The organism is Streptomyces sp. NPDC096132 (genome assembly GCF_044763345.1).
In the GTDB taxonomy this organism is placed as follows: Bacteria; Actinomycetota; Actinomycetes; order Streptomycetales; family Streptomycetaceae; genus Streptomyces.
Genome location: NZ_JBIWGA010000002.1, coordinates 21,025 through 77,307, shown reverse-complemented (window position 1 = coordinate 77,307; position 56,283 = coordinate 21,025). Strand labels below are relative to the sequence as shown.

The 56,283-nt window shown below is 72.5% G+C and carries 50 protein-coding genes, 1 pseudogene and 1 riboswitch (1 of these 52 only partly in view); of the genes and pseudogenes, 28 read left to right on the top strand and 23 right to left on the bottom strand.

The window, feature by feature from the left end; all coding sequences use genetic code 11:
- The 4 genes from ACIRF9_RS04740 to ACIRF9_RS04725 form a co-directional block, all read right to left on the bottom strand.
- Positions 1-902, bottom strand: the 5' portion of a protein-coding gene (locus ACIRF9_RS04740; RefSeq protein ID WP_403816346.1) for a cobalamin biosynthesis protein. The gene continues 40 nt to the left of window position 1, outside the view; 902 of the gene's 942 nt are visible here — the first part of the coding sequence; the start codon lies at positions 900-902; its stop codon lies beyond the left edge, outside the window.
- Between the two features lie 99 nt (positions 903-1,001).
- A riboswitch (cobalamin riboswitch) is annotated at positions 1,002-1,144 on the bottom strand.
- A 129-nt stretch (positions 1,145-1,273) separates the two neighbouring features.
- The gene (locus ACIRF9_RS04735) at positions 1,274-1,495 is read right to left on the bottom strand and encodes a hypothetical protein (RefSeq protein WP_403816343.1); all 222 of its coding nucleotides are present in this window, start codon (positions 1,493-1,495) and stop codon (positions 1,274-1,276) included.
- A gap of 34 nt (positions 1,496-1,529) precedes the next feature.
- Positions 1,530-2,768, bottom strand: a complete 1,239-nt coding sequence (locus ACIRF9_RS04730; protein WP_403816340.1) for an anion permease — start codon at positions 2,766-2,768, stop codon at positions 1,530-1,532.
- 143 nt (positions 2,769-2,911) lie between these two features.
- Positions 2,912-3,664, bottom strand: a complete 753-nt coding sequence (locus ACIRF9_RS04725; RefSeq protein ID WP_403816337.1) for a lysozyme — start codon at positions 3,662-3,664, stop codon at positions 2,912-2,914.
- Positions 3,665-3,868: 204 nt separating this feature from the next.
- Between ACIRF9_RS04725 and ACIRF9_RS04720 the strand changes: the two genes are divergently transcribed.
- The 3 genes from ACIRF9_RS04720 (at position 3,869) to ACIRF9_RS04710 (ending at position 7,530) form a co-directional block, all read left to right on the top strand.
- Positions 3,869-4,591 (top strand): class II aldolase/adducin family protein, encoded by a 723-nt coding sequence (locus ACIRF9_RS04720; RefSeq protein ID WP_403816334.1) that lies wholly within the window; start codon positions 3,869-3,871, stop codon positions 4,589-4,591.
- Between the two features lie 198 nt (positions 4,592-4,789).
- Positions 4,790-5,923, top strand: coding sequence for an alpha/beta hydrolase (locus ACIRF9_RS04715; RefSeq protein WP_403816331.1), 1,134 nt, complete (start codon positions 4,790-4,792; stop codon positions 5,921-5,923).
- 170 nt (positions 5,924-6,093) lie between these two features.
- Complete coding sequence (locus ACIRF9_RS04710) at positions 6,094-7,530, top strand: hypothetical protein (RefSeq protein ID WP_403816328.1); 1,437 nt, start codon at positions 6,094-6,096, stop codon at positions 7,528-7,530.
- Between the two features lie 15 nt (positions 7,531-7,545).
- On the opposite strand, the gene ACIRF9_RS04705 is transcribed toward ACIRF9_RS04710, so the two are convergent.
- A complete protein-coding gene (locus ACIRF9_RS04705; RefSeq protein WP_403816325.1) occupies positions 7,546-7,959 on the bottom strand; it encodes a VOC family protein in 414 nt (137 codons plus the stop codon).
- 220 nt (positions 7,960-8,179) lie between these two features.
- Here ACIRF9_RS04705 and abc-f point away from each other — a divergent pair, with 220 nt between their 5' ends.
- The 3 genes from abc-f (at position 8,180) to ACIRF9_RS04690 (ending at position 11,266) form a co-directional block, all read left to right on the top strand.
- Positions 8,180-9,778, top strand: a complete 1,599-nt coding sequence (gene abc-f, locus ACIRF9_RS04700; protein WP_403816322.1) for a ribosomal protection-like ABC-F family protein — start codon at positions 8,180-8,182, stop codon at positions 9,776-9,778.
- Positions 9,779-10,125: 347 nt separating this feature from the next.
- Complete coding sequence (locus ACIRF9_RS04695) at positions 10,126-10,347, top strand: helix-turn-helix domain-containing protein (RefSeq protein WP_004002281.1); 222 nt, start codon at positions 10,126-10,128, stop codon at positions 10,345-10,347.
- A 115-nt stretch (positions 10,348-10,462) separates the two neighbouring features.
- Positions 10,463-11,266, top strand: coding sequence for an enoyl-CoA hydratase/isomerase family protein (locus ACIRF9_RS04690; protein ID WP_403816319.1), 804 nt, complete (start codon positions 10,463-10,465; stop codon positions 11,264-11,266).
- A 16-nt stretch (positions 11,267-11,282) separates the two neighbouring features.
- Here ACIRF9_RS04690 and ACIRF9_RS04685 read toward each other — a convergent pair whose 3' ends face one another.
- Positions 11,283-12,002 carry a nucleopolyhedrovirus P10 family protein gene (locus ACIRF9_RS04685; RefSeq protein WP_403816316.1) on the bottom strand — a complete coding sequence of 240 codons (720 nt, stop codon included), beginning with the start codon at positions 12,000-12,002 and terminating at the stop codon, positions 11,283-11,285.
- Between the two features lie 88 nt (positions 12,003-12,090).
- Between ACIRF9_RS04685 and ACIRF9_RS04680 the strand changes: the two genes are divergently transcribed.
- From ACIRF9_RS04680 to amaP, 5 genes are read left to right on the top strand one after another with little or no spacing between them, the layout of a single operon-like run.
- Positions 12,091-12,573 carry an Asp23/Gls24 family envelope stress response protein gene (locus tag ACIRF9_RS04680; RefSeq protein ID WP_403816313.1) on the top strand — a complete coding sequence of 161 codons (483 nt, stop codon included), beginning with the start codon at positions 12,091-12,093 and terminating at the stop codon, positions 12,571-12,573.
- A gap of 31 nt (positions 12,574-12,604) precedes the next feature.
- Positions 12,605-12,790, top strand: a complete 186-nt coding sequence (locus ACIRF9_RS04675; protein ID WP_403816310.1) for a hypothetical protein — start codon at positions 12,605-12,607, stop codon at positions 12,788-12,790.
- Entirely contained in the window at positions 12,787-13,170 is a 384-nt protein-coding gene (locus ACIRF9_RS04670; RefSeq protein WP_403816307.1) for an Asp23/Gls24 family envelope stress response protein, read from the top strand. The genes ACIRF9_RS04675 and ACIRF9_RS04670 overlap by 4 nt, the downstream gene beginning before the upstream one ends.
- Positions 13,167-13,802, top strand: coding sequence for a DUF6286 domain-containing protein (locus ACIRF9_RS04665; protein WP_403816304.1), 636 nt, complete (start codon positions 13,167-13,169; stop codon positions 13,800-13,802). The genes ACIRF9_RS04670 and ACIRF9_RS04665 overlap by 4 nt, the downstream gene beginning before the upstream one ends.
- Positions 13,799-14,386 (top strand): alkaline shock response membrane anchor protein AmaP, encoded by a 588-nt coding sequence (gene amaP, locus ACIRF9_RS04660; protein WP_403816301.1) that lies wholly within the window; start codon positions 13,799-13,801, stop codon positions 14,384-14,386. Before ACIRF9_RS04665 ends, amaP begins: the two co-directional genes overlap by 4 nt.
- A 10-nt stretch (positions 14,387-14,396) precedes the next feature.
- On the opposite strand, the gene ACIRF9_RS04655 is transcribed toward amaP, so the two are convergent.
- From ACIRF9_RS04655 to ACIRF9_RS04635, 5 genes are read right to left on the bottom strand one after another with little or no spacing between them, the layout of a single operon-like run.
- Positions 14,397-15,152, bottom strand: coding sequence for an SDR family oxidoreductase (locus ACIRF9_RS04655; RefSeq protein WP_403816298.1), 756 nt, complete (start codon positions 15,150-15,152; stop codon positions 14,397-14,399).
- 5 nt (positions 15,153-15,157) lie between these two features.
- Positions 15,158-16,945 (bottom strand): glycoside hydrolase family 15 protein, encoded by a 1,788-nt coding sequence (locus ACIRF9_RS04650; protein WP_403816295.1) that lies wholly within the window; start codon positions 16,943-16,945, stop codon positions 15,158-15,160.
- A 34-nt stretch (positions 16,946-16,979) separates the two neighbouring features.
- On the bottom strand, positions 16,980-17,318 hold the full coding sequence (locus ACIRF9_RS04645; RefSeq protein WP_403816292.1) for a hypothetical protein: 339 nt from the start codon (positions 17,316-17,318) through the stop codon (positions 16,980-16,982).
- On the bottom strand, positions 17,315-17,890 hold the full coding sequence (locus tag ACIRF9_RS04640; RefSeq protein ID WP_403816289.1) for an RNA polymerase sigma factor: 576 nt from the start codon (positions 17,888-17,890) through the stop codon (positions 17,315-17,317). Before ACIRF9_RS04640 ends, ACIRF9_RS04645 begins: the two co-directional genes overlap by 4 nt.
- Positions 17,887-19,443 carry a sodium:solute symporter gene (locus ACIRF9_RS04635; RefSeq protein WP_403816286.1) on the bottom strand — a complete coding sequence of 519 codons (1,557 nt, stop codon included), beginning with the start codon at positions 19,441-19,443 and terminating at the stop codon, positions 17,887-17,889. Before ACIRF9_RS04635 ends, ACIRF9_RS04640 begins: the two co-directional genes overlap by 4 nt.
- A gap of 237 nt (positions 19,444-19,680) precedes the next feature.
- Here ACIRF9_RS04635 and ACIRF9_RS04630 point away from each other — a divergent pair, with 237 nt between their 5' ends.
- The 3 genes from ACIRF9_RS04630 (at position 19,681) to ACIRF9_RS04620 (ending at position 23,053) form a co-directional block, all read left to right on the top strand.
- Positions 19,681-21,834, top strand: coding sequence for a carbon starvation CstA family protein (locus tag ACIRF9_RS04630; protein WP_403816283.1), 2,154 nt, complete (start codon positions 19,681-19,683; stop codon positions 21,832-21,834).
- On the top strand, positions 21,831-22,022 hold the full coding sequence (locus tag ACIRF9_RS04625) for a YbdD/YjiX family protein (protein ID WP_403816280.1): 192 nt from the start codon (positions 21,831-21,833) through the stop codon (positions 22,020-22,022). The genes ACIRF9_RS04630 and ACIRF9_RS04625 overlap by 4 nt, the downstream gene beginning before the upstream one ends.
- Before the next feature lie 77 nt (positions 22,023-22,099).
- The gene (locus tag ACIRF9_RS04620) at positions 22,100-23,053 is read left to right on the top strand and encodes a hypothetical protein (protein WP_403816278.1); all 954 of its coding nucleotides are present in this window, start codon (positions 22,100-22,102) and stop codon (positions 23,051-23,053) included.
- Positions 23,054-23,099: 46 nt separating this feature from the next.
- Here the strand turns inward: ACIRF9_RS04620 and ACIRF9_RS04615 are convergent, their stop codons facing one another.
- From ACIRF9_RS04615 to ACIRF9_RS04605, 3 genes are all read right to left on the bottom strand, one after another.
- A complete protein-coding gene (locus tag ACIRF9_RS04615; RefSeq protein ID WP_403816275.1) occupies positions 23,100-23,894 on the bottom strand; it encodes an SURF1 family protein in 795 nt (264 codons plus the stop codon).
- 62 nt (positions 23,895-23,956) lie between these two features.
- Positions 23,957-24,190: a hypothetical protein gene (locus ACIRF9_RS04610; protein ID WP_391643780.1), complete on the bottom strand. Its 234-nt coding sequence runs from the start codon at positions 24,188-24,190 to the stop codon at positions 23,957-23,959.
- 80 nt (positions 24,191-24,270) lie between these two features.
- On the bottom strand, positions 24,271-25,281 hold the full coding sequence (locus ACIRF9_RS04605) for a DEDDh family exonuclease (protein WP_403816272.1): 1,011 nt from the start codon (positions 25,279-25,281) through the stop codon (positions 24,271-24,273).
- A gap of 102 nt (positions 25,282-25,383) precedes the next feature.
- On the opposite strand from ACIRF9_RS04605, the gene ACIRF9_RS04600 reads away from it, so the two are divergent.
- Positions 25,384-26,139, top strand: coding sequence for a VIT family protein (locus tag ACIRF9_RS04600; protein ID WP_403816269.1), 756 nt, complete (start codon positions 25,384-25,386; stop codon positions 26,137-26,139).
- Positions 26,140-26,151: 12 nt separating this feature from the next.
- On the opposite strand, the gene ACIRF9_RS04595 is transcribed toward ACIRF9_RS04600, so the two are convergent.
- Entirely contained in the window at positions 26,152-29,226 is a 3,075-nt protein-coding gene (locus ACIRF9_RS04595) for an NACHT domain-containing protein (RefSeq protein ID WP_403816267.1), read from the bottom strand.
- A gap of 151 nt (positions 29,227-29,377) precedes the next feature.
- On the opposite strand from ACIRF9_RS04595, the gene ACIRF9_RS04590 reads away from it, so the two are divergent.
- The 3 genes and pseudogenes from ACIRF9_RS04590 (at position 29,378) to ACIRF9_RS04580 (ending at position 31,945) form a co-directional block, all read left to right on the top strand.
- Positions 29,378-30,247 carry a sterol desaturase family protein gene (locus ACIRF9_RS04590; protein WP_403816263.1) on the top strand — a complete coding sequence of 290 codons (870 nt, stop codon included), beginning with the start codon at positions 29,378-29,380 and terminating at the stop codon, positions 30,245-30,247.
- A complete protein-coding gene (locus ACIRF9_RS04585) occupies positions 30,244-30,909 on the top strand; it encodes a lysoplasmalogenase (RefSeq protein ID WP_403816260.1) in 666 nt (221 codons plus the stop codon). The genes ACIRF9_RS04590 and ACIRF9_RS04585 overlap by 4 nt, the downstream gene beginning before the upstream one ends.
- Positions 30,910-30,960: 51 nt before the next feature.
- Positions 30,961-31,945: pseudogene (locus ACIRF9_RS04580) on the top strand (zinc-binding dehydrogenase).
- Positions 31,946-31,963: 18 nt separating this feature from the next.
- Here ACIRF9_RS04580 and ACIRF9_RS04575 read toward each other — a convergent pair.
- Together ACIRF9_RS04575 and ACIRF9_RS04570 are read right to left on the bottom strand one after the other, a co-directional pair.
- The gene (locus ACIRF9_RS04575; RefSeq protein ID WP_403816257.1) at positions 31,964-33,331 is read right to left on the bottom strand and encodes a CoA transferase; all 1,368 of its coding nucleotides are present in this window, start codon (positions 33,329-33,331) and stop codon (positions 31,964-31,966) included.
- A 58-nt stretch (positions 33,332-33,389) separates the two neighbouring features.
- Positions 33,390-34,919, bottom strand: a complete 1,530-nt coding sequence (locus ACIRF9_RS04570; RefSeq protein ID WP_403816254.1) for a S8 family serine peptidase — start codon at positions 34,917-34,919, stop codon at positions 33,390-33,392.
- Positions 34,920-35,172: 253 nt separating this feature from the next.
- Between ACIRF9_RS04570 and ACIRF9_RS04565 the strand changes: the two genes are divergently transcribed.
- From ACIRF9_RS04565 to moaA, 3 genes are all read left to right on the top strand, one after another.
- Positions 35,173-35,529, top strand: coding sequence for a DUF485 domain-containing protein (locus ACIRF9_RS04565; RefSeq protein ID WP_403816252.1), 357 nt, complete (start codon positions 35,173-35,175; stop codon positions 35,527-35,529).
- Positions 35,526-37,154, top strand: a complete 1,629-nt coding sequence (locus ACIRF9_RS04560) for a cation acetate symporter (RefSeq protein WP_403816249.1) — start codon at positions 35,526-35,528, stop codon at positions 37,152-37,154. Before ACIRF9_RS04565 ends, ACIRF9_RS04560 begins: the two co-directional genes overlap by 4 nt.
- A 149-nt stretch (positions 37,155-37,303) precedes the next feature.
- Positions 37,304-38,293: a GTP 3',8-cyclase MoaA gene (gene moaA / locus ACIRF9_RS04555; protein WP_403816246.1), complete on the top strand. Its 990-nt coding sequence runs from the start codon at positions 37,304-37,306 to the stop codon at positions 38,291-38,293.
- 11 nt (positions 38,294-38,304) lie between these two features.
- Here the strand turns inward: moaA and ACIRF9_RS04550 are convergent, their stop codons facing one another.
- Both ACIRF9_RS04550 and ACIRF9_RS04545 read right to left on the bottom strand, forming a co-directional pair.
- Positions 38,305-38,517 (bottom strand): hypothetical protein, encoded by a 213-nt coding sequence (locus ACIRF9_RS04550; RefSeq protein ID WP_403816243.1) that lies wholly within the window; start codon positions 38,515-38,517, stop codon positions 38,305-38,307.
- 187 nt (positions 38,518-38,704) lie between these two features.
- The gene (locus ACIRF9_RS04545; protein WP_403816240.1) at positions 38,705-39,142 is read right to left on the bottom strand and encodes a DUF3099 domain-containing protein; all 438 of its coding nucleotides are present in this window, start codon (positions 39,140-39,142) and stop codon (positions 38,705-38,707) included.
- Positions 39,143-39,344: 202 nt separating this feature from the next.
- Between ACIRF9_RS04545 and ACIRF9_RS04540 the strand changes: the two genes are divergently transcribed.
- Positions 39,345-39,623: a GlsB/YeaQ/YmgE family stress response membrane protein gene (locus tag ACIRF9_RS04540; RefSeq protein ID WP_403816238.1), complete on the top strand. Its 279-nt coding sequence runs from the start codon at positions 39,345-39,347 to the stop codon at positions 39,621-39,623.
- Between the two features lie 39 nt (positions 39,624-39,662).
- Here ACIRF9_RS04540 and tyrS read toward each other — a convergent pair whose 3' ends face one another.
- The 3 genes from tyrS to ACIRF9_RS04525 all read right to left on the bottom strand — a co-directional run bounded on the left by tyrS (position 39,663) and on the right by ACIRF9_RS04525 (position 43,927).
- Entirely contained in the window at positions 39,663-40,931 is a 1,269-nt protein-coding gene (gene tyrS / locus ACIRF9_RS04535; protein WP_403816235.1) for a tyrosine--tRNA ligase, read from the bottom strand.
- 81 nt (positions 40,932-41,012) lie between these two features.
- Positions 41,013-42,407 (bottom strand): metallopeptidase TldD-related protein, encoded by a 1,395-nt coding sequence (locus tag ACIRF9_RS04530; RefSeq protein ID WP_403816233.1) that lies wholly within the window; start codon positions 42,405-42,407, stop codon positions 41,013-41,015.
- Positions 42,404-43,927, bottom strand: coding sequence for a TldD/PmbA family protein (locus ACIRF9_RS04525; protein ID WP_403816230.1), 1,524 nt, complete (start codon positions 43,925-43,927; stop codon positions 42,404-42,406). Before ACIRF9_RS04525 ends, ACIRF9_RS04530 begins: the two co-directional genes overlap by 4 nt.
- 381 nt (positions 43,928-44,308) lie before the next feature.
- On the opposite strand from ACIRF9_RS04525, the gene ACIRF9_RS04520 reads away from it, so the two are divergent.
- The 5 genes from ACIRF9_RS04520 to ACIRF9_RS04500 all read left to right on the top strand — a co-directional run bounded on the left by ACIRF9_RS04520 (position 44,309) and on the right by ACIRF9_RS04500 (position 54,038).
- Entirely contained in the window at positions 44,309-50,338 is a 6,030-nt protein-coding gene (locus ACIRF9_RS04520; protein WP_403816227.1) for a hypothetical protein, read from the top strand.
- On the top strand, positions 50,335-51,918 hold the full coding sequence (locus ACIRF9_RS04515; protein ID WP_403816224.1) for a hypothetical protein: 1,584 nt from the start codon (positions 50,335-50,337) through the stop codon (positions 51,916-51,918). The genes ACIRF9_RS04520 and ACIRF9_RS04515 overlap by 4 nt, the downstream gene beginning before the upstream one ends.
- Positions 51,919-52,058: 140 nt before the next feature.
- Positions 52,059-52,778 carry a 3-oxoacyl-[acyl-carrier-protein] reductase gene (fabG, locus tag ACIRF9_RS04510; protein ID WP_403816221.1) on the top strand — a complete coding sequence of 240 codons (720 nt, stop codon included), beginning with the start codon at positions 52,059-52,061 and terminating at the stop codon, positions 52,776-52,778.
- Positions 52,779-52,783: 5 nt separating this feature from the next.
- A complete protein-coding gene (gene fabI / locus ACIRF9_RS04505; RefSeq protein ID WP_403816219.1) occupies positions 52,784-53,551 on the top strand; it encodes an enoyl-ACP reductase FabI in 768 nt (255 codons plus the stop codon).
- A gap of 163 nt (positions 53,552-53,714) precedes the next feature.
- A complete protein-coding gene (locus ACIRF9_RS04500; protein ID WP_403816216.1) occupies positions 53,715-54,038 on the top strand; it encodes a hypothetical protein in 324 nt (107 codons plus the stop codon).
- On the opposite strand, the gene ACIRF9_RS04495 is transcribed toward ACIRF9_RS04500, so the two are convergent.
- Entirely contained in the window at positions 54,019-54,708 is a 690-nt protein-coding gene (locus ACIRF9_RS04495; protein ID WP_403816214.1) for a FadR/GntR family transcriptional regulator, read from the bottom strand. The genes ACIRF9_RS04500 and ACIRF9_RS04495 overlap by 20 nt on opposite strands.
- A gap of 82 nt (positions 54,709-54,790) precedes the next feature.
- On the opposite strand from ACIRF9_RS04495, the gene ACIRF9_RS04490 reads away from it, so the two are divergent.
- Positions 54,791-56,149 carry a CynX/NimT family MFS transporter gene (locus tag ACIRF9_RS04490; protein ID WP_403816211.1) on the top strand — a complete coding sequence of 453 codons (1,359 nt, stop codon included), beginning with the start codon at positions 54,791-54,793 and terminating at the stop codon, positions 56,147-56,149.
- The last annotated feature ends 134 nt before the right edge of the window (positions 56,150-56,283 follow it).

Sequence of the window (56,283 nt, the reverse complement as noted above, 5' to 3'; positions counted from 1 at the left end):
GCCACGCCGAGCGCGAGCAGACCGACGCGCCGGGAGAGCCGTACGGCCCGCTCGATGTCGCCCGTGGCGACCGCGCGTCCTTCCCCGTTGAGCACGGGCCGGTGCTCGACCCGGCCGCCGTACGACAGCGTCCCGCCCAGCCGCACCCCGAGGGCCCCCGCGAACGAGGCCTCGACGGGACCGGCGTTGGGGCTGGGATGCCTGCGCGCGTCCGCCCGCCAGGCCCGTACGGCACCCCGGGGATCGTCCCCGGCCGCGGTGGCGAGTACGGCGGTCAGCCGCGCCCCCGGCCACCCGGCGAGGTCGTCGAGCCGGGCGGAGGCCCACCCGAACCGCCGATGGCGGGCGGACTTGTGCCCCACCATGGCGTCCAGCGTGTTGACGGCCCGGAACCCGAGCAGCCCCGGCACCCCGCCCACGGCACCCCACACCAGCGCCCCCACGACGGCGTCGGAGGTGTTCTCGGCGACGGACTCCACGACCGCCCGCGCGATCCCGTCGGCGTCGAGCGCCTGCGGATCCCGCCCGCACAGATGCGGCAACCGGGCCCGCGCGCCCTCGACGTTCCCCGCTTCGAGGGCCCGCCCGATGGTTCGGGCCTCGCGGGCCAGCGAGGTCCCGCCGACCACGGCCCAGGTGGCGGCGGCGGTGAGAGAGACGGAGACGGCGGGGGAGCGGCGTACGGCCTTCTCGGCGACGGCCCCCAGGGCCACCGCGCCACCGGCACACAGGGCGGTGTGCAGCGCGCCCCACCCCCGGTGGTCCCGCCACAGCACCCGCTCCACGGCACCGGCGGCCCGCCCGAACACGGCGACCGGATGCCCCCGGCGAGGATCACCGAGGAGCGCGTCACCGAGGAGGCCGAGGGCGGCGCCGTACGCGAAGACGCGATCGGCACGCATCGGCTCAGCCGGCCGCGGGATCGGGCAGCGAACCGGTGCTGTACCTCAACGGCCGAGCGAGCATGGCGATATGTCCTCACTCAGGGTGTCCACGCCCTGGTTCGACGAGACCGGCGGTGAGAGTTCCTGGCTCCCGGGGCTACCTACCCCGGTGACAGTGGCGGGACCGCGCCGGATTCACACCGGCTTCCTCTTCTGCCGCCGTACATGGCTCCGGCAGTCCACCACGCCCCCGGAAGAGCCGTCAACTTGCCGTTGACCTGCAGGGGGAGAGTGTGCAGAACCCCACACGGGGGTGGTGCGCGAGGGCACGGAGAAGGGGTGCGGAACGGCGATCCGTCCCGCACCCCCAGGGTGTTCGAGCAGCTGGGTCAGGCGACGATCAGTGAGATCCCGTACGCCACCGCGGCCGCGCAGGCCGCGAAGCACGCGTACGCGCCCGTGGCCGCGAGGGTGGCGGAGCCGCCCTCCGCGGCCGCCCGCTCCTGGCGGGACAGGCCCATGACGCCGAGGGTGAAGAGGGCCACGAGGGCCACCGTGACCACGAGGCTGACGCCGAAGACGGAGCCCAGGGCCGCCCAGTCGATCTTCATGCTGTTTCTCTTCCTTCGTACCGGGTGGGCGGGCTCAGGCGGCGGGGGCCGTGGGCTCGGCGGTGGCGGCTGCGGCCGGGGACGGGATGGTGGCCGACAGGTCGTCGGTGACCGTGCCCGCCGGAGGCGGGGTGACGGCCGCGATCGCCGTGGTGATCACACCCGGAGGCTCCTCGGTCTCGTTGACGTTCGACGCGTCCACGACCTCGCGGCGGGAGATCTTCCAGATTGCCGCGCTGGAGGCGACGAGGAAGACCGCGACGACCGCCGTGCCCCAGTCGCCCAGGTTGGTGACCGACTCGGCCAGCGCGCCCACCAGGGCGGCCGCCGGGAGGGTCAGACCCCAGGCCACGAACATCCGGGTCGCCGTGGACCAGCGGACCACGCCGCCCTTGCGGCCCAGCCCCGCGCCCATCACCGAACCGGAGACGGAGTGCGTGGTGGAGAGGGAGAAGCCGAGGTGGGAGGAGGCCAGGATGACCGTCGCCGCGCTGGTCTGGGCGGCGAAGCCCTGCTGCGGCTGGAGGTCGGTCAGGCCCTTGCCCATGGTGCGGATGATGCGCCAGCCGCCGAGGTAGGTGCCGAGCGCGATGGCCAGGCCGGCGGAGAGGATGACCCAGGTGGGCGGGTCGGAGTCGGGGGCGACGGCACCGCCGGCGACCAGGGCGAGGGTGATGATGCCCATCGTCTTCTGCGCGTCGTTCGTGCCGTGTGCCAGGGAGACCAGGCCGGCCGAGGCGATCTGGCCCGCGCGGTAGCCCTTCGCCGCGGCCTTGCCGTCGGCCTTCTTGCCGAGGGTGTAGGACAGGCGCGTCGCCAGCATCGCGGCGATGCCCGCGACCAGCGGGGCCGCGATCGCCGGGATCAGGACCTTGGTGACCAGGACGTCACCGTGGACCGCGCCCATGCCCGCGGAGGCGATGGTGGCGCCGATCAGGCCGCCCATGAGGGCGTGGGAGGAACTGGAGGGCAGGCCCACCAGCCAGGTCAGCAGGTTCCAGAGGATCGCGCCGACCAGGGCGGCGAAGATGACCTCGGGACGGATGCCGGTCTCGTCGACGAGACCCTTGGAGATCGTGTTGGCGACCTCCACCGAGAGGAATGCGCCCACAAGGTTGAGCACGGCGGACATGGCCACCGCGACCTTGGGCTTGAGTGCACCGGTCGAGATGGTCGTGGCCATCGCGTTGGCGGTGTCGTGAAAACCGTTCGTGAAATCGAACGCAAGTGCGGTTACCACCACAATCGCGAGGATCAGCGAGAAGTTTTCCATTTACCCAGGCAATCGTTCGAGCGTCATTGGCTCGTTGAAGGTAGGTAACCTGGGTGAACGGAAGGTGAACTGAGTCGGGCATCAAGGTGTCCAAATGTGAGCGCCGCCACTCTGTTCGATACGGCGGCCCAAGCGCCCCTTGGCTAGGCGCCCTTGCTGAACCTCGCCAACTGGTCCGCCGAGCCGTTGAAGAGATTCTGGTCACCCGGAAGGGCGCCCCGATCGGCGTACTGCCAGAAGGTCCACGACGACCATCCGGCGGGCAGTTTCCCCGCGTCGGCCGAGCCGTAACGGGCGATCCACAGTGCGTGATCGGGCGCGAAGTCGGGGCTGCCGCCGGTGCACAGGGTCCACCAGTGCGTGGTCGTGTAGATCACCGGACGGCGGCCGGTCAGCCGGAGCACCTCGTCGCTGAAGGCCCGGATCCAGGCGACCATCGCCACCTTGCTCAGGCCGTAGCACCGGTCCCGTTTGTCGTACGGGTTGTATTCGATGTCCAGGGCGGGCGGCAGCGTCCGGCCGTCGTCGCTCCAGTCGCCGCCGTTGCGTACGAAGAACTCCGCCTGGGCCTTGCCCGAGCCCTTGTCCGGCAGGGCGAAGTGGTACGCGCCGCGCAGCAGCCCGGCGTCCCCGGCCCCGCCGTACTGCTGGGCGAAATAGGGATTGCGGTACGCGGTGGACTCGGTCGCCTTGACGTAGACGAACCCGGCGCCGGCGGCCTGCGCCTTCTCCCAGTCGACGGTCTTCTGGTGGGACGCGACGTCGTGTCCCCTCGGCATCTCGGCCGCCGAGGCCGGTAACCCGGCGAGCGCGGTGCCGGTCGCGGTGAGGGCCGCGGCACAGGCGGCCAGGGCGCCGATGCGGCGACGGGACGGTGGTGTGTGGGCGCGGGCCATGATTCCCCCCGGAACGGCGGCGTGCACGAAAACCACCCAGAGGCTAGGGGAAGGTCCGCCGGGACCGGTGAATGCCGGTCGATCTCCGGCCAATCACCGCAAGAGGGTGATGTATGCCGATATGCGGTCTTTCGGAGGACCGGCTTCCGGCCTACAGTGCCCGCCCCACCGGCCGATCCGCCGACCCCCTGGCAGGATCGGGGTATGGGTGAGCAGCGACGCGACGGACGGGGGACCCGGGAATCCCGGGACGGCACACCGGGTGCGGCCGAGCCGCACCCGCTGCCGGAGGAGGCGCGGGCCTGGGAGGCGCTCGTGGCGACCGCCCGCCGCACGGTCACCGACGGCCTGGTCGTGGGCACCTCCGGCAATGTCTCCGTACGCGTTGGCGACACCGTGCTGGTCACACCGTCGGGAGTGCCCTACGACCGCCTCACCCCGGACGACATCACGGGCGTCGACCTCACCGGCCGTCAGGTGCTCGGCACCCTCGTCCCGACGAGCGAACTCCCCATGCACCTCGCCGTCTACCGCCACACCGACGCCCGCGCCGTCGTCCACACCCACGCCGTGCACGCCACCGCCGTCTCCACGCTCGTCACCGAACTCCCGTCCGTGCACTACATGTCCGGCGCCCTCGGCGGCCCCGTCCGGGTCGCCCCCTACGCCACCTACGGGACCGAGGAGTTGGCCGAGAACACCCTCCGCGCCCTGGCCGACCGCAGCGGCTGCCTCCTGCAGAACCACGGCACCCTCGCCTACGGCACCACCCTCGACCAGGCGTTCGACCGTACGGCCCAACTGGAGTGGATGTGCCGTCTGTGGCTGACGGCCTCCTCCATACCCGGCCGAAACCCGACCCTCCTGACGGAGGCCCAGGTGGCCGAGGCGGGGGAGCGCCTACGGGGCTACGGCCAACGAACCTGAGCACTCCTCTCGAGCCGGCCTTTCCCGGTCGCGACACCGCCCGGTCGCGGCACCGCCCGGTCGCGGCACCGCCCGGCCGCGACGGCGCACCCCGGCGGTGCCGACCCTCCCCGCACCACCCCCCGCGACCCCCGCCGCACCTCACCCCCACCCCCGCCACCACTGGCCGCAATCAGGGATGGCCAGGACACTGGACGGGTGCGCACTGTCACAGCGACGGCCGCCGCCGTCACCGCAGCCCTGGCCGCCGGCGCCGCCAGTGTCGCCGCCGGCCGGTTGGCCAGCGACGCCGCGCTGAAGGCGACGCCCGGCCGGCCTCTGCCCACCGAACCGCGGCTCACCGTGCACGGCACAGCCGCCGGCCAGGTGACCCTCACCCGTCATCTCGCCGCCCTGCGCCCCGGCACCTACGGCCTCTCCGGGGACGGCTCCCACGCGATCGTCGGACCCGTCCTCGCCAACGCCCCGCACTCCGCCGACACGGTCGTACGGCGTCTGGAACGCGTCACGCACGGCTCCCTCGACCCCGGTGACGCGGTCTGGCTCACCCCCAACCTGCACGTCGGCAACCCGCGCGACACCCTCGGCCTCGACCACGAGGACGTCGACGTGCCCGGCGAACTCGGCGCCCTGCCCGCCTGGTTCGTCCCCGCCGCCCGCCGCACCTGGGTCATCGCCGTGCACGGCCTCGGCACCACCCGCGAACACGCCCTGAACCTCCTCGCCTTCCTGCACGGCCGCCGCTTCCCCGTGCTCGCCCTCTCCTACCGCGGCGACCTCGGCGCCCCCCGTCCCACGGACGGCCTGAACCACCTCGGCCAGACCGAGTGGCGCGACCTGGACGCGGCGATGCGCCACGCCGTCCGCCACGGCGCCGAGCGTCTCGTCCTGCTCGGCTGGTCCACCGGCGCCACCATGGCCCTGCGCGCCACGGCCCGCTCCGGACTGCGCGACCTCGTCTCCGGACTCGTGCTGGACTCCCCGGTGCTGAACTGGCAGTCCACCCTGCGCGCCCTCGCCGCCGCCCGGCACACCCCCGGCGTGCTGCTGCCGCTGGCCGTCCGCGCCGCCCAGGGCCGCACCGGTCTGCACGGCGCCGCCGACCACGGCGACGAGATCGCCGACCCGGCCCGGCTGACCGTGCCCACGCTGATCTTCCACGGCCCCGACGACACCGTGGCCCCCTGGGACGTCTCCCGCCGTCTCGCCGCCCGCCGCCCCGATCTGGTCGCCCTCCACACCGTCGAGCAGGCCCCGCACGGCGCCATGTGGAACGCCGACCCCGCGGCCTACGAGGAGGCCCTCCGCCGCTTCCTCACCCCCCTGAGCTGAGCCGGCCCGCGCCGTCCCGCCCCACCGGTCGCGAAGGTTCCGTTTAAGCCCGTACCACTGGCCTGAACCCGCCTCCTCACCGCTCTCCGCACCTCGTGCCTTGGCCAGTCCCGTAGCCCGCCGTGACATTCCGTTTGGGTTTTCGGACCGTCAACCGGAAGACTGCACCCGTGACGTCCCGTATCCCGCGCGACTCCAGGCTTCGACTCGTCCGCCCGCGACCCCTGGCCGCCGCCCCCACAGCTGTGAACCAGCGGCGCCCGCGCCGCCCCGCGCCCCGCCCTCCGGAGGGCACTCCGGCCCCGGCGGAGCTGGCCAGAATGGCACGCTCAGGTCTGGCCGCCGCGGCCCGTGTCGCCCGCTGGGCCGACAACGCCCTCGGCCCCGGCCGTGACGCCGCGACCGCCGACGGCAAGGCCACCCTCTCCGAGGCGACCGCCGACCGCGCCGCCCGCGATCTGGGCCTGACCCTGGATCAGGTCCGCCACGACTGGGACACCGCCCGGCTGGCCGGCCTGGTCGAGGTGCACGGCGACAGCGCCCGCCCCGGCTGGCGGCTGCGCGCCTGGAACCGCGACGACAGCGCCGTCCTGCGCGGCTGGGTCGCCCTCTTCGACGCCTGGTCGCTCGCCACCCCGGAACCCGCCGAAGAGGAGGCCGCCGCCGTCGCCGAGGTCGTCTCGGCCATGCCCCAGGTGCTCTCCTTCCTCCAGTTGTCCGCCGGACCCGTCCCCGTGGACCAGCTCCTGGACCTGCTGCGCCAGCGCGTCACCGAACTGCGCACCGAGCGCTGCGAGGTGCCCTACGTCGCCGACGCGGCCGGCCCCCCGGCCCCCGCTGCCCCCGAGCCCTCCGCCGACGCCGACCCGGCTGAGCCGGCCCGGGACGCCGAACTCGCCCCGCTGCTCGACTGGGCTCTGCACGCCCTCGCCTCCGTGGGCGCTCTCACCTGCGGCGACGGCCAGGCCACCCTCACCCCGCTGGGCAGCTGGGCGGTGTGGGTCAAGCTGGAGCAGATCTGCGTCGCCGCGCAGAGCCCGGCCGGGAACATCGAGCAGGCCGCCGAGGACATGCTCCGCGGCTGCGCCCAGCTCCGCCCCAATGCGGCCCGCGCCGAGTACCGCGCCTGGCTGGCCGCCCGCCCCGTCGGCAGCGCCGTCACCGAGCTGCTGGTCGCCTCCCGCGGCGAGGACGCCCTGCTGCGCGGCCTGGCCTTCGAGGCGCTGCGTGTCGTGGGAGCCCCTGCCGAGCCCGACGTACGCGCCGTCGTCGAGGAGCCGGCGCTCAGGCCGTACGCCCTGCTCTGGCTCGCCGAGCACGACGGCGTCGACCCCGAGGACGCCCACGAGGTGCTCACCCGCGAGGAGGCCACCTGGCTGTGGGTCGACACGGCCGCCGCCGTCGCCGACCACGGCGAGGCCCCCATGCTGGTGCGCCACCTGGAGTCCGCGCTGCAGCCGACCGTGCCCGCGCTGCTGGCCGAGGTCCGCGCCGTCGGACACCCCCGCACCGTGCAGGTGCTGGTGGCGCTCGCCGCCGCGCACCCCGACCCGGCGCTGGCCAAGGCGGTCCGCCGGGCCGCCTTCCAGGTGCACCGGGGAGGCTGACCCCGCCGGGGCGCCTCAGGCCTGTATGTCCGGGGCGTAGGTGCCGAAGCTCCAGATGTTGCCCTCGAGGTCCCGGGCCATGTAGTCGCGGGAGCCGTAGTCCTGGTCCGTCGGGGGCATCAGGATCTCGGCGCCGTGCTCCACGGCCCGTCGGTGGTGTGCGTCGACGTCGTCCACGACGACGTACACCCCGGACGGGCCCGCGTCCTTCATCGCCGTGTCGAAGGTGCCGCCCCGGCCCTTCGAGCCGAGCATCACCGCGCCGTTGCCCTGCACCAGCTCGGCGTGCATCACCGAGCCGTCCTCACCCTCGTACACCGACAGCTCCGTGAACCCGAAGGCCTCCGTGAGCTGGCGGATCGCCGCCTTCGCGTCGGCGTACAGCACCGAGGGGTAGATGCTCGGACGCCCGCTGTTCGTCCCTGCCATGCCGATCACTCCCTTGTGATCACCGCCGGATGTGTCACCCACGGCCCAGTCTGGCAGCGGCCACTGACAACGCCCCTGGCAGAGATCGAACAGCCGAACGCAGAAAAAGTGCTTGCACTGGGCCGTTAGAATGGCTCCATGGCCATTCTCCTCGCGCATTAGACGGCGGGAACGTCCTCAGCCGCCCATCCCGCCACCGACCCCGCACAGGAGTCTGACCGTGATCTCCGCCTCCGGCATCGAGCTGCGCGCCGGTGCCCGCATCCTCATCGAGAGCGCCTCCTTCCGTATCGCCAAGGGCGACCGCATCGGCCTGGTCGGGCGCAACGGCGCGGGCAAGACGACCCTGACCAAGGTCCTGGCGGGCGAGGGCATCCCCGCCGCCGGACAGGTCACCCGCTCCGGCGAGGTCGGCTACCTCCCGCAGGACCCCCGCACCGGCGACCTCGACGTCCTCGCCCGCGACCGCATCCTTGCCGCACGCGGCCTCGACGTACTGATCCGCAAGATGCGCGAGAACGAACAGCGGATCGCGAACGGCCAGGGCGCCACCCGCGACAAGGCGATGAGGCAGTACGAGCGCCAGGAGACGGAGTTCCTCACCAAGGGCGGGTACGCCGCCGAGGCCGAGGCCGCCACCATCGCCGCCGCGCTCAACCTGCCCGACCGGGTGCTCGGCCAGCCCCTGCACACCCTCTCCGGCGGTCAGCGCCGCCGCGTGGAGCTCGCCCGCATCCTGTTCTCCGACGCGGACACCCTCCTGCTCGACGAGCCGACCAACCACCTCGACGCCGACTCGATCGTGTGGCTGCGCGACTACCTCAAGACCTACCGCGGCGGCTTCATCGTGATCAGCCACGACGTCGACCTGGTCGAGACGGTCGTCAACAAGGTGTTCTACCTGGACGCCAACCGCTCCCAGATCGACGTCTACAACATGGGCTGGAAGCTCTACCAGCAGCAGCGCGAGGCCGACGAGAAGCGCCGCAAGCGCGAGCGGCAGAACGCCGAGAAGAAGGCCGCCGCCCTGCACTCGCAGGCCGACAAGATGCGCGCCAAGGCCACCAAGACCGTCGCCGCGCAGAACATGGCCAAGCGCGCCGACCGGCTGCTCGCCGGCCTCGAGGCGGTCCGCGCCTCCGACAAGGTCGCCAAGCTCCGCTTCCCGGAGCCCGCGCCCTGCGGCAAGACCCCGCTGATGGCCGAGGGCCTGTCGAAGTCGTACGGCTCGCTGGAGATCTTCACCGACGTCGACCTCGCCATCGACAAGGGCTCCCGGGTCGTCATCCTCGGTCTCAACGGCGCCGGCAAGACCACCCTGCTGCGGCTGCTGGGCGGCGTGGAGCAGCCCGACACCGGCGAGGTCCGCCCCGGCCACGGCCTCAAGCTCGGGTACTACGCCCAGGAGCACGAGACCCTCGACCCGGAGCGCACGGTCCTGGAGAACATGCGCTCCGCCGCCCCCGACCTGGACCTGGTCGAGGTGCGCAAGGTGCTCGGCTCGTTCCTGTTCTCCGGCGACGACGTCGACAAGCCCGCCGGTGTCCTCTCCGGCGGCGAGAAGACCCGTCTGGCCCTGGCCACGCTGGTGGTGTCGTCCGCGAACGTCCTCCTCCTCGACGAGCCCACCAACAACCTCGATCCCGCCAGCCGTGAGGAGATCCTCGGCGCGCTGCGTACCTACAAGGGCGCGGTCGTCCTCGTCACCCACGACGAGGGCGCCGTGGAGGCGCTCCAGCCCGAGCGGATCATCCTGCTGCCCGACGGCGTCGAGGACCTGTGGGGTGCCGACTACGCGGATCTCGTCGCCCTGGCGTGATCGATTGCGTGATCCACTGATGTGGATCATCCGCCTGGATCATTCGGCCTACCGGTGATCCATCATCTGTGTGAGATCTCCTCGTATCGAGGTGTGTCCTACATCCATTTCGCGGCCGATCCCTTTGTCGACAAGGGGTCGGCCGTCGCGCGTCTCTGACCTGGTATTTCGCACAACAACCCGTTCGGCCCCACGAACACCACCGGGTGGAATCACAGGTTCCACTTGTGGGGACGCGCTCCTGTCGTCAAAACCCTCTCGCACGGACCTTGCCGAATGGGTGGCCATCGGGCCCCGGAGGGGTGATCATGAGGGGACCAGAGCGCACTTCCCATGAGGAGGCACGGGTGGCCGAGACTCTGAAGAAGGGCAGCCGGGTGACCGGCGCCGCGCGCGACAAGCTCGCGGCAGACCTGAAGAAGAAGTACGACTCCGGTGCGAGCATCCGGGCACTGGCCGAGGAAACCGGCCGCTCGTATGGCTTCGTACACCGGATGCTCAGCGAGTCGGGCGTCACGCTGCGTGGGCGTGGCGGCGCGACACGAGGCAAGAAGGCCGCCTCGTCCTGACCCGGGCGGCCCACCGGCTTCGATGGTGCCACCCGGTCGGTCCACCGATCGGCCGGGTGGTTACTGTGCAGTCACTTAGCATCGCTCTGTCGACCGCACGCATCGGAGGCGCCCCATGGCCACGCCCGACCAGGAAATCGTTCCCCTGCTCGACAAGGACGGCGTACGGCTCACCGTCGACGACGCGCTCGCCACGGTGACGCTGGCCAATCCGGCCAAGCGCAATGCGCAGAGCCCCGCGATGTGGCGGGCGCTCGCCGAGGCCGGGCGGCTGCTGCCGGGCTCCGTCCGCGTGGTCGTGCTGCGCGGCGAGGGCAAGTCCTTCTCCGCCGGCCTCGACCGGCAGATGTTCACGCCCGAGGGGATCGAGGGCGAACCGTCCTTCATCGAACTCGCGCGCAGTGACGACGCCGAACTCGACGCCGCCATCGCCGGGTTCCAGGAGGGCTTCACCTGGTGGCGGCGCAACGACGTCGTGTCCATCGCCGCCGTCCAGGGCCATGCCATCGGCGCGGGCTTCCAGCTGGCGCTCGCCTGTGACGTGCGCGTCGTCGCCGACGACGTGCAGTTCGCCATGCGCGAGACCAGCCTCGGCCTCGTACCGGACCTGACGGGCACGCATCCCCTCGTCTCCCTCGTCGGCTACGGCCGTGCGGTCGAGATCTGCCTGACCGGGCGGTCCGTGGGCGCCGAGGAGGCCGTGAACTCCGGGCTCGCGAACATCGTGGTGCCGGTGGAGGAACTCGACGCGACGGCACGGGAACTGGCCGCGGCGGTGGTTGCCGCGCCGCGGGAGGCCGTGATCGAGACGAAGGCGTTGTTGCGCGGCGCCGGGGACCGCACGTACGACGAGCAGCGTGCCGCCGAGCGTGCCGCACAGGCGCGTCGGCTGCGGGACCTCGCCGGCCTGGGCGAGTGAACCCACAGCGGGGTCATCACCTCACGGCCGTCACCAGCACCGTGACCGTCGGGTGATCCGGCAAGGCCCTCGACACCGCCGCGCGGACCTCCCGGGCCACATCCACGGCCCGGTGGTCCGTGCGGACCACGATCTCCACGCGTGCGTGGCGATGCGGTAGCGCGGCGTCCGCGTCCTGGCGCTCCTCCAGACGGACGGCTCGGCCCAGGACGGCGGTCATGCCGGTCACCCCAGGCACGGACAGGGCCGCCTCGGCCGCGCGGGCCTCGTCGCCGGTGAGGGCCGGCCCCGCCGGCGGTACGTCCTGCCGTCGTACGGCTTCCGGCTCCAGGGCTTCGCCGTCGAGCAGGTCCGTCACCCGCAGGTCCACCTCCACCACCGTCAGACCCAGCCGCTCGGCCGCGGCCGAGGCCAGCGCGCCCCGCACGCGTGCCGCCGCCGTCGGCAGTGGCTCGGCCGTCGCCGCCGCGAAGTCCGCCGTCAGCCGGAGCGGCCCTGGCGGCAGAGCGCTCGGAGGAGGCGGTACGACGGGCTCCGGCACGTCCTCCGGATCCGCCAAGGCGAGCCGCAACACCCCGAGCCGTACCCCGGGCAGCCCCCTCACCGCCTCCCTCAGTACACCCTCCGCCGCGCCCTCCGCGATCCACGCGCCGTCGCGCGGGCCGCCCAAGGGGAGGAGCCTGCCCAGGCCCAGCTGATGCCGTACCGCACTCGCCGCACTCGTCGACCCGTTCATTCCTCCAGCCTGCCGCATCCCCGGAGCGCGGCAGGGCAACGGCGCTTACCGTGGTCGAAGGGACGACGACCGAAAAGGACGTACGGCCATGACTGAGGCAACGGAGCAGACCCGGACGCAGGGTACGGACAGCGGGACGGAACCCCTGTCGACCCGCAAGGCGACCCGGCGCGGCGGCGGGGATCCGGCCACCCGCGGTCGGACCACCATCGCCGACGGGGTCGTGGAGAAGATCGCGGGCCTCGCGACCCGGGACGTCGTGGGCGTCCACGCCATGGGCAGCGGCCTGAGCCGCACCTTCGGCGCGGTGCGCGACCGCGTGCCCGGCGGGGCGAAGTCCGTGACGCGCGGCGTCAAGGCCGAGGTGGGCGAGGTGCAGACCGCGCTCGACCTGGAGATCGTCGTCGACTACGGAGTGTCGATCACCGAGGTCTCCCGGGACGTCCGGGAGAACGTGATCGCGGCCGTGGAGCGGATGACCGGCCTGGAGGTCGTCGAGGTCAACATCGCGGTGAGCGACGTGAAACTGCCCGAGGAAGAGGAAGAGGAGCCGGAGCCCCGCATCCAGTGACGCGCCCGGCTGACGAGCGGAGGAACACAGCATGAGCATGGCCGTGGTCGGGATGATCGCCGGCATGGCGCTGGGCTTCGCCGGATACTTCGGCGGGTTCGGCGCCTTCCTCCTGGTGGCCGCCCTGGGCGCCATCGGGTTCGTCGTCGGCCGGTTCCTGGAAGGGGACTTCGAGGTCGGCGACTTCTTCCGGACACGTGACGGCCGGCGCAGGTGACGGAGGTGAGCGAGGGGACGGGCGCCGTCGGCGGCCGCTCGGCCGCCGTCCCGCGCGGGGAGCGCGGCGCGACCCGGATCGCGGACCGGGTCGTGGCGAAGATCGCCGCGCAGGCCGCCCGTGAGGCGGTCGGTCCGCTGCCGCCCGAGGCCGCCCACCCGCACGCCACCGTCGTCGTTCACCATGACGCCGCGCACATCCGCGTCCACCTCGACCTCGACTACCCCACCGACATCGGTCCCCGCTGTCACCAAGTGCGTCGACATGTCACCGAGCGGGTAGGCGCGTTGGTGGGAATGCAGGTTCCGGAGGTCGCCGTCCAGGTCGAACGGCTGCATCTGACGGCGGCCCCCGGCGCGGCACACGGGAGGACGCGATGAGCGAGCCCCGGGGCTCGGAAGGCACCACCCCCCTGCCCGTCCTGGAGAAACCGACGGAGGACGAGGCCCCCGAAGCACCCACGTCGGGTGAGGAGCACCGCTTCTGGTCGGCCCGCCGCGTCCCGGCGGGCATCGTCGCGGCCCTGCTGTTCGTCGTCGCGGGCGCCTTCCTCTACGACGTCGCCGCCGTCCGCGCCGGGCGGTCCGCGCTGGCCTGGCGGAGCGGACTGGCCCGGCAGCTCGCCGAACGGCCCCTCGACGACACCTGGGTCCTGGTCGGCGCGGGCGTCGCCGCCGCCCTGGGCCTGTGGCTCGTCGTGCTGGCCGTCACCCCGGGCCTCAGGGACGTCCTGCCGATGCGCCGCACCCACCCCGGTGTCCGCGCCGGCCTCCACCGGGGCGCCGCCGCGCTGGCGCTGCGCGACCGGGCCATGGAGGTCGCCGGGGTGCAGTCGGTGAAGGTCCGCGCCGGCCGCCGCCGCGCCGACGTGCGCGCGCTCTCCCACTTCCGCGACCTGGACGACGTACAGGCCGACCTGGACGCCGTGCTCCGGGAGGCGATCCGGGGTCTGGGACTGGCCCGCCCGCTCGCCCTGTCGGTGCACGTGCGGCGTCCCGGGAAGAAGGGGTGAGGGCCGTGCTCAGGACCGTCAACCGTGTGCTGCTCGGGGTGGTCGGCCTGGTGCTGGTCGTCGTCGGCGGCGCGGTCCTCGCCGTCGGCCTCGGTGTCTCGCCGCCTTCCTGGTGGATCCACGACGGACCCCACGACGTGCTGCTCAGCACCGCCGAACGCACCCGCTGGCGGGACGAGACCTGGTGGTGGCCGACGGCCATCGCCGTCCTCGCGCTCCTCGTCCTGCTCGCCCTGTGGTGGCTGACCGCGGTCCTGCGCCGCCGCCGGCTCGGCGAGGTCCTGGTCGACACCGGCGACGGCGCGGGCGCGCTGCTGCGGGGCAGGGCCCTGGAGGGCGTACTGGTGGGCGAGGCGGGCCGGTTGGAGGGCGTCGCCCACGCCCACGTCCATCTGACGGGCCGCAGGGACGCGCCGGAGACACGCGTACGGCTCCGGCTGGAGCCGCACGTGGACCCGGGAACGGCCCTGGACCGGCTGGCGGAGGAGGCCCTGACCCATGCGAGGGACTCGGCGGCCCTGAAGGCACTCCCCGCGGAGGTACGGATGAAGGCGGCCAAGCACAAGGCGGCAAGGGTGAGTTGATCCCTCCGGATCAGAACCCGTGCCGCATCCCGCCGTCCACCGGCAGCATGATCCCCGTCAGATAGGAAGCGGCGGGCGACAGCAGGAACGCCGCGGCCCTCCCGAACTCCTCCGGCGTCCCGTACCGCCGCAGCGCGATCCGCGACTCGTTCGCGGCGCGCGTCGCCTCGGGGTCGGCCGACAGTCCGTCCAGCTCCCGCACCCGGTCCGTGTCGATCCGCGACGGCAGCAGCCCCACGACCCGGATCCCGCGCGGCCCCAGCTCGTCGGAGAGCGACTTGGCGAAGCCCGCGAGTCCCGGCCGCAGCCCGTTCGAGATCGTCAGGCCCGGAATCGGCTCGTACACCGACGCGGACAGCACGAATCCGATCACCCCACCGGCGTCCAGCTCACCCGCGGCCGCCCGCGCCAGCCGGACCGCCCCCAGGAACACCGACTCGAACGCCGCCTGCCACTGCTCGTCGGTGTTGTCCGCGACGAACCCCGGCGGCGGCCCGCCCACGCTGACCAGCACCCCGTCGAACCGGCCGAAGGCCTCCCGGGCGGTGGCGATCAGCCGTGCCGCGCCCTGCGGATCGGCGTTGTCCACGCCGACGCCGACCGCGTTCGGCCCCAGCTCGGCCGCCGCGGCGAGCGCCCGCTTCTCGTCCCGCCCGGTCACCACCACCTTCGCGCCGTCCGCGACCAACTCGCGCGCGGCCGCGTTGCCCAGGCCGCGCGTGGCTCCCGTGACGACGTACACCCGGTCCTTCAGTCCAAGATCCATGGCCCCTATCCTGCCTCCTCGCCCCCGAACAGGGCGAGGGCGGTGTTCACCAGGCCGATGTGGCTGAAGGCCTGCGGGAAGTTCCCCAGCTGCCGGCCCGCCACCGGGTCGTACTCCTCCGCCAGCAGCCCCACGTCGTTGGCCAGCCCCACGAGCTGTTCGAACAGCTCCCGTGCCTCCTTCGTGCGGCCCGTCATGTGCAGCGCGTCCGCGAGCCAGAACGAGCACGCCAGGAAGGCGCCCTCGTCGCCCGGCAGACCGTCGACGGTCGTGCCGTCGGTGCTGTAGCGGCGCAGCAGACCGCCGTGCCCCAGTTCCGCGCGCACCGCGTCGACGGTTCCGACCACGCGGGGGTCGTCCGGCGGCAGGAAGCCGATCCGGGGGAGGAGCAGCAGGGAGGCGTCCAGGTCGCTCGATCCGTAGAACTGGGTGAAGGTGTTGCGCTCGGGGTCGTAGCCCTTCTCGCACACCTCGCGGTGCACCTCGTCGCGCAACGCCCGCCAGCCCTCGAGGTCGCCGTCCAGCTCGGGGTACTCCTCCAGCGCGCGGACGGCCCGGTCGGCGGCCACCCACACCATCATCTTGGAGTGCGTGAACTGGCGTCGGCCGCCGCGCACCTCCCACAGGCCCTCGTCCGGCTGCCGCCAGTTCTCGCTCAGCCACTTCATCAGCGAGCACTGCAACGACCACATGTGCGGCCTGGGCGACATCCCCGCGACCCGGGCCAGCGCCAGGGAGTCCATGACCTCGCCGTAGACGTCCAGTTGCAGCTGACGCACGGCTCCGTTGCCGATGCGTACGGGCGTCGAGTCCTCGTAGCCGGAAAGCCACGGCAGCTCGCATTCGGGCAGTCGGCGCTCGCCCGCCAGCCCGTACATGATCTGCAGGTCTGCGGGATCTCCCGCGACGGCGCGCAGCAGCCAGTTGCGCCACGCCTCGGCCTCGTCCTCGTAACCGGCCGCCAGCAGGGCGCCGAGGGTGAGCGTGGAGTCGCGCAGCCAGCAGTAGCGGTAGTCCCAGTTGCGCACCCCGCCGGTCTCCTCGGGCAGGGAGGTGGTGAGCGCGGCGACGATGCCGCCGGTCGGGGCGTAGGTGAGCGCCTTGAGGGTGATCAGGGAGCGGACGACGACATCCCGGTGGGGGCCCTGGTAGCGGCAGCGGGACGCCCATGCCCGCCAGTCGTCGACGCTGGTGCGCAGCGCCTCCCGCGGGTCGACGAGCGGCGGGCGGGACTCGTGCGAGGGGTGCCAGGTCAGCACGAACGCGACCGACTCGCCCTCGGCGACGGTGAACTCCGAGTGCGTGCCGAAGTCCTCACCCCAGGTGCGCACGGCCGGCTCGCTGCGGAACCAGACGGCGTCGGGCCCGGCGATCGCCACGCGATGGCCGTCCACCCGGCGCATCCAGGGGACGACCCAGCCGTAGTCGAAGCGCAGCCGCAGTGTGCTGTGCACGGTGACCCGCCCGCGCAGGCCCTCCACCACCCGGACGACATCGGGGGCGCGGTCGCGCTGGGGCATCAGGTCGGTGACCCGGATCGCGCCCTCGGCGGTCTCCCACTCCGTGTCCAGGACGAGGGTGTCGGGGCGGTAGGCGCGCCGGGTGCAGGGGCCCTCGACGCCCTGCGGGGCGATGCGCCAGTGGCCGTTGCCCTCGTCGCCGAGGAGCCGGGCGAAGCAGGCCCCGGAGTCGAAGCGGGGCAGACAGAGCCAGTCGACGGAGCCGTCCCTGCCGACCAGGGCGGCGGTCTGTTCGTCGCCGATGACGGCGTAGTCCTCGATGCGGGGGTGCACGGGATTGCGGGTTCCCGGCGGGCCGGGGCGGCAATCAGGGGTGCGGCCGGGGGAGTGACCCGTGGCTCACGGCGTCAGCGGTGCCCGAGAAGATCACCCCGGGGTGGGACGGCGCCTGGTTCAGCACCCACAGACCGATCAGGGTGGCGAGGGCGAAGACGACGGCGATCAGGACGGCGAGCACGAGCCTGCGCCGGCGTTCGCGGCGCAGCCACTCGCCGCGTGCCGTGCGGTAGGCGTCGGGGGCGGGCCGCACTCCGCCGGCCAGCGCCTGAAGGGCCTCGCGCAGTTCCCGCTCGGTCCGGTCCGGGGAGGGGGGCCGGGTCCGGTCGGGTCCGGTGCCACGCGACGGGGTCGCGTCTCGATGCGTCATCGCCGGGCCTCCATCGCCTGGGTGAGCGCGGCGAGGCCGCGTGAGGTGTGGGTTTTGACGGACCCGCAGGAGATGCCCATCGCGTCGGCGATCTCGCTCTCCTTCAGTCCGAGCCAGTGCCGCAGCACGAGCGCCTCGCGCTGCCGGGCCGGCAGTTGCTGGAGCGCGTCGATCAGCACCCGCTGGTCGTCGCGGAGCAGCGCGGTGCTCTCGGCGGAGGCGACGGTCTCGTCGGGGAGTTCCGGAGGGGTCTCGACATGTCTGCGGGCGACCTGGAGGTGGCGTATCCGCATCCGGGTCAGATTGCAGACGGTGGAGCGCAGATAGGCCTCCGCGGCCTGGGTGTCCCGCAGCTTCCGCCATTTCCGGTAGATCTGGTAGTACGCCTCGGCCACCACGTTCTCCGGGTCGTCGGCGCCGAGCAGCACCGCGAGCCGCAGCATGGAGGAGTAGTGCAGCTCGAACAGCTGGGCGAGTCCGGCCTCGCGTTCCAGCTCGGCCGGGTCGGCGACCGCGAGGGCGAGCGGCTCGGCGTACGGCTGCGGCACCGGGATGGGGTGTCTGCGTCTCACGGGTTGTTCGCTCCCGTCGTGCGGGGCCGCCTGACGGTCAGGCGGGAGGGCAGGTCGGTGGTGTCGGCGCCGCGCGGGACGCCGAGGCGTTCGAGGGCCGCGGTGCCGGTCACCGCGACGGTCAGGTTGAGCAGAAGGGCGAGCAGGCCGGCGTAGATCTCCAGCCGGCCGAACCCGAGGGTCACGATGGAGGAGAACCCCTCGCGGACGACGAGCACGGTCCCGGCCGCCATGCCCGTGGCCCACCCGGCGAGCAGTGCGCGCGGATGCAGCCGCCCGGTGAACAGTCCGACGGCGACGGCCGGGAAGACCTGCAGGATCCACACGCCGCCGAGCAGTTGCAGGTTGACGGCGTCCTGGTCGCGCAGCCCGAACACGAAGGCCACCGCCCCGACCTTCGCGGTCAGCGACACCGCCTTGGCGATGCGCACCTGCCGCTTGGGCGTGGCCGTCGGCTGCACGTACTCGACGTAGACGTTGCGGACGAAGCTCGTGGCGGCCGCGATCGACATCACGGCGGCCGGCACCAGCGCGCCCACGGTGATCGCGGCGAACACCAGCCCGGCCAGCGGCGCGGGCATCAGCCGGTCGACCAGCATCGGTACGGCGGCCTCGGCGCCGCCCTCGGGAGCGCGCACCCCCGCCGCGAGCGCCGCGACGCCGAGGAAGCCGAAGAGGGCGAGCAGTCCCGTCCAGGCGGGCAGGGCCACGGAGACCTTGCGCAGGGTGCGCGGTCCGTCCGCGGCGAACCCGGCGGTCAGCACGTGCGGGTACATCAGCAGCGCCAGCGCGGAGCCGAGGGCGAGCGTGGCGTACGCCGGCTGCTGTTCGGGGGAGAGGACCAGCGGGGAGTGGGCGACGTCGGTGCCGCCCAGCCGCCGGGCCGCGCCCTCGAAGACCGGGCCGGGCCCGCCGAGCTGCCTGAGGACCAGCCAGCACACGGCGGTGAGCGACACGAACACCGCCACCGCCTTCAGCGCCGAGATGACCGCGGGCGCCCGCAGCCCGTGCCGGTAGGTCGCCACCGCCAGCCCCGCGAACAGCGCCACCATCACCAGGTCCCCCACCGCACCGCGCGGGTAGACGCCCCCAGCGGTCAGCACCGCCCGTATCCCGAGCAGTTGCAGCGCCAGGTACGGCATGGTCGCGAGGATCCCGGTCAGCGCCACGACGAGGGCCAGCGGCGGCGATCCGTAGCGTCCCCGGACGAAGTCGGCGGCGGTGACGTAGCCGTTGCGCCGGGCCACCTCCCACAGCCGGCTCAGCAGGACGAAGGCGAGCGGGCAGACGATCACCGTGTACGGCACCGCGAAGAACGCGGGCGCGCCGTTGCCGTACGCGAGGCCCGGTACGGCGGTGAAGGTGTACGCGGTGAAGATCGTGCCGCCGAGCAGCAGCCAGGTCCACACCGGGCCGAGGGAACGGTCGGCCAGCGCCCAGCCCTCCAGCGAGGGCAGCCGGTCGCTGGGGCGCAGCCGGCGCGCGGTCACGGCGAGCAGCGACGCCCCGCCGATCACGGCGAGGAACGTCGTCGTCATGGCGCCGTCGGCCATGGGTCACCGCCTTTGGTGTGCCTGAGCCCTCACCGGTCAGTTGCGTGAACGGCCGATTCGGTTGACGGGGAACCGGCGGAAAATCCTCTGGAAATTCGCTGTCAACCGGTGTCGAGGGGTGGGCAACTCTTGCACAGACCGGCAGTGAACGGGAGAGCCGTCCTCGCTGGTACCGGTCGCCGATCTCGCCCGCCTCGGGTCCCGAGGCGTACCGCACCGCCCAGGTGAGGAGCCGCCATGCCTGCGTCAGCCCTGCCCGAAACCGGCCGTCCAGCGCCGGAAAAGTCACGTATGTCACTGAAGTCCGTCGCCCTGTGGACCGGTGTCGCCCTGCTCGGCGCGGTCGGCTGGGGCGTGCTCGCACTCTCCCGCGGTGAGGAGATCTCCGCCGTCTGGCTGGTGGTGGCCGCGCTCGGCTCGTACGCCATCGCCTACCGCTTCTACTCGCGGTTCGTCGCCCGCCGGGTCCTGGAGGTCGACGACACCCGCGCCACTCCGGCCGAGCGCCTCGAGGACGGGGTCGACTACCACCCCACCGACCGCCGGGTGCTGTTCGGCCACCACTTCGCGGCCATCGCCGGCGCCGGCCCGCTGGTGGGCCCGGTGCTCGCCGCGCAGATGGGCTATCTGCCGGGCACGATCTGGATCATCACCGGTGTGATCTTCGCCGGCGCGGTCCAGGACATGATCGTCCTCTTCCTCTCCATGCGCCGGGACGGCAAGAGCCTCGGCCAGATGGCGCGGGACGAGATCGGCAGGGTGGGCGGCGCCGCGGCACTGATCGGCGTCTTCGCCATCATGATCATCCTGCTCGCGGTGCTGGCGATGGTCGTCGTCAACGCGCTGGCGGAGTCCGCCTGGGGCACCTTCTCCGTCGCCATGACCATCCCGATCGCCCTCTTCATGGGCTTCTACCTGCGCTATCTGCGGCCCGGCCGGGTCGTGGAGACCAGCTTCATCGGCGTCGCCCTGCTGCTGCTCGCCATCCTCGGCGGCGGCTGGATCCAGAACTCGTCCCTGGCCGAGTACTTCGTCTGGAGCCCTCAGACCCTGGTCTTCTGCCTGGTCGGCTACGGCTTCGTCGCCTCCGTGCTCCCGGTGTGGATGCTGCTGGCGCCCCGGGACTACCTGTCGACGTTCATGAAGGTCGGCACGATCGCCCTGATGGCCGTGGGCGTCGTGATCGCCGCTCCGACCCTCAAGGCCGAGTCCGTCACCGAGTTCGCCTCCACGGGCGCCGGACCGGTCTTCGCCGGGTCCCTCTTCCCCTTCCTCTTCATCACCATCGCCTGCGGCGCCCTCTCCGGCTTCCACGCGCTGGTCTCCTCCGGAACCACCCCGAAGCTGATCCAGAAGGAGTCCCAGGTCCGGCTGATCGGCTACGGCTCCATGCTCACGGAGTCCTTCGTGGCCGTCATGGCGCTGATCGCCGCGTGCGTCCTCGAACCCGGCCTGTACTACGCGATGAACTCCCCGGCCGCCCTGCTCGGCCCGACCGCGCAGACCGCGTCGGAGGCGGTCAAGGGCCTCGGCTTCGCCATCACGCCCGACCAGCTGACCGCGGCGGCCAGGGCCGTCGAGGAGCAGACGCTCGTCGGCCGCTCCGGTGGCGCTCCCACCCTGGCCGTGGGCATGTCGGAGATCTTCTCCAGTGTGTTCGGCAGCGGACTCAAGGCGTTCTGGTACCACTTCGCGATCATGTTCGAGGCGCTGTTCATCCTCACCACGGTGGACGCGGGCACGCGCGTGGGCCGCTTCATGCTCCAGGACATGCTGGGCAACGTCTGGAAGCCGATCGGCCGCGTCACCTGGAAGCCCGGCATCTGGATCACCAGCGCCCTGGTCGTCGGCGCCTGGGGCTACTTCCTGTACGCCGGCGTCACCGACCCGCTCGGCGGGATCAAGCAGCTGTTCCCCCTCTTCGGCATCGCCAACCAGCTGCTCGCCGCGGTCGCCCTGGCCGTCACCACGACCATGCTCGTCAAGTGCGGCAAGGCACGCTGGGCGTGGGTGACCGGCATCCCGCTGGCCTGGGACGCGGCCGTCACCTTCACCGCCGGCTGGCAGAAGATCTTCTCCGACAACCCCAAGGTCGGCTTCTTCGCCCAGCGTGACGTCTACGCGGACGCCATCGACGCGGGCAAGCTCCTGCCGGGCGCCACGACCATGGACGACATGCACACCATCGTCCTCAACAACACGGTCGACGGTGTGCTGATGGCGGTCTTCCTGCTGCTGGTCACGATCGTCCTGGTCAACTGCGCGGCGGTCTGCGTACGTGCCCTGCGGGCGGGCGCTCCGCTGCCGACGACCGAGACCCCGTACGTCGAGTCCCGCATCGACGTCCCGGAGCAGCGCGGCAGCGAGCCGCTGGTGGGGGCGGGCTCATGACCGCCGTCCGGAAGGTGCTGGACTCCGTGCTCCGGTACGCGCGCGAACTGACCGGCGAGGCCGAGTACGACCGTTACTGCGAACGGCACCGCCGCCACCACCCGCAGGCCCCCGTGCCGACCCGCCGGGAATACCAGCGGATGCGCACCGCGCAGCGCGAGCACGAGTCGCCGAGCCGCTGCTGCTGAACCCGTACGGCGCTCTTTCCGTACGGCGCGGACCCCACGGGTCTGTGCCGTACGGCGCCCTTCCCCCCGGGACCGAGATGCTCAGACGCCGCCCCTCCCTGCTGATCCGCCCCGAGCTCGACGACGACCTGCTCCACTCGACCCTTCTCGAACTCCGCCCGGCCCGGCAGCTGCACGGGCTCGGCGCGGGCAGCACCCGCCCGGTCTGGGAGTCCGTGGCCCACCTGCTGCGCGCCACCGGGCGGGACTGGGACCGCAGGGCGCACCGGGTCCCGGTCCTGGCACGGAACCTGCCCGCCGTGGTCTCCCAGCGCTGGGCCGCCGACCGGCCCGGCGACGGCGACGCCCTGGTCCTGCGGGCCTTCGTGGAGGCGCGCCGCGCGCCCGCCGAGGGGCACACCGCCGTCCGCACGGCCGAGCGGACCTGCCTGCGCGCCGCCGAGGCCTGCCCCGACGACCCCACGCCGTGGCTCGCCCTGCTGTCCCTGATGCACTCCTGCGCCGTACCGGTGACGGACGCGGTGCCCGTGTGGACCGAGGCCGTCAGACGGGCGCCGTGGCACCGGACGGCCTACCACCGGCTGCTGGAGTACCTCTCCCCGCGCGGCCACGGGACGCTCCCGGACATGATGGACTTCGCCTGGCAGGCCGCCGTCCGCGCACCGCACGGATCACCGCTGGCCCTGCTCCCCGTGGCGGCCCGCGTCGAGCTGACGGCGCATCGGCAGCGTGAGTCGCCCCTCGAGGCCCTCGGCTCGAGCGGCAACTGGAACGAGCCGCGGGCCGTCCAGGAGATCGAGCTGGCCCTGAAGGGCTGGTTCCACACCGCCGCCGCAGCCCACGCCGAAGCCGTCACCGACCTCAACTTCCTCGCCTTCGCACTGACCCGCGCGCATCTCCCGGACGAGGCCGGCCCCGTCTTCCGGCGCATCGGCCGCCACATGACACGCCACCCGTGGGACCTGCTGCCCGACCCGGAACGCACCTTCACCTACTGGCGGGACAGCCTGACCGGCCACGGCCGCAGGTGAGCACCGCCCGGAGCGAGAGGCGGCCGCACCGGCCGAGCGGGGGCGCCTACGCCGGAGTCGGTGCCGCTTCCTTCTCCGTCTCCGCGACCTGTGCCGCCGCGCGGTCCCGGCGCTCGCGGCGGACCAGGACCACCCAGCCGACGGGGACGCCCGCCGCGAACAGCCACCACTGGATGGCGTAGGCGTAGTTCAGCGCGGCGTCCTCGCTGCCGGGCTTCCCGAGCAGCTCCGGGGTGTCGCCCTTGGGCTCGGGTGCGGTCTGCGCGATGTAGCCGCCGAGCACCTCGGCACCGAGGCGCTTGGCCTGCTCCGCGCTGTTGATCAGCATGATCTGCCGGTCGGGCAGCCCCTTGAGGTCCTTGATGCCGCTGGCCGCGGTCGTCTCGTCGGGCATCAGCCGCCCGGTGATGGTGACCCTGCCCGCGGGCGGCGCGGGGACCTTCGGGAACGCGGTCTGGCTCGGCCCGTTGGCGGGGATCCACCCCCGGTTCACCAGCAGCACCTTGCCGTCCGTCAGCACGAACGGCGTCAGGACGTGGAAGCCGACCGTCTCGTCGGAGTTCACCCGGCGCCGTACGACGACCTCGTGCGCGGTGTCGAACGTGCCGGTCGCGGTCACCCCGCGGTACCGCTCGCCGCGGGTGACGGTGTGCCCCGGCGACGTCAGCCGCTCCACCGGCACCGGCTCGGCGGTCAGCGCGTCGGTGACCAGCTGGTTGCGCGCGGCGCGCTCGTCGTGGCGGTGCATCTGCCAGAAGCCCAGCCGGATCATCGTGGGGATGAGGAGGAGGGCGACCAGCGTGAGGATCACCCACTGCCGGGACAACAGGAAGCGGTACACCCCACGACCGTACCTCTCGGGTCGCGGGGTGCTGTCGGAGGGGGTGCCGTGGGCAGGAGCGGTCAGACGCGGTCGATGATGCCCACCTTCCCCTCGGCCCGCGCGCAGTGGGCGCCGCAGTACCAGTGCCCCTCGACCTCGACCCCCTGCCCGATGATCTGCACCCGGCAGTGCTCGCAGATCGGGGCCATGCGATGAATCGCACAGGAGAAGCAGTCGAAGACATGCACCGCGCCCTGCGCGTGCACCTCGAAGGTCATTCCGTAGTCATTGCCGCAAACTTCGCATCTCGCCATGCGCCACAGGGTGAGCCGTCGCCCCCGCGCGGGCGAGCGGGCGGTGGGCGAGTCGCACGGCAATCACCCGTACGTACGGCTCATCCGTCGGCGGGCTCGACATCCCGCAGCAGTTGCCCGAAGGCGGCCTCGTCGACCACCGGCGTCCCGAACTGCCGCGCCTTCGCCACCTTCGACGTGCCGGAGTCGGGATCGTTGGTGACCAGCAGACTGGTCAGCCGGGAGACACTGGTCGCCACGTGCAGCCCCGCCTCCGTCGCGCGGTCCTCCAGCAGCTCGCGGTCGACGGACGTGTCGCCCGAGAAGGCGACCCGCATGCCCTGCTTGAGCCTTTTGCCGTCTTCGTATCGTCCGGGGTTGGGATGCGGGCAGGCGGGCCGTTTGCGGGCGGGCCGCCAACTGCTCGGCCGATAGCCGCCGTAACCGCCGCCTCGGTGACCGCCGCCGCCCGGCTGCCGGCCGATCTGGGGCGCGGGACGGTCGTTCCACTCCGTCAGCGGCCGGCACTCGTGCAGCGGCAGCCGGACCCCGCCCGCCGCGGCGGCGACGAGGCTCGGCCGGAACGCCTCCGCGAGCACGCGCGCGTCGTCCAGCGCGTGGTGCGCCTGCCGCTGCACGACACCGAAGTGGGCCGCCAGCGACTCCAGCTTGTGATTGGGCAGCGGCAGCCGCAGCTCCTTGGAGAGCGCGATGGTGCACAGCCGCTGCTTCACCGGGGCCTGGCTCTCCGCGCGCGCGTACTCCCGGGCGATCATCTGCCAGTCGAAGACCGCGTTGTGCGCCACGAGCACCCGTCCGTCGAGCCGCGCCGCGAACTCCTCGGCGACGTCCCGGAAAAGGGGCGCGCCCTCCAGCACCTCGCTCGTCAGACCGTGTATCCACACCGGCCCCGGATCGCGCTCCGGGTTGACCAGCGTGTACCAGTGGTCCTCGACCTCACCGCGCGCGTCCAGCCGGTAGACGGCGGCGGAGATGATCCGGTCGTCCCGGGCCAGCCCGGTGGTCTCCACGTCAACGACCGCGTATCCCTGGGGATACGCGGCCGGCCACTCCGTGGGGGACGACACTGTGGTCGTGCGGTCTGCGAGCATGGTCATTGAGGATACGGGGCGCCACCGACACCGTGGCGCGGATGCCCCCGACCGCACCCGGACGCGCGGGTGCGTGGAGCGTCGGTACGGCGCGGACGACGTATGGATGCCATCCTCCCTCCCGTGACGGATCGTGAGACGGAACCTGCGGCGGAACCACCCCACGGCGAGGCCCACGAGGGTTCGCTCGGCTCCCGGCTGAACTGGCTGCGCGCCGCCGTCCTCGGCGCCAACGACGGCATCGTCTCGACCGCGGGCCTGGTCGTCGGCGTGGCCGGCGCGACCGACGACCGGTCGGCGCTGCTGACGGCGGGTCTGGCCGGTCTGCTGGCCGGGTCGATGTCCATGGCGGCGGGAGAGTACGTGTCGGTGTCCACCCAACGGGACTCCGAGAAGGCCGCCCTCGCGCTGGAGCGGCGGGAGCTGCGCGAGCAGCCGGAGGCCGAACTGGCCGAACTGACCGAGCTGCTGCAGGAACGCGGACTGTCCCGGGAGGTGGCCCGGGAGGCGGCGGTCCAGCTGACGGAGCGCGACGCCCTCAGGGCGCACGCACGCGTGGAGCTCGGTATCGACCCCGACGACCTCACCAACCCGTGGCACGCGGCCTGGGCGAGCTTCCTCGCCTTCACGGCGGGCGCCCTGCTGCCGCTGCTGGCGATCGTGCTGCCGCCGGGCGACTGGCGGCTGCCGGTGACGGTGGTCTCGGTGCTGGGCGCGCTGGCCTTCACGGGCTGGAGCAGCGCCCGGCTCGGGGAGGCGCCTCCGGCGCGGGCGGTGCTGCGGAACGTGGGCGGTGGGGCACTGGCCATGGGGGTGACGTATGTCGCCGGGGTGCTGTTGGGGGCGGCGGGGGTGTGAGAGGGGGTCGGCTCAGTCGATGATCAGGCGGTCACGGGGGAAGAGGTCGGTGCCGGCCACCTGGCCGCAGTCGTAGAGGCGGACGTCGAGGTGGGGGAGGGCGGCGAGCGGGGTGAGGTCGAGGGGGCCGCAGCGGGAGAACTCGACGAGTTTCAGGCCGGGGAGTTCGGTGAGGGCGCCGATGTGGTCGAGTTGCGGGACGTTGCCGAGATAGATCTGGGCCAGGCCCTGGTGGGGCACGAGGGCGGCGAGGTCGACGTGGGGGACGTCCAGGACCTGGAGCGTCTTCAGCGGTGAGAACACCCCGGCGGCCAGGAAGGCGCGCCACTGGTGATCCTCGTTGACGGTGAGCCATTCGAGGCAGGTCAGGGCTTCGAGTCCGGTGAGCTCGGTGACGCAGGCCTTCAGGAAGAAGCCGAGGCCGGTGAGCTTCGGGGCGAAGGACAACTGGTCCAGTCGCGTCTGCGGTGCCGCGAAGTCGAAGACCAGGTGCCGGAGTTCGGGCAGATCCGCCAGGGGCGCCAGCGAGAGTCCGTCCCCGGGGCTGTACACGTAGACGTGGGTCAGGGGGAGGCCGGCGAGCGGACCGAGATCGGTGACGGACCGGAGGTGGTCGAGGGAGAGGTGCCGCAGGTTCGGCAGTCCCCTCAGTGGCGACAGGTCATGGATCCCGTCGTTGCGGGAGAGTCCGAGGAACTCCAGGGCCGTGTGCCGCAGCACCTCGGGAGGGATGCCGTGGTCGCCGATCAGGTTCAGCTCCGAGAGCCGAGGCAGTCGCGGAAGCAGCGCCAGCGCCTCGGCTTCCCGCACGTTGAGCAGCTGGCCGGACCCGAGGGTGCCCTCGAGGACGGTCTCGAAGTACTCGACGAGATCGAAGCGTGGCCAGGCCATGTCGAGCGCGGTCCGCACCAGTCTGCGTGCGTCGGAGCGGAACCGCGCGACGACCCCCAGCGCCGCGTCGCCGCCGACGAACCCCGCGGTGCGCACCACGGCCGCCGCCTCCAGCTCCGTCAGACCCTCCGGCCCCGGCAGCAGCTCCAACACCAACTCCCCGGCCTTGGCCAAGGACTCCGCCTGCCTGGTCGTACGCGGCGGCATCAGCCCCTCCGTCCGCTCCTCCACCTCCCTGCGCACCCCCGGATCCAGCTCCGGCGCATGCTCCAGACTCGCCGCCGCCAGCAGTACCAGCCGCTCCCGATGCCGCTGCACCTTGTCCGCGCGCCGCAGCAACTGCCGTAACAGCCGCCCCCGTTCCTCCACGCGCGCGTGTCCCACCGCCATGCGCACCACGTCGTCCCACTGGTCGTCGTGGGCGTTGCGCACCAGCACCCCGAAGTCGCGGGCCTCGACCGCGGCCTTCGCGCCCAGGTAGTCCTGGAAGGTGCGGTGGACGAAGTCGACGTACCCCGGCACCGGCTCGCGCAGCAGGCCGCTGCGGATCAGCAGGTGGGTGAAGATCTGCTCGGCGTCCCCCTGCTCCCGCACCTGCGGCATCGCCGCCAGCCACTCGTCGAGCAGGGCGACGGCCTCGTCCCGTGACGCCTCCACCTGGCCGTTGCGGATGAGCCAGTACGCCAGCCGCTGGAGCAGAGCCGTCTGCTCGTCCCGGGAGAGCACCACGCCCTCCACCGACGCGATCTCCCGCTCGGTGTCCCGCCGCACCAGCAGCATGTCGAGCGCGGCGTCGTACAACTCCTTCCGGGCGCGGGGGAGTTGCATGCGCCGGTCCCGGTTCAGCGCGCACAGCAGGGCGCACATCAGCGGATTGGTCGCCAGCCGTCCCAGGTCCCGGCGGGTCGTCACCGCCTCGCTCAGCCCCGCTTCGTACCGCTCCAGCAGCTCCCGCTCGCCGTCCGGCCCGCACTCCAGCCGGGCCGCGTCGTGCCAGTGCCGGATGAACGCCCTGATGTCGTCGCGTTCCATCGGCAGCAGGGAGTGTGCCGTGAAGCCCTGGGCCGCCAGCCAGTCCTCCGGCACCGCGGAGGGGCGTGTCGTCACCACGTACCGCGCCCGGGGAAAGGCCGTGACCAGGGACTTCAGCCAGCTCTCGGTGTGGCCGCGCAGCCGCGTCGGCACCTCGTCGACCCCGTCCACCAGCACCAGCGCCCGGCCGTTGCCGAGCAGTTCCTCGGCCCATCCCGCCGGTGCCCGCAGCGGCACGCCCGACGCCGGCAGGAAGCCCTCCGGCAGCGGCAGTCCGTCGGGGCCGTGGAAGGACCGCAGCCGCAGCACGAACGGCACACACCGGTTCCAGTCCGTCAGCTCCGGCCCGAAGCTCTGCCGTGCCGCGTTCAGCGCCAGCCACTGCAACAGCGTCGACTTGCCCGACCCGGCCGGCCCCCGCAGCACCAGCCGGTCGCAGTCCGCCAGCGCCTGCTCCACCTTCACGGCGCCCTGCCCGGCGGCCGGCACCCCGAGCCCCTCGCGATGCGGCTCGTACGGCCGCTCCCCGCTCACCGCCAGCGACAGGTACGCGGTGTCCAGCGGCCACTCCGCCCGCCGCCGCCCGCCGAGCGTCACGCCGTACAACTCCAGTCGCGCCTGCGTCCGGGCGACGAAGTCCGCGTACCGCCGCTCGAAGCCCGCGTCGACGCTCTGCTCCGCCGGCCGCTCCCGCAGCAGTGCCCCCGTCCGCCGCGTCTGCTCCACCGCCGCCCGCGCGGCGAACGACGGCTGCGCGGTGAGCTGTTCGACGACGTGCGCACAGCACAGCCGCAGCAGCTCCGCGTAGAGGTCCTGAGCCGGTTCCGCCAGGTCCGTGACGGGACGCCGCAGCTCGTCCGCCAGCCGTCCCGGGTCGAGGTCCGCCGCGAACAGCCGGTCGGCGCCGAGTACGCCCGCCGCCGCGAACGTGTCCTGGACCGCCGCGACCGCCGCCAGCCGCTCGTGCTCCGGCAGGGCCGCGTAACCCCCCGCGATCCGCCCGCCGAGCACCCGGGCCAGCTTCTCCGGCCCCGCCGGCCGCGGCAGCGGCCGTACCGGATCGGGCACCAGACCCGCGCCCGGACTCGGCTTCAGCATCGACCTCGCGACCGTCGAGACCACCGTCGACGCCAGCCGCACCACCACGACCTCGAGTCCCTGCATCCCCCGGCCTCCCCGTCCGCTGCCCACGGCATCGTAGGCAGCCCCCGCCCGGCTCTTGGCGGAGATCGCCAAGAAGCAAGCGCATACCCCCGGTAATACTTGTGGGTAACAACCTCTAGCCCCGGCCGACCTGCGGTTCTACGGTGCCCACATGCCGAACCTGCCCGATGTCGTGCTGTGGTCGATACCCGCCTTCGTGCTGCTCACCGTGGTCGAGGTGATCAGTGTCCGCATCCATCCGGACGAGGACGCGGTCGGATACGAGACGAAGGACGCCGTGACGAGCGTCGGCATGGGGCTCGGGAGCCTCGTCTTCGACTTCCTCTACAAGATCCCGATCGTCGCGATCTACACGGCGCTCTACGAGCTGACGCCCCTCCGCGTCCCCGTCCTGTGGTGGACGGTCCCGCTCATGCTGCTCGCGCAGGACTTCTTCTACTACTGGTCCCACCGCGGCCACCACGTCGTCCGCATCCTGTGGGCCTGCCACGTCGTCCACCACTCCAGCCGCAGGTTCAACCTCACCACCGCCCTGCGCCAGCCCTGGACCACCCTGACCGTCTGGCCGTTCTACGTCCCGCTCGTCGCCCTCGGCGTGCATCCGGCCGCGCTCGCGTTCTGCTCCTCCGCCAACCTCGTCTACCAGTTCTGGATCCACACCGAGCGGATCGACAAGCTGCCCCGGTGGTTCGAGTTCGTGTTCAACACGCCTTCGCACCACCGCGTCCACCACGCCTCCCAGGGCGGCTACCTCGACCGCAACTTCGGCGGCATCCTCATCGTCTGGGACCGGCTCTTCGGCTCGTTCGTGCCCGAGGTCGAGCGGCCCGTCTACGGGTTGACGAAGAACATCAACACGTTCAACCCGATCAAGGTCGCCACCCATGAGTACGTCGCGATCGTCAAGGACATCAAGGCGGCGAGCAGTTGGCGCGAGCGGGCGGGGCGGGTGTTCCGCGGGCCGGGATGGCAGCCCGCGCCGAAGCGGACCGAAACGGCTGAGGAGACCGTGGTCGCGTGAGCCGCCCCCACCCCCTCCTTGCCGCCTTCGGCCTCGCCGCAGCCGCCGACCTCGTCTCCCTCGCGGTCGGCTTCGGCCCCGGGCACACCCTCGCCAAACCGCTGCTCATGCCCCTCCTCGCCGCCTGGGCGGCCCGGCGCGGCGCACCCCGCCTCCTCGTCGCCGCCCTCCTGTGCGGCTGGGGCGGCGACGTCCTGCTCCTCTCCGACGCCGAGCCCGCCTTCCTCGCCGGCATGGCGTGCTTCGCGGCCGGACACGTCTGTTACCTCGTGCTCTTCACGCGATACGGCCGCCCACGCGTGCGTGCCACGGTCCTCGCCCCCGCCTACGCCGCCGTCCTGGTCGCCACCCTCACCCTCCTGTGGCCCGATCTTCCGCCGGACCTGCGTGCTCCCGTCGCCGCCTACAGCACTCTCCTCACCGCCATGGCGTACACGGCCGCCACCCGGCTGGGCCCTCTCGCCGGGTCCGGCGGCGTGCTGTTCCTGCTCTCCGACACCCTTATCGCGACCGGCGTCGCCGACTGGCCGCAGCCGCCACGCCCCGACCTGTGGATCATGCTCACCTACGCCGCGGCGCAGTTCCTGCTGGTCCGGGGCACCCTTGGTGAGCGGGCGGCGCCGCCGACGGCGTCCCGCGAGGTGCGCTCGACGACCCCCTGAGCGCCCGCACGACACGGCAGCAGAAGGACCTTCGCCACGCGCGCCACCACCATCCACGCCCCGTACGACCTGCGTGTCGAGGACGTGCCCGAGCCGGTGGTGCAGCTGCCCACCGACGCCGTGGTGCGGGTGCTGCGCGCCTGCGTCTGCGGCAGCGACCTGTGGGCGTACCGCGGCGAGGCGGCCCGGCAGCCCGGTCAGCGGATCGGGCACGAGGTCCGACGGCGTCTGCGACTACTGCCGTGAGGGACTCACCACCTCCTGCGAACACGGCGGCTTCTGGGGCTCCGTCGGCTACGACGGCGGCCAGGGCGAGGCCGTGCGGGTGCCCTTCGCCGACGGCACTCTCGTGCGGCTGCCGAAGGACGCGGCCTCCGACGACCACCTGCTGTCCGCGCTGCTCACCCTCTCCGACGTGATGGGCACCGGCCACCACGCCGCCCTGGGCGCGGGCGCCCGCCCCGGCGCCACGGTCGCCGTCGTCGGTGACGGTGCGGTCGGCCTGTGCGCGGTCCTCGCGGCGAAGCGGCTCGGCGCCATGGGGGTGCCCCCGGTCGAGCGAAGTCGAGACTGGGGGAGGATCATCGCCCTCGGCCGCCATGCGGTCCGTACGAACCTCGCGCGCCGTTTCGGCGTCACCGACGTCGTCGCCGAGCGCGGGGACGCCGCCGTCGAGGCCGTTCGCGAGCTGACCCGCGGCCAGGGCGCCCACGCCGTCGTCGAGGCCGTCGGCACCGAACAGTCCATGCGTACGGCGGTCGGCATCACCCGCGACGGCGGCGCCATCGGTTACGTCGGCGTCCCGCACGGCAGCGGCACCGGACTCGACCTCGGCGTCATGTTCGACCGCAACCTCGCCCCGCGCGGCGGCGTCGCCCCGGTCCGCGCCTACATCCCCGAGCTGCTGCCCGACATCCTGGACGGCACGATCGACCCGTCCCCCGTCTTCGACCTCACCGTCGGCATCGAGGGCGTACCGGACGGCTACAAGGCGATGGACGAGCGGACGGCCCTGAAGGTCCTGGTGACCAACTAGGCAGACGGTGCCGGGCGCTCATGCCCACGCCGCCGGATCGGCCCCCCAAGGCCCCGGCGGCCGCGTCCAGTCCACCGGACCCCCCTCGAAGCACACCGGCGACAACGCGTACCGCAGCCGCCCCACAGGACTCCCGGCCTCCCCGAGCCACCTCTCGGGCCCGGAGAAGACCTCCCCGCCCCCCACCTCGGCCCCCGCGCCCTCCATGAGCCACGCCGCCGTCCGCGCCAGCGCCACCCTCACGACACGGCTCCCACCGTCGTACGACTGCTCGGTCAGCGCCCGTAGCACGGCCGCCGCCAGCAGATAGCCCGTGCCGTGGTCGAGAGCCTGGACGGGCAGGGCGCCCGGCCCCTCCGCCGACCCCTCGACGGCCGCGATGCCCGTGGCCACCTGGACGAGGCTGTCGAACCCGCGCCGCCCGCCCCACGGCCCGTACGCACCCCACGCCGACACCTGCGCCACCACCAGCCCGGGCCGACGCTCGGCCAGCGCCTCGGGGGAGAGCCCGAACCGGTCGAGGGCGCCCGGCCGGTAACCGGTGACCACGACGTCCGCCGCCGCGAGCAGCTCCTCGAAGCGGCGCCGGTCGGCGGTCAGGTCCAGCAGGGCCGAGCGCTTCCCGAAGCCGGTGTCGGTGTGCTGGTCGGGGAGTTCGGGCAGGTGGGGCGCGTCGAGACGCAGGACGTCCGCGCCCAGCAGGGCGAGCGTGCGGGTGGCGACCGGCCCGGCGAGGACCCGGGTGAGGTCCAGGACGCGCAGCCCGGCGGCGGGCAGCAGGGGAGCACCATCCCGGAGCGGCGGGAGCGCACGCGCGCGTACGCCGTCCAGCCGGCCCCGCTCCACGAGCGGGCGCCCGGCCACCGCGGCCGCCTGCTCGTGCGCGGCCCACTCCTCGGGGGTGCGCAGTGCGACGGCGAGTCCGCCCGCCGCGTACACCGCGTCCTCGACGTCCCGCGCGTTCCGCTCGGCCATGGCCGCCCCGACGGAGTCCGGGTCCCCGGGCACGTCCAGCGCCCTCAGCAACCGCTCCCGGTGGTGCGGGTAGTTGGCGTGCGTACGGACCCAGCCGTCCGCCGTCCGCCAGAACCGCGACAGCGGCGCGAACGCCACCGGCGCCCGCCCGTCGACCAGCAACTGCCGCTCACTGCTGAACGCCGTCGCCACCGCCCCGTCGTCCACCCGCACCCCGGGCACCCGCGCCGGCCCCGCCCGCCGCGCCCCCAGCTCCGCACCGGCGAGCGCACACACACCCACACAGGCCCGCGCGACCTCCCGCACGGGCAGCCGCGCCGGCAGCGCGCCCTCGCGGACGACGCCGGACACGCGAGCGAGCTGGGCGGGATCGCCGCCCAGCTCCGACCACGCGTACTTGATTGGAGTCATGACTGCATTGTGCAGTATTGACTCAATCAATATATGGCCCCAAAGGGTGCCCGGGGCCCTACTTCACGGCGCGCAGCGCGTTCACGATGCCGAAGCCGTAGAAGCCGTTGACCCGCTTGGAGCCCACGCACGTCGCGTCCACCACGCCGTCACCGTTGCCGTCGTACGGCTCGGTGGGGCAGCCCGGGTTGTCCGCCTGCGCCTTGAGGAGCGCCTGCAACTGGGCCGGGGAGGCGAACGGGTACTTCGACTTCAGCAGCGCGGCCACGCCCGCCACGTGCGGGGACGCCATCGAGGTGCCCTGAAGGAAGCCGTACGTGTTGTTCGGCAGCGTCGACAGGATGCGGCCGTTGGCCGACGGCGTGGCCGGGATCTTGTACTTGTCGCCGCCCGGGGCCGCCACGTCGACGGCGCCCAGGCCGTAGGTGGAGTAGTACGACTTGGCACCCGTGACGCCCGTGGCGCTGACCGTGACGACACCCGGCAGCTGGGTCGGGACGTCGAAGCACTCGTGCGGGTCGACCGTCCGCGTCACCGGCGTGGAGTCGTCGGGGCTGGAGGAGTCCACCAGGGCGTCGGAGTCGAGGTCGTGGTTGGAGTTGCCCGCCGAGGCCACATTGAGCGTGCCTCTCTTCTGGGCGTACAGCTGGGCCCTGTTGACCGCGTCGACAATGGCCTTCTGGTCGGGGTCGTCCATGCAGTTGTACAGCCACGGGTCGACGTAGTAGCTGTTGTTCGTGATCTCGACGCCGTGGTCGGCGGCGAACACGAACGCGCAGACGACGTTCTCCGGGTAGAAGAGGCCGTCCTTCGGGTCGCTCACCTTGATGCCGGCGACCTTCACACCGGGAGCGACACCGGCCACGCCGATGCCGTTGCGGGCCGCCGCGATCTCACCGGCGACATGCGTGCCGTGGTAGTCGTCCGCGGTGTACGGCCGCCAGGCGCCCTCGCTGGTGTCCGCGACGCCGCCCACGCAGTTGGCGGACTGGGACGCGGAGAAGTTCGGCGCGAGGTCCGGGTGGGTGTCGTCGACACCGGTGTCGATCACGGCGACCGTGACCTTCTTGCTGCCCGGGTTGATCTCGGCGGCCTGGTCGGCGCCGATCGCCCGGAGGTCCCACTGGTCGGCCTCGAGCGGCTCGCTCTGGCCCGCCGCGTCGGACGCCTTCTCGACCTTCGCGGCCTCCGCCTTCGACAGGACCTGCGCGGCCCCCTCGTCGGTGGTCCCCGCGGCGGTCAGCGGCGCGGTACGCGTGGCACCCGCCGACTGCACACCGCGCACCGCGCGTATCTGCGCGCCGAAGTCGGGGTTCGCCGAGTGCACGACGAGCACGCCGATCTTGTCGTACGACGCCACCAGGGTGCCGCCGGCCGTGGCGATCGCCTTCTTCACCGACTCGATCGTGCGGTGGTCCACCTTCGTGTTGACGACGTACGCCAGCGTCCCCGCGTCAGCCGTCAGGGTGGTCGACGCCGTGACGGGAGCCGCGGTGGCGGCCGTCGGCAGGAATCCGACGGCGGCGGTCAGTGACAGCACGACGGGCACCGCGAGAGCGAGGCGACGTCTGGAAGGCAGATGAGCCATGGGGTCTCCACATCATCCGGAAAAAGGGGGACCCGCCCGCGGCGTCTGGGCAGGTACATGACGGGTTGTGCTCCGCCGAAACTATCTCCCTGACTCGTCGGCCAGCAACGATTCCCGGGAGATCGAAGCCGCGACTTCCGAAAGAACCCGATCGGGTTGAACCTGCCCTAGCGCGCCGCCGTGCCCTTGAGCAGGGAGCCCGTGCAGGATCGAGCCCCCGCCCGACCCGCCACCCGCAACGCGAGGAGACTCCGTGGCCACCGAGACACCGCCCCCCTCGAAAACCCAGGTCCAACTCCCCTCCACCGAGGAGTTCGTCGCGGTGCAGGAGAGCGCGGAGTTCGGCGAACTGCGCGGCTCCTACCGCGGCTTCGCCTTCCCGCTGACCGTCGCCTTCATCGCCTGGTACCTGCTCTACGTCCTGCTCTCCAACTACGCGGGCGACTTCATGGGCACCAAGCTCTTCGGCAACATCAACGTGGCCCTCGCCCTGGGCATCGCCCAGTTCCTCACCACGTTCCTCATCGCCTGGTGGTACGCGCGCACCGCCGCCGCCAAGTTCGACCCCAAGGCCGAGGCCATCAAGTCCCGGATGGAGGGCGGCGCATGAGCCCCGCACAGCACACCACCCTGCTCGCCGCCGGCGAGGCCAGTGAGCACCGTCCCCTGATCATCACCCTGTTCGCCGTGTTTGTCGCGGCGACCCTCGTCATCACCGTCTGGGCCGGCCGCCAGACCAAGGACGCCGCCGACTTCTACGCGGGCGGCCGCCAGTTCACCGGCTTCCAGAACGGCCTCGCCGTCTCCGGCGACTACATGTCCGCCGCGTCCTTCCTCGGCATCGCGGGCGCCATCGCCCTCTTCGGCTACGACGGCTTCCTGTACTCCATCGGCTTCCTGGTCGCCTGGCTCGTCGCCCTCCTCCTGGTCGCCGAGCCGCTGCGCAACTCCGGCCGCTACACGATGGGCGACGTCCTCGCGTACCGCATGCGCCAGCGCCCGGTCCGCACGGCCGCCGGCACCTCCACCATCGTCGTCTCGATCTTCTACCTCCTCGCCCAGATGGCGGGCGCGGGCGTCCTCGTCTCCCTGCTCCTCGGCATCACGAGCGACGGCGGCAAGATCGGCATCGTCGCCCTGGTCGGCGTACTGATGATCGTCTACGTCACCATCGGCGGCATGAAGGGCACCACCTGGGTCCAGATGGTCAAGGCGGTCCTGCTGATCGCCGGCGCCCTGCTGCTCACCTTCCTGGTCCTGCTGAAGTTCGACTTCAACGTCTCCGATCTGCTCGGTTCGGCCGCCGACAACAGCGGCAAGGGCGCCGCCTTCCTGGAGCCCGGACTGAAGTACGGCGCCACCGGCACCACCAAGCTGGACTTCATCTCCCTCGGCATCGCCCTCGTCCTGGGCACCGCGGGCCTGCCGCACATCCTGATCCGCTTCTACACGGTCCCCACCGCCAAAGCCGCCCGTAAGTCGGTCATCTGGGCCATCGGCCTGATCGGCTCCTTCTACCTGATGACCCTCGCCCTCGGCTTCGGTGCCGCCGCCCTGATCAAGCCGGACGAGATCGTCGCGTCGAACAAGGCCGGCAACACCGCCGCCCCGCTCCTCGCCCTGCACCTCGGCGGCGTCGACTCCAACTGGGGCGCGATCCTGCTGGCCACCATCTCCGCGGTCGCCTTCGCCACCATCCTCGCGGTCGTCGCCGGTCTCACCCTCGCCTCGTCCTCGTCCTTCGCCCACGACATCTACGCGAACGTCATCAAGAAGGGCGAGGCCTCCGAGAAGCAGGAGATCAACGCGGCCCGCTACGCCACGGTCGGCATCGGCGCCGTCTCCATCCTCCTCGGCGCCCTCGCCCGCGACCTCAACGTCGCCGGCCTGGTCGCCCTCGCCTTCGCGGTCGCCGCCTCCGCCAACCTCCCCACCATCCTCTACAGCCTCTTCTGGAAGCGGTTCACCACCTCCGGAGCCCTCTGGTCGATCTACGGCGGCCTGGTCACCGCGGTCGGCCTGGTGCTGTTCTCCCCGGTCGTCTCCGGCAAGCCCACCTCGATGTTCCCGGACGTCGACTTCCACTGGTTCCCGCTGGAGAACCCCGGCATCATCTCCATCCCCGTCGGCTTCCTGCTGGGCATCCTCGGCACCCTCCTGTCGAAGGAGGAGCCCGACAAGGGCAAGTACGCCGAGCTGGAGGTCCGCTCCCTCACGGGCACCGGAGCCCACTGACCCCCTCCGGGCCGCGGCCGCGTCGTGGATGCCTACGACGCGGCCGCGTCTTACGTCGTGGGATCGGGGCCTTTCGATGTCGGTGGCGTCACGTAGGCTCGCAGGTGACGACAGAAAGAACGCGATCCACTACGGGGGAGGGGGCCCACGTGCTCATCGACACCTACGGCCGAGTGGCCACCGACCTGAGGGTCTCGCTGACCGACCGGTGCAATCTGCGCTGTACCTACTGCATGCCCGAGGAAGGCCTGCAGTGGCTGGCCAAGCCCGACCTCCTCACGGACGACGAGATCGTCCGCCTGATCGACATCGCGGTCTCCAGGCTCGGCATAGAAGAGGTCCGCTTCACCGGCGGCGAGCCGCTGCTGCGCCCCGGCCTGGTCGGCATCGTCGAGCGGGTGGCGGCCCTCACCCCCCGCCCCCAGATGTCCCTGACGACGAACGGCATCGGCCTCAAGCGCACCGCGACCGCCCTCAAGGCGGCGGGCCTGGACCGGGTCAACGTCTCCCTCGACACCCTCCGCCCCGACGTCTTCAAGACCCTCACCCGCCGCGACCGCCACAAGGACGTCCTCGAAGGCCTCCAGGCCGCCCGCGACGCCGGACTCACCCCGGTGAAGGTCAACTCCGTCCTCATGCCGGGCCTCAACGCCGACGAGGCCCCGGACCTCCTCGCCTGGGCGGTGGAGCACGACTACGAACTCCGCTTCATCGAGCAGATGCCCCTGGACGCCCAGCACGGCTGGAAGCGCGAGGGCATGGTCACCGCGGGGGACATCCTCGCCTCGCTCCGCACCCGCTTCGACCTCACCCCCGAGGGCAAGGACGAGCGCGGCTCGGCCCCGGCGGAACGCTGGCTGGTCGACGGCGGCCCGTACCGCGTCGGCGTCATCGCCTCCGTCACCCGCCCGTTCTGCGCGGCCTGCGACCGCACCCGCCTCACCGCCGACGGCCAGATCCGCACCTGCCTCTTCGCCCGCGAGGAAACAGACCTCCGCACGGCCCTGCGTTCCGACGCCCCCGACGAGGAGATAGCCCGCATCTGGCGCCTGGCGATGTGGGGCAAGAAGGCGGGCGCGGGCCTGGACGACCCGTCGTTCGTCCAGCCGGACCGCCCGATGTCAGCGATCGGGGGCTGAGCGCAACCCCTTCAGACGTCCTGCTGCTCCCATTCCTTCAGCGGCACGACGTCCTTCAGGAACCCCCGAACACCGAGGAACTGCGAAAGATGCTCGCGATGCTCCTCGCACGCCAGCCATGTCTTCCGCCGTTCCGGCGTATGGATCTTCGGGTTGTTCCACGCCAACACCCACACCGCGTCGACACGGCAACCCTTGGCGGAACAGATGGGAGTCTCACTCACAGTTTCGTCTCACAGACGCGCACACAAAGGCGACGCCGAGCAGCCACGGGGGGAGCTGCCCGGCGTCGGTCCGTCGCTCCGACGGGGGATGCGGAGCGCGTACGAAGTATGTCACGGCCGACCCGTCGCAGGGCACTGGAACAGCATGATTGATCTGAGCTTTTCCTGAGCTTCGCGCACGGACCACTCATGGCCTGGGCTCGGCCTGGTCGGACGCCGTGTCCCGGCGGACGGATTCCGCGAAGCGCTCCTCTTCCGGAACCGATTCCGCCCCAGGACCGTCCGCCCGCGGCGGCGCGATCTCCCCCACTGCCGAAAGCGTGGGAGGTGCCCCCCGCCGCACCGGGGCCGTGACGAACGTGGACGGCAACCCGGGCGCGTTCTCCCGCCCGGCATTGGCGATCACCACCGCGATATAGGGCAGGACCACGCCCAACACCAGTGCCACGAGGGCGACATGACGTTCCACGTTCCAGAGGGTCGCCGCGAGGATCACCGACACCGTACGGATCGTCATCGAGATCACGTACCGCCGCTGCCGGCCGCGCACGTCGTCCTGGAGCCCCTGCCGGGCACCGGTGATCCGGAACACCTGGACGTTTCCGCCGCCACCCTGCTTCCGCATCACATTCCACCGTCCGGCCGCTTCGAACTCTCCCCGGCACTCCACGTTACGCCGCGGCTGCGCCGCCTTCGAGACCGGGTCGCCTCCCGCCGGGGCGAGCGTGCTGCGCCTTACCGCGTACGGCCGCACCCGACATGCGCCGTACGTGGCGCGGAACCAGACTGAGGGCAATGCTCACGTCGAGCCGTACGAGGAGGCAGCCATGGGCTGGTTGTGGGCGATCATCGTGGGATTCGTGCTCGGTCTGATCGCCAAGGCGATCATCCCGGGCAAGCAGCACAGCCCCCTCTGGCTTACCACCATCTTCGGCATCATCGGCGCGGTCATCGGCAACGCCATCGCCCGCGGCTTCGGCGTCGAGGAGACAGCCGGCATCGACTGGTGGCGCCACCTCTTCCAGCTGGTGGCGGCGATCGTGGTGGTGGCCCTGGGGGACAAGGCGTACATGGCGACGCTGGGCAAGCGCAAGCAACGAGCGTGAACGGGAAAGGCGCCCCCGAAGGGGCGCCTTTCCCGTCGACTACGAGCCCATGACCTCGACGGCGGCAAGATTCCTCTTGCCCCGCCGCAGCACCAGCCATCGCCCGTGCAGCAGCTCTTCCGCGGCCGGGACGGCGTCCTCCGCCGTGACCTTCACGTTGTTCACGTAGGCCCCGCCCTCCTTCACGGTCCGCCGCGCGGCGGACTTGCTGGCGACGAGCCCCACCTCGGCGAACAGATCCACCACGAGACCCGGCTCGGCGACCTGGATGTGCGGCACCTCGGACAGCGCCGCGGCCAGCGTCCGCTCGTCGAGCTCGGCCAGCTCGCCCTGCCCGAAGAGGGCCCGGCTCGCGGCGATCACGGCGGCCGTCTGGTCGGCGCCGTGCACCAGCGTGGTCAGCTCCTCGGCCAGCGCCCGCTGCGCGGCCCGCGCCTGCGGCCGCTCCTCCGTCTGCTTCTCCAGCTCCTCCAGCTCCTCGCGGGACTTGAAGGACAGGATCCGCAGGTACGTCGAGATGTCCCGGTCGTCCACGTTCAGCCAGAACTGGTAGAACGCGTACGGCGTCGTCATCTCCGGGTCCAGCCAGACGGCGCCGCCCTCGGTCTTGCCGAACTTGGTGCCGTCCGCCTTGGTCATCAGCGGCGTCGCCAGCGCGTGCACGTTGGCGTGCGGCTCCAGCTTGTGGATCAGGTCCAGGCCGGCCGTGAGGTTGCCCCACTGGTCGCTGCCGCCCTGCTGGAGCGTGCAGCCGTAGCGCCGGAAGAGCTGGAGGAAGTCCATGCCCTGGAGGATCTGGTAGCTGAACTCGGTGTAGCTGATGCCCTGGTCCGACTCCAGGCGCCGGGCCACGGAGTCTTTGGTAAGCATCTTGTTGACGCGGAAGTGCTTGCCGATGTCACGCAGGAACTCGATCGCGGACAGTCCGGCGGTCCAGTCGAGGTTGTTGACCATGACGGCCGCGTTCTCGCCCTCGAAGGACAGGAACGGCTCGATCTGGCTCCGCAGCTTGCCGACCCAGCCGGCGACCGTCTCCGGGTCGTTCAGCGTGCGCTCGGCCGTCGGCCGGGGGTCGCCGATCAGACCCGTCGCCCCGCCCACCAGCGCCAGCGGCCGGTGACCGGCCTGCTGGAGCCGGCGCACGGTGAGCACCTGCACCAGATGCCCGACGTGCAGGGACGGCGCGGTCGGATCGAAGCCGCAATAGAACGTGACGGGACCGTCCGCGAGCGCCTTGCGCAAAGCGTCCTCGTCAGTGGACAGGGCGAACAGCCCCCGCCACTTCAGCTCGTCGACGATGTCCGTCACGGTTCTCGTATCTCCTTGGTGATCTTCTTGACGCTCTTCGGGCAGTCGGGCCGGTCGGCCGAGCGACTACCGGCTACGAGGTTATACGCCCTGGCTGACAGAGCTCATATTGAAGTCCGGCACCCGCAGCGCGGGCATCGCAGCCCTAGTGAACCAGTCGCTCCACTCCCGGGGCAGTGTCTTTTCCGTGCGCCCCGCCTCCGTGGCCCGGCCCAGCAGACCGACCGGCGACTCGTTGAAGCGGAAGTTGTTCACCTCGCCCACGACCTCGCCGTCCTCGACGAGGTAGACGCCGTCCCGGGTCAGACCGGTCAGCAGCAGGGTGGCCGGGTCGACCTCGCGGATGTACCACAGGCAGGTCAGCAGCAGCCCGCGCGCCGTGTTGGCGACCATCTCCTCCAGGGAACGGTCCTCGCCGCCGTCCAGGATCAGGTTGTCGATCCCCGGCGCGAGCGGCAGCCCGGTCAGGCCCGCGGTGTGCCGGGTGGTGAGCAGGTTGCTCAGCTCGCCCTCGCTGATCCACTCGGTGGTGGTCAGCGGCAGCCCGTTGTCGAACACCGACGAGTCGCCCCCGGAGGAGTGGGCGAGCACGAAGGGCGCCGACTCCAGGCCCGGCTCGTTCGGGTCGCTGCGCAGGGTCAGCGGCAGCTCGGACAGCTTCTCGCCGAGGCGGGTGCCGCCGCCCGGCTTGGAGAACACCGTCCGCCCCTCGGCGGCGTCCCGGCCCGACGCCGACCACATCTGGTAGATCAGCAGGTCCGCGACGGCGGTCGGCGGCAGCAGCGTCTCGTACCGCCCGGCGGGCAGCTCGATGCGCCGCTGTGCCCAGCCCAGACGTACGGCGAGTTCGGCGTCGAGCGACGCGGGGTCGACGTCCTTGAAGTCCCGCGTCGAGCGCCCCGCCCACGCCGAACGCGTACGGTCCGGGGACTTGGCGTTGAGCTCCAGCGTCCCGTTGGGCTGGTCGTGCCGCAGCCGCAGCCCCGTGGACGTGCCCACGTACGTCGACACCAGCTCGTGGTTGGCGAAGCCGTACAGCTCGCGGCCGCCCGCACGCGCGCGTGCGAAGGCCTCGCCCAGCGCGGGCGCGAAGTCGGCGAACACGGCGGACGAGGTCTCCGCGGGCGCCTCGGTGAACTCCGGGGACTGCGACACGCCCGTGACCAGCGGCTGCGCGTCCTCGGCGGGGCCCGCGCCGCGTGCCGCGGCCTCGGCGGCCCGCACCAGCGGCTCCAGCTCGTCCGCGGTGACGGCGGCCCGCGAGACGACCCCGGAGGCGGTGCCCTCCTTGCCGTCGACCGTCGCGATCACGGTGAGGGTACGCGTGCGTGTGACGCCGTTGGTCGTGAGCGCGTTGCCCGCCCAGCGCAGGTTCGCCGTCGACTGCTCGTCGGCGATCACGACACACCCGTCGGCCCGCGACAGCTCGAGGGCGCGCTCCACGACCTCGTGCGGCTTGTTCGTACGGGCGCTCATCGGCCGGCCTCCTGGGTGGTGTTCAGAATGTTGACGCCCTTGAAGAGGGCCGAGGGGCAGCCGTGCGACACGGCCGCGACCTGCCCCGGCTGGGCCTTGCCGCAGTTGAACGCGCCGCCCAGGACGTAGGTCTGCGGACCGCCCACCGCGGCCATGGAACCCCAGAAGTCGGTGGTCGTCGCCTGGTAGGCCACGTCCCGCAGCTGCCCGGTGATCCGCCCGTTCTCGATCTTGAAGAACCGCTGGCCGGTGAATTGGAAGTTGTACCGCTGCATGTCGATGGACCAGGACCGGTCGCCGACGACGTAGATGCCCCGGTCGACGCTCCCGATGAGATCCTCAGTCGACATCCCGGCCGGATCCGGCCGCAACGACACATTGGCCATGCGCTGCACCGGCACATGCCCCGGCGAGTCGGCGAACGCGCACCCGTTCGACCGCCCCAGGCCGGTCAGCTTCGCGATCCGCCGGTCCAGCTGGTAGCCGACGAGCGTGCCGTCCTTCACCAGGTTCCAGGCCTGGCCCGCGACGCCCTCGTCGTCGTACCCGACCGTCGCCAGGCCGTGCTCGGCGGTGCGGTCACCGGTGACGTTCATCAGGTCGGAGCCGTAGCGCAGCTTGCCGAGCTGGTCGAAGGTGGCGAAGGAGGTGCCGGCGTAGGCGGCCTCGTAGCCGAGCGCGCGGTCCAGCTCGGTGGCGTGCCCGATGGACTCGTGGATCGTCAGCCACAGGTTGGACGGGTCGACGACCAGGTCGTACAGCCCCGGGGCCACGCTGGGCGCCCGCATCTTCTCGGCGAGCAGCTCAGGGATCTGCGCCAGCTCCTCGTCCCAGTCCCAGCCGGTCCCGGTCAGGTACTCCCAGCCCCGCCCCACCGGCGGCGCGATGGTCCGCATCGAGTCGAACTCGCCGCTGGACTCGTCCACCGACACCGCCGTCAGCGACGGGTGCAGCCGTACGCGCTGCTGTGTGGTCACCGTCCCCGCCGTGTCGGCGTAGAACTTGTTCTCGTGGACGGTGAGCAGTGAGGCGTCGACGTGGTTCACACCGGCCGCCCCGAGCAGCCGCGTGCTCCACTCCGCGAGCAGTGCGGCCTTCTCCTCGTCGGGCACCGTGAACGGGTCGATCTCGTACGACGACACCCACGTCTTCTCGGCGTGCACCGGTTCGTCGGCCAGCTCCACCCGCTCGTCCGACCCCGCCGCCTTGATCACCTGGGCGGACAGCTTGGCCATCGCCACGGCCTGCGAGGCCACCTTGGCGGCCCCGTCCATGCTCAGATCCACGCCGGACGCGAACCCCCACGTTCCGCCGTGCACGACCCGCACCGCGTACCCCAGGTCGGTCGTGTCCGACGTCCCGGCGGGCTTGGCGTCCCGCAGCCGCCAGGACGCGCTGCGCACCCGCTCGAACCGGAAGTCCGCATGCTCCGCCCCCAGCGCACGCGCGCGTGCGAGGGCGGCGTCGGCGAGGGCGCGTAGGGGTAGCGCGAGAAAGGTCGGATCGATGCCGTGGGCCACAGGAGGCTCTCCTCTGTCGAGGTTCTCTGCGTGTGCTCTGCGAGGTGGACAGGCCGCAGTCAAGCACGTCACATCCGATCATGCCGTGTCCACCACATTTCGGTGGGACCCGGTGGGACCCGGTGGGACGTGGTGGGACGCGATGGGACCCGGCGGAACGCTGAGGAGGCGTCAGGAAATGCCTCCGGCACGACCCCCGAGATGAACACCCGGTGGCATGATGACGCCATGCAGGGGTGGGGGACCGATTTTCGTACTTGGCTCTCGTCGCTCGACGAGGTGGGAATCCGCAGCTTATTGACGTCGCATCACTGCTTACGCCAGCAGTCCTGCGGTCGCCGCCACAGCGGCCGCGGCCGTGCCGCGGTCACGCGGCGTGACATGAACACGTTCCGGGTCTGGGCGGCCAGGGCGAAGCAGCCGCATCTGCAGTCGGCCGCCACCTGCGGCATCGCCTGGGCCTGCCGGACCCTCGTCGAGGACCTCGGCTGCTCCGCGGAGATGCTCGAGGAACCGACCCTCGAACAACTCGAGGCCATGCTCCGGGTCCTGGAACCCCCGCTCGCCCGCTGCGCGCTGTACGCGCTGCTGTCGCCCGACATGCGGAAGACGCCGGTCGTCCGCATGACCGAGAGCCATGCGGACATGCTGCGTGGAGCAGCGGACCAGCAGCCACCGCCGAACCCCGCCGAGATCCTCAGGAGAGTCGTGACACCAGCAGGGCACCCCGAACCGGTCGGCGCGGTCGGCGAGTCGACGGGCACCACGGACGACCGGCCGGACGCGGAAGCCGAGTCGGCGCCCGCGGCCGACGCGGACCGGGGCTCGGCACTCGACGGCCTGCTGGCGGAACTGGGCGACTCGGGGCGGCGGTTGGCCGCCACGCTGCGGAGCGCCGCCGACGCGGTGGAGTCGGGCCGACAGCCCCAGGCGGCGAGCACGCTGGCGGACGCGGTGACCACCTGGACCGGTCTGCGCGACCGCGCAGCCGACCGGTGCGCCGACGAAGGCGTCGACTGGTCGCACGAGTCCGACTACGCCTGGCTGGCCGCCGAGCGAGCGCGACGGGACAAGTCCCGTGCAGAACTCGCCGCGCTGCGGGAGCGAGCCGAGCGCTACGACGCGTTGATCGACGCCGTGCTGGATCCGGACGAGGCCGCGACCCTCACCATGCTGCGCGACCGGGTGCGGGCGCAGATCGACGAGATCGAGAGCACGCTCGGGGACGGTACGGCGTCGGCCGGGCCGCCCGCTGCCGTCGCCGCGGAGCCCGGGGCGGACGCCGTGGGCGAGGCGGGGGAGGAGCGGGACGGCGTATCGCCCGTCGAGGGGCCCGTCGTGGCCGGGACGGAGGCGACCGGCCCGGAACCGCAGTCGCGGGCCACCGACACCCTTCCGACGGCGGTCGGACCACAGTCGCCCGAGCCGCGCACGGCCATGGCCACGCCCCTCGCCCCGGCCCCCGACGAGCGGGCGCCGGCGGCCCACGGGGTGCCTGCCGAGGAGCCCTCGGCCGTGGCCGCCCACGCCGAGGAACTCGCCGCCGAGGAGACCCCCGCCGAGCAGCCGCTCACCGAGGACACCCCCGTCCCCCAGGACACCCCCGTCCCCCAGGACACCCCCGTCCCCCAGGACACCCCCGTCCCCCAGGACACCCCCGTCCCCCAGGACACCGCCTCCGGGGACGCCGCCTCCGGGGACGCCGCCTCCGGGGACGCCGCCTCCGGGGACGCCGCCTCCGGGGACGCCGCCTCCGGGGACGCCGCCTCCGGGGACACCCCCACCGCCGAGGACCCCCCGGTCGCCGAGGACGACGCCCCCACCGAGGAACCCCCGCACCACACCCCGCACGCCGCCCCGGACACCCCGTCCGCCGCGACACCGGGCACCGACCCCGCCCTCACCTCGGACACCGCCCCCCACGACACCCCTGCCGGCACCGTCCAGCCCGAGACGATCCCGGAGCAGGAGCCCTGGCCCGCCTCCGTCGCGGACGCCGACTGGGACGTGCGGGCCCCGTGGGAGACGGGGAAGGAACAGCCGGTCGCCGTCCTGGTGCGGTCGGGCCGCCTCGCCGAGGCCTACTGGATGACCGAGGCGTCCGCCGAGCCCGACGTACGTGCCCGGGTCCTGGCGTTCGCCGCCGCGGCCTTCGACTGTGTCACCGAGTCGGAGGCGAGTGACGTACAGATCACGCACGACCTCGACGAGGCGCCGCTCGCCCATGACCGGGACGCCTACCTCGTGGCCTTCGTCGCCGCCCTGCGGGCGGGGCTGACCGCCTGCTGGCCGCACGCCCTCGTGGGCGACTTCTCGCCGCCGGCCGGGCTCGCCGAGCCCTGGCAGCACCTGCTCACCGTCCTCGTGACCGCCGTACGCAACGGCCGGTCCTTCGACCCGGGCGTGCAGCACGCCGACGACCCGCAACAGGCCCACGACCTGCGCGAACAGCTCGGGACGCAGGCCCACCAGTTGCTCGAGGGCCTCGCCCGGCGCAAGACGAAGTACCAGCGCGCCACCCGTGTGCTGCACGACATGGTCGGACCGAACGGAGAGCTCGGCCTGGCCCTGCGCGACGTCATCGAGTGGGTCGACGGCGGCCCGCTGCCCGCCACGGACTTCCGGACCCGGGCCGAGCGACTGCGCAACGCCGACGCCGTCGACCGGCTGATCGAGCAGACCGACAGCCGGTTCCGCACCCCCAAGCAGGCCAAGGAGCCGATAACCGCGGGCGCCCTGCGCCAGTTGCATGCCGCCTGCCGGTCCGTGGCGGACATCCTGACCAAGGCGGACGCGGTGGCGGCCAACCTGCTGCGGCCGACCGGCCTGTCCACGTCGGGCATCCCCGAGCTGGCCTCCGCGCGGCGCGGACTGCGGGACGTCGCACCGCCGCCCGGGGTGGGCGGCGCGGCCCTGGAACTGCTCCACCGCTGGCTGGAGGGGAACGCGCACCACCCGGGCGCCGAGACGCGCCCCGCCCGGGAGGACGGCAGCCCCCGCCCCACGACCGACTGCCTGCTCACCCTCCCCGACCTGCCGCGCGACAGGGGCGGCCTGCCCGACCTCCAGGACCCGCGCACCGCCCGCCGCATGGCGGCCCTCATGGCGGTCCCGGACACCGAGCAGGCCCTGCGCCGCTATCTCGCCCGGGGTGACCTGCACCTGGCGCGGGCGCTCGTGGACGCCGTACGGCAGAACCCCACCGGGTACGGATCCCCGGACGCCGAATGGGTGGAGGGCGCCGAGCGGCGCGTCCAGCAGGTGCAGGAGAACTGGCGGGAGACCGTGCACCGGCGCCACGCGGAGGCGGCGGGCCTGCTCGCCCAGATGCGCACGCTCAACCTGCTCGCGCCCGACCAGGAGCGCGAGTTCACCGGGCGGCTGCAGGAGTTCGCGGACGGCGACCAGGCCGGTCGCTACCGCTACGCCGTGGACCGGCTCGAAGAGCTGCGGCAGGAACTGTCGCAGCTGGTCGAGAAGGACACCCGCCGGCAGCGCCAGGAGCTGGAACAGCTCCGCATCGCCCCCGGCGGTCCCCTCGGCCCGGCCGACTACGACCGGATCGCCAAGCTCATCACCGAGGGCGACACCGTCACGGCCGAGGAGTTCCTGGCCCTCGCCCGGGGCGGCGGGCAACTGCCCGCACGGCACGAGGACGACGGCGAGGAGCTCGGCGTCTTCCTCGACGGGCTGACCGGCCCCGGCGTCCCGCTGCCCGGTGGCGACGGGGTCGACGCCGACTGGTGGGCGGTCCGCTACGGCTCCGGTGTCCCGCTGACGGGGGCGGCCGACCTCGGGCTGCGCTCCTGGAAGGCGCTGTGCAGCCACCACGGACGCAACAGCGAGTGGCAGCAGCACCTCCCGCGGGTCCTGCGGCTGCTCGGCCTGGAGCCCCACGGCCAGCCCGTCCCCGAAGCCCGGACCCAGGGCGTGCGCCGGTTCAAGGTGCGGGCCAGGGTCGCCGAGCGCCCCGGATACGTCGCCGCGCTGGGCTCCCAGGCCACGTCGTACACGGTCCAGCTGATCTGGGAGGAACAGCGCGCCAACGGCCCGCTGGCCCATCTGGAGGACGCCGACGTCGACGCCAACATCGTGCTCTACCTCCATCCACTGGGCGCCGAGGGACGGCGCCGGCTCGCGGACGCGGCACGGGCGGGGGCACAGCAGGCGCTGGTGGTGGACCCGGCCGTGGCCGGCTGGATGGCCGCCTGCGCCCCCGGCAGCTTCCGCGCGCTCCAGCGGGTCACGCTGCCCTGGGCGGCGTACAACCCCTACACGCCCTTCGTCGCGGGACTGGTCCCGCCGGAGGTGTTCTACGGCCGTGACGAGGAGATGCGCGAGGTCATGGACCCGCGCGGCGGCCTCTTCCTCTACGGCGGCCGCCAGCTGGGCAAATCGGCGCTGCTGCGGCGCGTGGCGCGGATCTTCCCGCGCAGCTCCGACAAGTACGTGGCCGTCTACCTCGACCTGCTGAAGGCGGAGATCGGCCAGGCCGAGGCGCCCGACAAGATCTGGAGCCTGCTCGCGGACGAGCTCAAGCGCAAAAGCGTCTTCGGCAACAGGGTGTCCGAGCAGGCCGGTCCGGAGGTGGTGGCCCGTCGGCTCAGCGACTGGCTCGACGCGGACGAGTCGCGCCGGCTGCTCGTGCTCGCCGACGAGGCCGACGCGTTCCTGACCGCCGACTCGCGGCGGACGTTCCGGATGGGCGGCGAGTCGACGTTCCCGAACGTCAAGCGCTTCCAGCAGCTCATGGAGAGTTCGGAGCGACGCTTCAAGATCGTCTTCGCGGGTCTCCACCAGGTCCAGCGGTTCGGCGCCCTGTCCAACGTCTCGACCGCGCACGGCGGCCCGGACGTCCTCGTCGGCCCGCTGAAGGAGCAGGCGGCCCTGCGGCTGGTCACCGAACCGATGGCCGCGCTCGGCTATGTGTTTGAGCGGCCCGAGCTGGTCTGGCGGATCCTCGCCATCACCAACTACCAGGCCAACCTGGTGCAGATCTTCTGCAGCGAGCTGGTCCGCACCCTGCACTCGCGGACCTACGCGGCCACGGACCGCGCCACCGCCATCTCCGAGAAGGTCGTGCAGGAGGTCGCGGCCTCCGAGACGCTCCGCCGACGGATCGCCGAGCGCCTGCGCTTCACCATCAACCTGGAGGACCGCTACCGGGTCCTGGCCCTCCTGATCGCGCTGGAGAGCCTGAAGGACGGCTACCGGGGCGACTACAGCGCCAAGGAACTGCTCGACCTCGCCCGGGACGCCTGGCCCGAGGGTTTCGAGGAGTGCGGCGTGCAGCAGGCCGAGATCTACCTCAACGAGATGGTGGGGCTGGGGCTGCTGATCCGTCTGGGCGACCGGGCGCGCTTCGCCGTACGCAGCCCGAACGTCGTCAACATGCTCGGCACCCAGGAGGAGCTGGAGACCGAACTGCACGAGACCGAGTTCGGCCTTCCCTACGACTACAACCCGCGCGCCGCCCGCCGCATCCTCGGCCGGGAGCGCAACAGCGGCGTCCAGCGCTACAGCCCGCTCACCGAGGGCCAGCTGCACGAGGCCGCCCAGCCGGGTGTGTCCGTGGTGTCCACGACGGACCTGCACCGGCCGGACCTGGTGCTCCAGGCCGTCGCCGCGTTCGCCGAGGGACGCGGGGTGAAGGTCCTGCGGCCCCAGCGCGGCGAGGACCTCAGGGCCGCCCTGGCGGCGGCCGCCGCGGCCCGCCCGCGCTCGGCCCACGTCGTCCTCGCCGACCTGCGCGGCATACCGGCCGACGCCCTCGGGGACGAGCTGCGGCTCTGCCTGGAGCACGCCGGTCCCGCCGCCGACAAGCACGTACCGCAGAACGAGGGACGCAAGAACAAGCAGAGCCGGTCGGTCCTCGTCCTCGCCGACGCGGCGACCGTCGGCGCCCTGCGCGGCACCGACGAGGGACGGCGGCTGCGGGTGCGCACCCTGCAGCCGCGCCGCTGGACCGCCGACTCGCTGCGCGCGTGGCCCGAGTGCCCGTTCGTCTCGCGCGAGGAACGGCGCCGGCTGACGGACGCGGCCTCCGGCTGGCCCCACTGGACGGAGGTCGCGGTCGCCGACGTCTCCCTGCGCGGGGCGACCCTCGACGACGCCCTCGACCACATCCGCACGGTCACGGCCAAACCCGCGAACGTGGACGCCCACCTCAGGAAGTCCGGCCTGGACGACCGCGACCTCTCCCTGCTCGGCCTGTGGACCGAGTACGTCGAGGAGGGACAGGGCGTGCCCGTCGACGACGTCGAGGCGGCCACCGGACTCACCCCCGAACAGACCCGGGACTGGCTGGTGCACCTGGACGAGCTCAACGTCATCGACGAGACGGACGGGGGGATGGCACTGGATCCCGTCACGTTCCGGGCCGTGCGCGCGCGGGCCGCGGAGACCGCATGACGGCAGCCCGGTCCGGCCCCGCCCTGGCCGGCCTGCCCGGCGTCCGGGGCCAGCTGGACGAGATCGCCGGCCAGCTGGCGGCGGGGCTGAACTGCCTGTGGCTGCTGCCCGACCAACTCGTCGACACGGGCCAGGCCGAGGAGCTGTACCGGGCCGCGCTCACCGCCACCCCCGACCGGCTGGATGTGGCCCCGCCGGCCGTCCTCACGCTGCCCGCGCCGCGCAGCCCCGAACCGGACGGTCCGACGCACCGCCCGGCGGACCGGGCGGCCGACGGTGACGCAGTGTCGGCGCGGGTGACGCCGTGGGAAGAGGACACGCACGAGCGGGAGACGCCGTGGGCGGAGGACGGGGACGACGACTGGGGCGGCCTGCCCGACCTCGACTACGACGACGAGTTCGACATCGGCTGGTCCGACACACGCCCGGTGCGCACCGCGCACCCGGCCGTGCGCGAGCAGGCCGTGCCGGAGGTCTTCGAGCGGCTCGGCAAGGAGCTGGCCGTGGGACCGGGCGAGGTCGTCGCACGGCTCACCGACCCGGCCCAGCGCTGGCGGCCCGTCATCGGCCTGCGGGCCTGGGCGGAACCGGACGACCCGCGGCAGGACGCCCTGGGCGTGCCCGGCGGCACCCGGGGCGGTGCCGTCCAGCGGCTCTTCCACGCCCTGTCCGCGGCGGTCAAGGAGGCGGGTCTGCCGCCCGAGTCCCGTCCGCGGCTGCTGGTCGTGGCCCGGCTGCGGGACATTCCGGCGGCGCTCACCGAAGAACTGGACCGGGACATCGCGGCGACGGCCGTGCACTGGTGGTGGGGCACGGTCGGACGTCTGGACACCGCGACGGTGGTGGCCTCCGCGCGGGCGGACGGCCCCGCGGGCCACGTCGGACAGCGGGTCCGGGCCGCGGTACGGGAGGAGGTCGTCACCGAGGTCGCGGGATTCGACCTGGTGCTCGCCCGACGACTGGCCGGGGCCTGGGACGGCCGCATCGGCGGGCTCGGCCCCGCGCTGCGGTCCTGCCTGGACACCGAGCAGATCGCCCGGGCCGGGGCCTGTCCCGCCGCGGCGCTCGAAGCCGGGACCCGCCGACGCCCCGGCTCGCGGCTGCGTCCGGCCTGGTCCGGGGGCGTGGTCCAGTCGTGGGAGGGCAGGCTGCGCCGTCATCCCGCGGTCTGGTTCGCGGACGGCGGCCCGGACACCCCGCCCGAGCTCGACCTCCTCGTCGGACAGGCCCAGCAGCGGGCGGTGTTCCCGTGGATCGAGGACACCCGTGAGCAGCTGGCCCGCCTCGGCGCCCGCTACGCGACCCGGCCCCTGGCGGACCTCGTCGAGACCTACGCCCCGCGCCCGCCCGCCGAATTCCGCGCGCGCCCGGAGATCGCCTTCGCACAGCTGGAGGTCGGCTCCCTGCTCTCCGCGTGCCACGCGGGCGGCCTGGCCCTCCCCGGCGAGGAACTGCGTCTGCTGAAAGAACTCGTGAAGGCCAGGAACATCCTCGCGCACCGGGGCGCGCTCCGTGACGCCACGCTCCACGCACTGTGCGAGGAGCTGACGCTCGCCCACCGGCGCTGGGCGAAACTGTAGGGACCCCACAGTCAGTCCCGTGACCCACTGTCGGTGCCCGAATGTCCGCGCGCGGGGGCGGACCGATAGGTTTCGAGGGAAGCCGCCTGCCGCCCAGGTCCCGGGCAGGTGTGTCAGACCCCTATGGAAAGGGTGATCCGTTGAGCCGCTCGGTTCTCGTCACCGGAGGAAACCGGGGCATCGGCCTCGCCATCGCCCGCGCGTTCGCCGACGCCGGCGACAAGGTCGCGATCACATACCGCTCGGGCGAGCCGCCGGCCGCCCTCACAGAATTGGGCTGCCTGGCCGTCAGGTGCGACATCACCGACACCGAGCAGGTGGAGCAGGCCTACAAGGAGATCGAGGCCGTGCACGGCCCCGTCGAGGTCCTGATCGCCAACGCCGGCGTCACCAAGGACCAGCTCCTGATGCGCATGTCCGAGGAGGACTTCACCTCGGTCGTCGACACCAACCTCACCGGCACCTTCCGCGTCGTCAAGCGCGCCAACCGCGCCATGCTGCGCGCCAAGAAGGGCCGCGTCGTCCTGATCTCCTCGGTCGTCGGCCTCTACGGCGGCCCCGGCCAGGCCAACTACGCCGCCTCCAAGGCCGGCCTGGTCGGCTTCGCGCGCTCCCTCGCCCGTGAGCTGGGCTCGCGCAACATCACCTTCAACGTCGTCGCACCCGGCTTCGTGGACACCGACATGACCAAGGTGCTCACCGACGAGCAGCGCGAGAACATCGTGAAGCAGGTCCCGCTCGGCCGGTACGCGCAGCCGGAGGAGATCGCCGCGACGGTGCGGTTCCTCGCCTCGGACGACGCCTCGTACATCACTGGAGCCGTCATCCCCGTTGACGGCGGACTGGGAATGGGTCACTGATCACCATGAGCGGAATTCTCGAGGGCAAGCGCGTCCTGATCACCGGTGTGCTGATGGAGTCCTCCATCGCCTTCCACACCGCCAAGCTGGCCCAGGAGCAGGGCGCCGAGATCATCCTGACCGCGTTCCCGCGGCCCACGCTGACCGAGCGCATCGCCAAGAAGCTCCCCAAACCCACCAAGGTCATCGAGCTCGACGTCACCAACGACGAGCACCTCGGCCGCCTCGCGGACATCGTCGGCGAGGAGCTCGGCGGCCTCGACGGCGTCGTGCACTCCATCGGCTTCGCGCCGCAGGACGCCCTGGGCGGCAACTTCCTCAACACGCCCTTCGAGTCGGTCGCCACGGCCATGCACGTCTCGGCGTACTCCCTGAAGTCGCTCACCATGGCCTGCCTGCCGCTGATGCAGAACGGCGGCTCGGTCGTCGGCCTCACCTTCGACGCCCAGTACGCCTGGCCGCAGTACGACTGGATGGGCCCGGCCAAGGCCGCCCTGGAGGCCACCAGCCGCTACATGGCGCGCGACCTGGGCAAGCAGAACATCCGCTGCAACCTGATCTCCGCGGGGCCGATCGGCTCCATGGCCGCCAAGTCCATCCCGGGCTTCGGCGAGCTGGCCTCCGTCTGGGACAGCCGCTCCCCGCTGGAGTGGGACCTGAAGGACCCCGAGCCGGCCGGCCGCGGTGTCGTCGCCCTGCTGAGCGACTGGTTCCCGAAGACCACCGGCGAGATCATCCACGTGGACGGCGGTCTGCACGCCATCGGCGCCTGATCCCGCGTACCTCCCCGACGCCCCGTCCCCCGCTCCGCGCGGGTGACGGGGCGTTCACTCGTACGGGCTAGTTGGCCGGGCGGGACACTGCTCCGACCAGGCACTATGAAGTGCGCGTCCACCCACGCGCTGCCCTCCCCAGCTCTGCCGAGGAGGTTCCCTTGTGCGCCTGTTCCGTTCTCTCGCCCCAGTGACCGCAGCCGTCGCGCTCGTGCTCGGCGCGCCCGGTGAGGCGCTTGCCGGTGAGCACCCCGATCCGTTCGGCTCGGAGTGCCGCGTCACCGTCCGCGGCTCCCACGTCGTCGCCTACTGCCACAACCCCTACCCGGGCGTCGACCGCGTCCGGCTGCACATCGAGTGCGACCGCTGGTGGGACCTCGACACCGACGGCACCCCCGTCGACGCCGGGCCCGCCATGACCGTACGGCTGACCGGCCGCTGCTGGGAGGAGGTCCGCTCGGCCTGGGTCAGCCACCAGAAGGTGTGACGCGTCCCGGCCGGCACACCAGCGGATAGCCGGCCGCCTCCGCCGCGGCCGTCTCCGCGTCGCCCGCGCGGATCGCGTCCACCAGCCGCGTGTGGTCCATGTACGTCTCCGGCGTCAGCTCGTCGCCGACGTCCTCGCGCAGCCAGTCCCGCAGTACCTCGCCCAGGTCCGCGTGCATCGCGGTCATGACGTCGTTGTGGGAGGCGGCCACCACCGCCAGATGGAAGGTCGCGTCGGCCGTCACGAAGGCCTCCGCGTCGCCCGACTCCCAGGCCTCCTCGCGCCGCAGCAGCAGGGCGTCGAGCTGCTTGAGGTCCCTCTCGGTGCGCCGCTCGGCCGCCAGCCTCGCCGCACCCGACTCCAGGTTGGACCGCAGCTCGGCGATGTGCCGGGGGTCGGCGTCGGCGAACCGGCGGTGCATCACGCCCGCCAGCTCACTGGTCGCCACGACGTACGTCCCCGAGCCCTGCCGGATGGCCAGCAGCCCGTTGTGGGCGAGCGCGCGGACCGCCTCGCGGACCGTGTTGCGGGCGACGCCCAGCTGCTCGACCAGCTCGGGCTCCGTGGGGATGCGCGAGCCGACCGGCCACTCGCCCGAGGTGATCTGGGTGCGCAGCTCGGCGATGACCTGCTCGGAGAGCGCCGAGCGACGGGGATGACTCAGGGGCATGGCACACCTTCGCACGGACGGGGCGGGGGAGGGGCATCCGGGGCGGTCCAGGCCCCTGGACAAGTAATCATCCTATGATTCTATGATGGGCGGCATGACTGGCGAGGAAACCCGGACGACGACGTTCACGCCCATCCGTACGAGGACGGCCGCCGAGCCCCCGCGCACGGCCACGCGCGCGTGGCGCGACCGGCTGCTCATGGCCGGCATCGTGCTGGCCGCGCTCAACCTCCGCCCGGCGATCACCAGCCTCGGCGCGCTCCTCGAAGAGGTCCGCGACGGCCTCGGCATGACCGGCGGCATGGCCGGGCTCCTCACCTCCGTACCCCCGCTCTGCTTCGCCGTCTTCGGGGTCACGGCCCCGCGCCTCGCCCGCCGCTTCGGCCCGGGCGCGGTGGTGTGCGCGGGCATGGTGGCGATCGCCGCGGGCCTGCTCATACGGCCCTACACGGGCGGCACGGCCGGCTTCCTGGCCGCCAGCGCCCTCGCCCTGATGGGCATCGCCGTCAGCAACGTCCTGATGCCGGTCATCGTCAAGCGGCACTTCCCCGACCGGGTCGGTTCCATGACCGGCCTGTACTCGATGGCCCTCGCCCTCGGCACCTCGGCCGCCGCCGCGGTCACCGTGCCCCTGGCCGAGACCCTGGGCGGCTGGCAGCCCGGCCTCGCCCTTTGGGCGGCCCTCGCGACGGCGGCCGTGCTGCCATGGCTGCCCTTCGTACGGGGGCGGGCGGAGACGACGGGTGAGATCACGAGGTCGGTACGGCTCCAGCGGGCAGAGCCCGCCCCTCGCACGGCATCCTCGCCCGCGTCCGGCCCCCGCACGCACGCGCGTGTGGAGCCGTCGGCCCGTCTGCGCGTCACCCGGAGCCGTACCGCCTGGGCCCTCGCCGTCTTCTTCGGACTGCAGGCGACCGCCGCCTACATCACCATGGGCTGGATGGCGCAGATCTTCCGGGACGCGGGCGTGCCCGCGGACAAGGCCGGTCTGCTGCTCGCCGTCACCATGGCGATGGGCGTGCCCCTCGCCTTCGTCATCCCGCGTGTCGCCACCCGGCTGCCGCAGCAGGGCCCGATCGCGGTCGCGCTCGGCGCCTGCGGCCTCGCCGGCTACGCCGGGCTGTACCTCGCACCCGCCGAGGGCGCCTGGGCCTGGGCCCTGCTGCTCGGCGTCGCCAACTGCGCCTTCCCACTGGCCCTCACGATGGTCGGCATGCGCGCCAGGACCGGCGCGGGCGTGGCCCAGCTGTCCGCCTTCGCCCAGAGCACCGGCTACCTGATCTCGATCCCGGGCCCGCTCCTGGTCGGCCTGCTCTACCAGCACAGCGGCGGCTGGGGCCTGCCCCTCGCCCTGATGGCGGTGCTGATGCTCCCGCAGATGGCCGTGGGCGTCCTGGCGGGACGCGCCCGCACGGTGGAGGACGAGACCGCGACACGCTAACGGGCCGACCGCCGCGCCTCCGGCCGACCGCCGCGCCTGCGGCCGACCGCCGCGCCTGCGGCCGACCGCCGCGCCTGCGGCCGACCGCCGCGCCTGCGGCCGACCGCCGCGCCTGCGGCCGACCGCCGCGCCTG

What these genes read in the sequence shown, in the direction of transcription:
- ACIRF9_RS04560 (WP_403816249.1), top strand. Translation starts at nt 35,526, where the DNA reads ATGAGCCCCGCACAGCACACCACCCTGCTCGCCGCCGGCGAGGCCAGT.
- ACIRF9_RS04635 (WP_403816286.1), bottom strand. Translation starts at nt 19,443, where the DNA reads ATGGCCGACGGCGCCATGACGACGACGTTCCTCGCCGTGATCGGCGGG.
- ACIRF9_RS04620 (WP_403816278.1), top strand. Translation starts at nt 22,100, where the DNA reads ATGCTCAGACGCCGCCCCTCCCTGCTGATCCGCCCCGAGCTCGACGAC.
- ACIRF9_RS04720 (WP_403816334.1), top strand. Translation starts at nt 3,869, where the DNA reads ATGGGTGAGCAGCGACGCGACGGACGGGGGACCCGGGAATCCCGGGAC.
- ACIRF9_RS04655 (WP_403816298.1), bottom strand. Translation starts at nt 15,152, where the DNA reads ATGGATCTTGGACTGAAGGACCGGGTGTACGTCGTCACGGGAGCCACG.
- ACIRF9_RS04705 (WP_403816325.1), bottom strand. Translation starts at nt 7,959, where the DNA reads ATGGCAGGGACGAACAGCGGGCGTCCGAGCATCTACCCCTCGGTGCTG.
- ACIRF9_RS04645 (WP_403816292.1), bottom strand. Translation starts at nt 17,318, where the DNA reads ATGACGCATCGAGACGCGACCCCGTCGCGTGGCACCGGACCCGACCGG.
- ACIRF9_RS04690 (WP_403816319.1), top strand. Translation starts at nt 10,463, where the DNA reads ATGGCCACGCCCGACCAGGAAATCGTTCCCCTGCTCGACAAGGACGGC.
- ACIRF9_RS04600 (WP_403816269.1), top strand. Translation starts at nt 25,384, where the DNA reads ATGGATGCCATCCTCCCTCCCGTGACGGATCGTGAGACGGAACCTGCG.
- ACIRF9_RS04530 (WP_403816233.1), bottom strand. Translation starts at nt 42,407, where the DNA reads ATGAGCGCCCGTACGAACAAGCCGCACGAGGTCGTGGAGCGCGCCCTC.
- ACIRF9_RS04495 (WP_403816214.1), bottom strand. Translation starts at nt 54,708, where the DNA reads ATGCCCCTGAGTCATCCCCGTCGCTCGGCGCTCTCCGAGCAGGTCATC.
- ACIRF9_RS04730 (WP_403816340.1), bottom strand. Translation starts at nt 2,768, where the DNA reads ATGGAAAACTTCTCGCTGATCCTCGCGATTGTGGTGGTAACCGCACTT.
- ACIRF9_RS04735 (WP_403816343.1), bottom strand. Translation starts at nt 1,495, where the DNA reads ATGAAGATCGACTGGGCGGCCCTGGGCTCCGTCTTCGGCGTCAGCCTC.
- ACIRF9_RS04490 (WP_403816211.1), top strand. Translation starts at nt 54,791, where the DNA reads ATGATGGGCGGCATGACTGGCGAGGAAACCCGGACGACGACGTTCACG.
- fabI (WP_403816219.1), top strand. Translation starts at nt 52,784, where the DNA reads ATGAGCGGAATTCTCGAGGGCAAGCGCGTCCTGATCACCGGTGTGCTG.
- ACIRF9_RS04595 (WP_403816267.1), bottom strand. Translation starts at nt 29,226, where the DNA reads ATGCAGGGACTCGAGGTCGTGGTGGTGCGGCTGGCGTCGACGGTGGTC.
- ACIRF9_RS04545 (WP_403816240.1), bottom strand. Translation starts at nt 39,142, where the DNA reads ATGCGGAAGCAGGGTGGCGGCGGAAACGTCCAGGTGTTCCGGATCACC.
- ACIRF9_RS04630 (WP_403816283.1), top strand. Translation starts at nt 19,681, where the DNA reads ATGCCTGCGTCAGCCCTGCCCGAAACCGGCCGTCCAGCGCCGGAAAAG.
- ACIRF9_RS04590 (WP_403816263.1), top strand. Translation starts at nt 29,378, where the DNA reads ATGCCGAACCTGCCCGATGTCGTGCTGTGGTCGATACCCGCCTTCGTG.
- ACIRF9_RS04575 (WP_403816257.1), bottom strand. Translation starts at nt 33,331, where the DNA reads ATGACTCCAATCAAGTACGCGTGGTCGGAGCTGGGCGGCGATCCCGCC.
- ACIRF9_RS04515 (WP_403816224.1), top strand. Translation starts at nt 50,335, where the DNA reads ATGACGGCAGCCCGGTCCGGCCCCGCCCTGGCCGGCCTGCCCGGCGTC.
- ACIRF9_RS04570 (WP_403816254.1), bottom strand. Translation starts at nt 34,919, where the DNA reads ATGGCTCATCTGCCTTCCAGACGTCGCCTCGCTCTCGCGGTGCCCGTC.
- ACIRF9_RS04605 (WP_403816272.1), bottom strand. Translation starts at nt 25,281, where the DNA reads ATGCTCGCAGACCGCACGACCACAGTGTCGTCCCCCACGGAGTGGCCG.
- ACIRF9_RS04675 (WP_403816310.1), top strand. Translation starts at nt 12,605, where the DNA reads ATGAGCATGGCCGTGGTCGGGATGATCGCCGGCATGGCGCTGGGCTTC.
- ACIRF9_RS04625 (WP_403816280.1), top strand. Translation starts at nt 21,831, where the DNA reads ATGACCGCCGTCCGGAAGGTGCTGGACTCCGTGCTCCGGTACGCGCGC.
- ACIRF9_RS04685 (WP_403816316.1), bottom strand. Translation starts at nt 12,002, where the DNA reads ATGAACGGGTCGACGAGTGCGGCGAGTGCGGTACGGCATCAGCTGGGC.
- ACIRF9_RS04680 (WP_403816313.1), top strand. Translation starts at nt 12,091, where the DNA reads ATGACTGAGGCAACGGAGCAGACCCGGACGCAGGGTACGGACAGCGGG.
- ACIRF9_RS04725 (WP_403816337.1), bottom strand. Translation starts at nt 3,664, where the DNA reads ATGGCCCGCGCCCACACACCACCGTCCCGTCGCCGCATCGGCGCCCTG.
- ACIRF9_RS04610 (WP_391643780.1), bottom strand. Translation starts at nt 24,190, where the DNA reads ATGGCGAGATGCGAAGTTTGCGGCAATGACTACGGAATGACCTTCGAG.
- ACIRF9_RS04520 (WP_403816227.1), top strand. Translation starts at nt 44,309, where the DNA reads ATGAACACGTTCCGGGTCTGGGCGGCCAGGGCGAAGCAGCCGCATCTG.
- ACIRF9_RS04540 (WP_403816238.1), top strand. Translation starts at nt 39,345, where the DNA reads ATGGGCTGGTTGTGGGCGATCATCGTGGGATTCGTGCTCGGTCTGATC.
- ACIRF9_RS04665 (WP_403816304.1), top strand. Translation starts at nt 13,167, where the DNA reads ATGAGCGAGCCCCGGGGCTCGGAAGGCACCACCCCCCTGCCCGTCCTG.